This is a genomic window from Pseudomonas sp. FG86, assembly GCF_057808775.1.
Window position 1 is genome coordinate 1 of the sequence record NZ_JBMDIS010000055.1, and the last position, 43,038, is coordinate 43,038.

37 protein-coding genes and 1 pseudogene are annotated in these 43,038 nt (G+C 60.8%); 27 read left to right on the forward strand and 11 right to left on the reverse strand.

Annotated features, from left to right (window positions below; genetic code table 11):
- The first annotated feature begins 278 nt into the window (after positions 1-278).
- From rnr to ACODSV_RS25845, 14 genes are all read left to right on the forward strand, one after another.
- Positions 279-2,915: a ribonuclease R gene (gene rnr / locus ACODSV_RS25780; RefSeq protein ID WP_024073088.1), complete on the forward strand. Its 2,637-nt coding sequence runs from the start codon at positions 279-281 to the stop codon at positions 2,913-2,915.
- Positions 2,912-3,667 (forward strand): 23S rRNA (guanosine(2251)-2'-O)-methyltransferase RlmB, encoded by a 756-nt coding sequence (gene rlmB, locus ACODSV_RS25785; protein ID WP_024073089.1) that lies wholly within the window; start codon positions 2,912-2,914, stop codon positions 3,665-3,667. Before rnr ends, rlmB begins: the two co-directional genes overlap by 4 nt.
- A gap of 308 nt (positions 3,668-3,975) precedes the next feature.
- On the forward strand, positions 3,976-4,392 hold the full coding sequence (gene rpsF / locus ACODSV_RS25790) for a 30S ribosomal protein S6 (protein WP_005784250.1): 417 nt from the start codon (positions 3,976-3,978) through the stop codon (positions 4,390-4,392).
- 28 nt (positions 4,393-4,420) lie between these two features.
- Positions 4,421-4,651, forward strand: coding sequence for a 30S ribosomal protein S18 (rpsR, locus tag ACODSV_RS25795; RefSeq protein ID WP_002551829.1), 231 nt, complete (start codon positions 4,421-4,423; stop codon positions 4,649-4,651).
- Between the two features lie 36 nt (positions 4,652-4,687).
- Positions 4,688-5,581 (forward strand): YybS family protein, encoded by an 894-nt coding sequence (locus tag ACODSV_RS25800; RefSeq protein WP_024073090.1) that lies wholly within the window; start codon positions 4,688-4,690, stop codon positions 5,579-5,581.
- Between the two features lie 18 nt (positions 5,582-5,599).
- A complete protein-coding gene (gene rplI / locus ACODSV_RS25805; RefSeq protein WP_010563337.1) occupies positions 5,600-6,046 on the forward strand; it encodes a 50S ribosomal protein L9 in 447 nt (148 codons plus the stop codon).
- Positions 6,047-6,156: 110 nt separating this feature from the next.
- Positions 6,157-7,554 (forward strand): replicative DNA helicase, encoded by a 1,398-nt coding sequence (gene dnaB / locus ACODSV_RS25810; RefSeq protein WP_024073091.1) that lies wholly within the window; start codon positions 6,157-6,159, stop codon positions 7,552-7,554.
- Between the two features lie 96 nt (positions 7,555-7,650).
- Positions 7,651-9,954: a YgiQ family radical SAM protein gene (locus tag ACODSV_RS25815; protein WP_150056199.1), complete on the forward strand. Its 2,304-nt coding sequence runs from the start codon at positions 7,651-7,653 to the stop codon at positions 9,952-9,954.
- Between the two features lie 211 nt (positions 9,955-10,165).
- Positions 10,166-11,086: an Ssp4 family T6SS effector gene (gene ssp4, locus ACODSV_RS25820; RefSeq protein WP_024073093.1), complete on the forward strand. Its 921-nt coding sequence runs from the start codon at positions 10,166-10,168 to the stop codon at positions 11,084-11,086.
- A complete protein-coding gene (locus tag ACODSV_RS25825) occupies positions 11,083-11,541 on the forward strand; it encodes a hypothetical protein (RefSeq protein WP_150055993.1) in 459 nt (152 codons plus the stop codon). Before ssp4 ends, ACODSV_RS25825 begins: the two co-directional genes overlap by 4 nt.
- The gene (locus tag ACODSV_RS25830) at positions 11,538-11,834 is read left to right on the forward strand and encodes a hypothetical protein (protein ID WP_411741556.1); all 297 of its coding nucleotides are present in this window, start codon (positions 11,538-11,540) and stop codon (positions 11,832-11,834) included. Before ACODSV_RS25825 ends, ACODSV_RS25830 begins: the two co-directional genes overlap by 4 nt.
- 187 nt (positions 11,835-12,021) lie before the next feature.
- Positions 12,022-15,312: a transglutaminase family protein gene (locus ACODSV_RS25835; RefSeq protein ID WP_024073096.1), complete on the forward strand. Its 3,291-nt coding sequence runs from the start codon at positions 12,022-12,024 to the stop codon at positions 15,310-15,312.
- Positions 15,313-15,470: 158 nt separating this feature from the next.
- On the forward strand, positions 15,471-17,957 hold the full coding sequence (locus ACODSV_RS25840) for a circularly permuted type 2 ATP-grasp protein (RefSeq protein ID WP_150054979.1): 2,487 nt from the start codon (positions 15,471-15,473) through the stop codon (positions 17,955-17,957).
- Entirely contained in the window at positions 17,957-18,847 is an 891-nt protein-coding gene (locus ACODSV_RS25845; RefSeq protein ID WP_150095285.1) for a transglutaminase family protein, read from the forward strand. Before ACODSV_RS25840 ends, ACODSV_RS25845 begins: the two co-directional genes overlap by 1 nt.
- 246 nt (positions 18,848-19,093) lie before the next feature.
- Here the strand turns inward: ACODSV_RS25845 and ACODSV_RS25850 are convergent, their stop codons facing one another.
- Positions 19,094-19,276, reverse strand: a complete 183-nt coding sequence (locus tag ACODSV_RS25850; RefSeq protein WP_024073099.1) for a hypothetical protein — start codon at positions 19,274-19,276, stop codon at positions 19,094-19,096.
- 334 nt (positions 19,277-19,610) lie between these two features.
- On the opposite strand from ACODSV_RS25850, the gene azu reads away from it, so the two are divergent.
- Positions 19,611-20,057, forward strand: a complete 447-nt coding sequence (gene azu / locus ACODSV_RS25855; RefSeq protein WP_150056454.1) for an azurin — start codon at positions 19,611-19,613, stop codon at positions 20,055-20,057.
- A gap of 136 nt (positions 20,058-20,193) precedes the next feature.
- Here azu and nadE read toward each other — a convergent pair whose 3' ends face one another.
- The 3 genes from nadE to ACODSV_RS25870 all read right to left on the reverse strand — a co-directional run bounded on the left by nadE (position 20,194) and on the right by ACODSV_RS25870 (position 23,336).
- Entirely contained in the window at positions 20,194-21,021 is an 828-nt protein-coding gene (gene nadE, locus ACODSV_RS25860; RefSeq protein WP_024073103.1) for an NAD(+) synthase, read from the reverse strand.
- Between the two features lie 3 nt (positions 21,022-21,024).
- Complete coding sequence (gene pncB / locus ACODSV_RS25865) at positions 21,025-22,239, reverse strand: nicotinate phosphoribosyltransferase (protein ID WP_024073104.1); 1,215 nt, start codon at positions 22,237-22,239, stop codon at positions 21,025-21,027.
- Between the two features lie 206 nt (positions 22,240-22,445).
- Positions 22,446-23,336: a LysR family transcriptional regulator gene (locus tag ACODSV_RS25870; RefSeq protein WP_024073105.1), complete on the reverse strand. Its 891-nt coding sequence runs from the start codon at positions 23,334-23,336 to the stop codon at positions 22,446-22,448.
- Positions 23,337-23,490: 154 nt separating this feature from the next.
- Between ACODSV_RS25870 and amaB the strand changes: the two genes are divergently transcribed.
- From amaB to ACODSV_RS25920, 10 genes and pseudogenes are all read left to right on the forward strand, one after another.
- Complete coding sequence (amaB, locus tag ACODSV_RS25875) at positions 23,491-24,981, forward strand: L-piperidine-6-carboxylate dehydrogenase (protein ID WP_150053762.1); 1,491 nt, start codon at positions 23,491-23,493, stop codon at positions 24,979-24,981.
- 157 nt (positions 24,982-25,138) lie between these two features.
- The gene (gene amaA / locus ACODSV_RS25880; RefSeq protein ID WP_024073107.1) at positions 25,139-26,422 is read left to right on the forward strand and encodes an L-pipecolate oxidase; all 1,284 of its coding nucleotides are present in this window, start codon (positions 25,139-25,141) and stop codon (positions 26,420-26,422) included.
- 374 nt (positions 26,423-26,796) lie between these two features.
- On the forward strand, positions 26,797-27,933 hold the full coding sequence (locus ACODSV_RS25885) for a branched-chain amino acid ABC transporter substrate-binding protein (protein ID WP_024073108.1): 1,137 nt from the start codon (positions 26,797-26,799) through the stop codon (positions 27,931-27,933).
- 201 nt (positions 27,934-28,134) lie between these two features.
- Positions 28,135-29,049, forward strand: a complete 915-nt coding sequence (locus ACODSV_RS25890) for an ABC transporter permease subunit (RefSeq protein WP_024073109.1) — start codon at positions 28,135-28,137, stop codon at positions 29,047-29,049.
- 2 nt (positions 29,050-29,051) lie between these two features.
- Entirely contained in the window at positions 29,052-30,329 is a 1,278-nt protein-coding gene (gene livM, locus ACODSV_RS25895) for a high-affinity branched-chain amino acid ABC transporter permease LivM (RefSeq protein ID WP_024073110.1), read from the forward strand.
- Positions 30,326-31,201 (forward strand): ABC transporter ATP-binding protein, encoded by an 876-nt coding sequence (locus ACODSV_RS25900; RefSeq protein ID WP_024073111.1) that lies wholly within the window; start codon positions 30,326-30,328, stop codon positions 31,199-31,201. Before livM ends, ACODSV_RS25900 begins: the two co-directional genes overlap by 4 nt.
- Positions 31,198-31,914: an ABC transporter ATP-binding protein gene (locus tag ACODSV_RS25905; RefSeq protein WP_024073112.1), complete on the forward strand. Its 717-nt coding sequence runs from the start codon at positions 31,198-31,200 to the stop codon at positions 31,912-31,914. Before ACODSV_RS25900 ends, ACODSV_RS25905 begins: the two co-directional genes overlap by 4 nt.
- A gap of 787 nt (positions 31,915-32,701) precedes the next feature.
- Positions 32,702-33,469, forward strand: a complete 768-nt coding sequence (locus ACODSV_RS25910) for an SDR family oxidoreductase (RefSeq protein WP_024073113.1) — start codon at positions 32,702-32,704, stop codon at positions 33,467-33,469.
- 31 nt (positions 33,470-33,500) lie between these two features.
- Positions 33,501-33,590: pseudogene (locus ACODSV_RS25915) on the forward strand (outer membrane lipoprotein carrier protein LolA); the annotation flags it as partial.
- A gap of 96 nt (positions 33,591-33,686) precedes the next feature.
- The gene (locus ACODSV_RS25920; protein WP_150055663.1) at positions 33,687-34,592 is read left to right on the forward strand and encodes a cation diffusion facilitator family transporter; all 906 of its coding nucleotides are present in this window, start codon (positions 33,687-33,689) and stop codon (positions 34,590-34,592) included.
- Between the two features lie 58 nt (positions 34,593-34,650).
- On the opposite strand, the gene ACODSV_RS25925 is transcribed toward ACODSV_RS25920, so the two are convergent.
- The 5 genes from ACODSV_RS25925 to ureE all read right to left on the reverse strand — a co-directional run bounded on the left by ACODSV_RS25925 (position 34,651) and on the right by ureE (position 38,363).
- Complete coding sequence (locus tag ACODSV_RS25925) at positions 34,651-35,772, reverse strand: AGE family epimerase/isomerase (RefSeq protein WP_024073115.1); 1,122 nt, start codon at positions 35,770-35,772, stop codon at positions 34,651-34,653.
- Positions 35,773-35,943: 171 nt separating this feature from the next.
- Complete coding sequence (locus tag ACODSV_RS25930; RefSeq protein ID WP_024073116.1) at positions 35,944-36,516, reverse strand: HupE/UreJ family protein; 573 nt, start codon at positions 36,514-36,516, stop codon at positions 35,944-35,946.
- Between the two features lie 21 nt (positions 36,517-36,537).
- The gene (gene ureG / locus ACODSV_RS25935) at positions 36,538-37,152 is read right to left on the reverse strand and encodes an urease accessory protein UreG (RefSeq protein WP_012721947.1); all 615 of its coding nucleotides are present in this window, start codon (positions 37,150-37,152) and stop codon (positions 36,538-36,540) included.
- 39 nt (positions 37,153-37,191) lie between these two features.
- Positions 37,192-37,866: an urease accessory protein UreF gene (locus ACODSV_RS25940; RefSeq protein ID WP_069075156.1), complete on the reverse strand. Its 675-nt coding sequence runs from the start codon at positions 37,864-37,866 to the stop codon at positions 37,192-37,194.
- The gene (gene ureE / locus ACODSV_RS25945; protein ID WP_024073118.1) at positions 37,863-38,363 is read right to left on the reverse strand and encodes an urease accessory protein UreE; all 501 of its coding nucleotides are present in this window, start codon (positions 38,361-38,363) and stop codon (positions 37,863-37,865) included. The genes ACODSV_RS25940 and ureE overlap by 4 nt, the downstream gene beginning before the upstream one ends.
- 337 nt (positions 38,364-38,700) lie before the next feature.
- Here ureE and ACODSV_RS25950 point away from each other — a divergent pair, with 337 nt between their 5' ends.
- Positions 38,701-39,222, forward strand: coding sequence for a C40 family peptidase (locus ACODSV_RS25950; RefSeq protein WP_024073119.1), 522 nt, complete (start codon positions 38,701-38,703; stop codon positions 39,220-39,222).
- 5 nt (positions 39,223-39,227) lie between these two features.
- On the opposite strand, the gene ACODSV_RS25955 is transcribed toward ACODSV_RS25950, so the two are convergent.
- Both ACODSV_RS25955 and ACODSV_RS25960 read right to left on the reverse strand, forming a co-directional pair.
- A complete protein-coding gene (locus ACODSV_RS25955; RefSeq protein ID WP_024073120.1) occupies positions 39,228-39,860 on the reverse strand; it encodes a TetR family transcriptional regulator in 633 nt (210 codons plus the stop codon).
- Positions 39,861-40,022: 162 nt separating this feature from the next.
- Complete coding sequence (locus tag ACODSV_RS25960; protein WP_168232248.1) at positions 40,023-40,466, reverse strand: hypothetical protein; 444 nt, start codon at positions 40,464-40,466, stop codon at positions 40,023-40,025.
- Positions 40,467-40,824: 358 nt separating this feature from the next.
- Between ACODSV_RS25960 and ACODSV_RS25965 the strand changes: the two genes are divergently transcribed.
- Positions 40,825-42,894 (forward strand): AsmA family protein, encoded by a 2,070-nt coding sequence (locus ACODSV_RS25965; protein ID WP_150056541.1) that lies wholly within the window; start codon positions 40,825-40,827, stop codon positions 42,892-42,894.
- The last annotated feature ends 144 nt before the right edge of the window (positions 42,895-43,038 follow it).

Genomic DNA, 43,038 nt, shown 5'->3' on the forward strand with positions numbered 1-43,038 from the left:
CTTGCGATCACCAGCACCTGAAGCTGGCGTGTCTACCAATTTCACCACCTGGGCAGCATCAACAACGTTGCCGTCGTCGATGGCGCGCACTATACGGAGAGGATTTTTGGCTGTAAACCCCCGCTATCAAAAAAACCTGGAAAATGTCACCAGTGGTCGTGCAAGGTGCTTTCCGAGGGGCGCAAAGGGCTTTTAAACGCTTGTTGATGCCTGAAATTTCCCGTTTCAATACGCGTATGCCAAACTAACCCGCATATAGACAAGGTGAAAACTCTCTAATGGCCGATTGGCAGTCCCTCGATCCCGAGGCCGCTCGTGAAGCGGAAAAATATGAAAACCCTATCCCTAGCCGCGAACTGATCCTGGCGCATCTCGCCGATCGGGGTTCGCCTGCTAGCCGTGAGCAGTTGGTCGAAGAATTCGGTCTGACCACCGAAGACCAGCTCGAAGCCCTGCGCCGCCGTTTGCGTGCCATGGAGCGCGATGCTCAACTGATCTACACCCGTCGCGGCACCTACGCGCCTGTGGATAAGCTCGACCTGATCCTCGGCCGCATCGCTGGTCATCGTGACGGCTTCGGCTTCCTGATCCCGGATGACGGCAGCGACGACCTGTTTATGAGCCCGGCGCAAATGCGCCTGGTGTTCGATGGCGACCGTGCCTTGGCGCGTGTTTCCGGCCTGGACCGTCGCGGTCGCCGTGAAGGGGTGATCGTCGAAGTGGTGTCCCGTGCCCACGAGTCCATCGTCGGCCGCTACTTCGAAGAGGGCGGTATCGGCTTCGTTGTGCCGGATAACCCGAAGGTCCAGCAGGAAGTGCTGATTACCCCGGGCCGCAATGGCGCCGCCAAGGTCGGTCAGTTCGTCGAGGTGAAAATCACCCACTGGCCCACTGCGCGCTTCCAGCCGCAAGGCGATATCGTTGAAGTGGTCGGCAACTACATGGCGCCGGGCATGGAAATCGACGTTGCGCTGCGCACCTACGATATTCCTCACGTCTGGCCTGAAGCTGTGCTCAAGGAAGCCGCCAAGCTCAAGCCGGAAGTCGAAGAGAAAGACAAAGAAAAACGCATCGACCTGCGCCATCTACCGTTCGTCACCATCGATGGTGAAGACGCCCGCGACTTCGACGATGCGGTCTATTGCGAAGCCCGGCCTGGAAAACTGCGCCTGTTCTCCGGCGGCTGGAAGTTGTTCGTCGCGATTGCCGACGTGTCCAGCTATGTGAAGATCGGTTCGGCCCTGGATAACGAAGCCCAGGTACGCGGCAACTCCGTGTACTTCCCTGAGCGCGTGATCCCGATGCTGCCTGAGCAGCTGTCCAACGGCCTGTGCTCCCTGAACCCTCTAGTCGACCGTTTGGCCATGGTGTGCGAGATGACTATCTCGAAAACCGGCGAAATGACCGACTATCAGTTCTACGAGGCGGTGATCCACTCCCAGGCCCGCCTGACCTACAACAAGGTCAGCACCATCCTGGAACAGCCGAAAACCAGCGAGGCCAAGGCCTTGCGTGGTGAGTACGGCCATGTCGTGCCGCATCTCAAGCAGCTCTATGCACTTTACAAGGTGCTGCTGGGGGCCCGTCATGTGCGTGGCGCGATCGATTTTGAAACGCAGGAAACCCGAATTGTCTTCGGTTCCGAGCGCAAGATCGCCGCAATCACCCCGACTACCCGTAACGATGCGCACAAGCTGATCGAGGAATGCATGCTGGCGGCCAACGTGGCCACGGCTGAATTCCTGAAGAAGCACGAGATCCCTGCGCTGTACCGCGTGCACGACGGCCCGCCGCCGGAGCGTCTGGAAAAACTGCGCGCTTTCCTCGGCGAGCTGGGCCTGTCCCTGCATAAAGGCAAGGACGGCCCGACGCCGAAGGACTACCAGGCGCTGCTGGCCAGCATCAAGGACCGTCCCGATTACCATGTGATCCAGACCGTGATGCTGCGCTCCCTGAGCCAGGCGGTGTACAGCGCCGACAACCAGGGTCACTTCGGCCTGAATTACGAGGCGTACACCCACTTCACCTCGCCGATTCGCCGTTATCCGGACTTGCTCACGCACCGTGCAATCCGCAGCGTGATCCATTCCAAGCAGAACACCCCGCACGTCAAGCGTGCCGGTGCCATGACCATTCCGAAGGCACGGATCTATCCGTACGACGAAGCGGCCCTGGAACAGTTGGGCGAGCAGTGCTCCATGAGCGAACGCCGCGCCGACGAAGCCACGCGCGACGTGGTGAACTGGCTCAAGTGCGAGTTCATGAAGGATCGCGTGGGCGAGTCGTTCCCAGGTGTGATCACGGCCGTGACCGGCTTTGGTCTGTTTGTCGAACTGACCGACATCTATGTCGAAGGCCTGGTGCACGTCACCGCCTTGCCGGGTGACTACTACCACTTCGATCCTGTGCATCACCGCCTGGCGGGTGAGCGTACCGGTCGCAGCTTCCGTTTGGGCGATACCGTGGAAGTGCAGGTCATGCGCGTCGATCTCGACGAGCGCAAGATCGACTTTGGCATGCCTGACAAGCCCGCCGAATCGCCAACTGGCCGTAAAAAGCGTGGCAACGAGACGACTGCGCCTGCCAGCAAAGGCAAAGGCGCTCCCGCGAAAGCGGCAGTTGCAGAGCCCGCTCCAGCCAAGGCCGGGCGCCGTCCTGCAGCCAAGGACAAAGTGCCCGAGGCTTACCGCCCAAGCGATGCTGCGGCGAAAAACGCTGAACTGCGCAAAAGCCGTGAATTGAAGCAGCAGTTGCTCAATGAAGCCAAAAGCGGTGGTAAAGCGGCGTCTGGGGGAAAGTCCCAAGGGGCGGAAAAACCGTCGAGCAAACCCAGTAAACACCGTAAAGGCCCGCCTAAAGCGGGTTCGGCCCCCTCGAAAAGCGGCGGGTCGCGCAAACCTAAGGCCAAGCCATGAGTCTGGAAAAAATCTACGGCGTGCACGCCGTAGAAGCACTGCTGCGTCACCATCCCAAGCGCGTCAAGCAGGTTTGGCTGGCGGAAGGTCGCAGCGAGCCGCGCGTACAGGCGCTGGTCGAGTTGGCCAACCAGAATAAAGTTGCCATCGGCCAGGCCGAGCGTCGTGAGATGGACGTGTGGGTCGAAGGCGTTCACCAGGGCGTGGTTGCGGATGTAAGTCCAAGCCAGGTCTGGGGCGAGGCGATGCTCGACGAGCTGCTCGACCGTACTGAAGGCGCTCCGTTGTTGCTGGTGCTGGACGGCGTAACCGATCCGCACAACCTCGGTGCCTGCCTGCGTTCAGCGGATGCGGCCGGTGCGCTGGCGGTGATCGTGCCCAAGGACAAGTCGGCAACCTTGACCCCGGTCGTGCGTAAAGTCGCCTGCGGCGCAGCGGAAGTGATTCCGCTGGTGGCCGTGACCAACCTTGCGCGAACCCTGGAGAAGCTCCAGCAGCGCGGCCTTTGGGTCGTGGGCACGGCAGGGGAGGCCGAGGTCAGTATCTATGACCAAGACCTCACCGGCCCAACCATCCTGATCATGGGCGCCGAAGGCAAAGGCATGCGCCGCCTGACCCGTGAGCATTGTGACTACCTGGTGCACCTGCCGATGGCTGGTAGTGTCAGCAGTCTCAATGTGTCGGTGGCGACGGGCGTATGCCTGTTCGAGGCTCAGCGCCAGCGCGGTGCCAAGGTCAAGGCCAAGAAGTAATTCTGAGCCTGGCATAGATGCAAAATGTGGGAGGGGCTTGCCCCCAATAGCGGTAGATCAGTTACAGATGATGTGGCTGGCCCACCGCAATCGGGGGCAAGCCCTCTCCCACATTTGCTGTGTGGTGTTTGGAAGGTTGTTCAAATAATCACCAATTGCCTTGCGCCCATTCTCCCCCTTCTCTACAATTGCGCCCCTTGCCTTCCTGGCAGGCACCGATGTGCCTCCCTGCGGCAAGATCCATAAGTGTCATTCACTCCTTGTCTGACCGTTTTTGAGCGGCAGGCTACAACCCGTAAGGAGCATTCATGCGTCATTACGAAATCATCTTTTTGGTCCACCCGGATCAAAGCGAGCAAGTCGGCGGCATGGTTGAGCGTTACACCAAGCTGATCGAAGAAGACGGCGGCAAAATCCACCGTCTGGAAGATTGGGGTCGTCGTCAACTGGCCTACGCAATCAACAATGTTCACAAGGCTCACTACGTGATGCTGAACGTTGAGTGCACTGGCAAGGCCCTGGCCGAGCTGGAAGACAACTTCCGCTACAACGATGCAGTGATCCGTAACCTGGTCATCCGTCGCGAAGAAGCCGTTACCGGCCAATCCGAGATGCTCAAGGCTGAAGAAAACCGCAGTGAGCGCCGTGAGCGTCGCGACCGTCCTGAAGAAGGCGCTGATGATAGCGCTGATGACAGTGACAACAGCGATAACGCTGACGAGTAATCCACGGACCTTTTAAGGAGCCTATCAAATGGCACGTTTCTTCCGTCGTCGTAAATTCTGCCGTTTCACCGCTGAAGACGTGAAAGAGATCGATTACAAAGATCTCAACACTCTGAAAGCCTACGTATCCGAGACCGGCAAAATCGTTCCAAGCCGTATCACCGGTACCAAAGCACGTTATCAGCGTCAGCTGGCCACCGCTATCAAGCGCGCCCGCTTCCTGGCCCTGCTGGCCTACACCGACAGCCACGGCCGCTGAGACCGGGCAGTCGACAAGTAGTAAGGGATTGAATGCATGCGCGCCTTAGCTGAGTTCATCATGCGCGGTCGTGTGCAGGCCACTCTGGTAGTGGCTGGATGTGCAGCATTGCCGTTGTTGTATTGGTTGGGTGCTGCCGCGGGATGCCTTGTGCTCCTGCGGCGCGGTTTGCAGGACGCCGTGGGTGTCCTGGCCCTGGGATTGCTGGCCGCCTTGATCTGGTGGCTGCAATTGGGCGAACCCAAGGTGCTTATGGTGCTGTTGGGGTCGTCGAGCCTTGCGTTGGTTTTACGCGCAAGTGAGTCCTGGGTCCGCACGCTGCTGGTCAGCGTGGCATTGGGGTTGGTGTTTTCAGTGTTGCTCGGCGCGGCTTTCCACCCGCAAATCGAGGCGCTGGCGCAAGAGATCGTCAAGGTCCTGCCGCTGGCTCTCGGGGATCTCTACCAGCAATTATCGGTAGATGAGCGAGCGCGCCTTGCGGCGCTGATAGCACCGGCCCTGATCGGCCTGATGGCGGTAGTGTTGCAGATTGTCAGTGTGCTGAGCCTGATGCTTGGGCGTTACTGGCAGGCGTTGTTGTACAACCCGGGTGGTTTTGGTCGCGAATTTCGCAGTATCAGGATTCCCGCGGGCCCGGCGATGTTGTTGCTGGCAGGCATGGTGGTGGGGCCGAACTTCGGTCCACAAGCTGCCTTGTTATTGCTGTTTTGCAGCGTACCGCTGGTGTTTTCCGGGCTGGCCCTGATTCATGGGCTGGTGGCGCAGAAGCGCCTGGCCAGGTTCTGGCTGGTGGGGTTGTACGTCACGCTGATGCTGTTCATGCAACTGATCTATCCGTTACTCGTGGTTTTGGCCATTGTCGACGGCCTGATTGATTTTCGCGGTCGTCTGGCGCCGAAAGACGCCGATAACGCGAACGGTGAAGGTTAAAAGTTAGAGGATTTTCACATGCAACTGATCCTTCTGGAAAAAGTCGCCAACCTGGGCAACCTGGGCGACAAAGTGAACGTTAAGGCCGGCTACGGTCGTAACTACCTGCTGCCATACGGCAAAGCCACCGCTGCAACCGCTGCCAACCTGGCTGCGTTTGAAGAGCGTCGTGCTGAGCTGGAAAAAGCAGCAGCAGACAAAAAAGCTTCGGCCGAAACTCGCGCTGCCCAACTGGCTGAGCTGGAAGTGACTATCACTGCCACCGCCGGTGACGAAGGCAAGCTGTTCGGTTCGATCGGCACCCACGACATCGCTGATGCACTGACCGCCTCCGGCGTTGAAGTTGCGAAAAGCGAAGTTCGTCTGCCGAACGGCACTATCCGTAACGTAGGTGAATTCGACGTAGCCGTGCACCTGCACGCCGAAGTTGAAGCCACCGTACGCGTTGTCGTGGTAGCAGCTTAAGCAGTACCTAACTGACTGGCACCTCGCGTGTCAGCCAGTTAACATCGGGCACGATCCTGTTTACAGGTCGTGCCTTTTGTTTTTCTACACACCCCTAATTCCAAGTGGCCATGAACGATATTTCAGCTCCTGAGCAATACGATCTGCAAACCGCTGCCCTGAAGGTGCCGCCGCATTCCATCGAGGCCGAACAGGCCGTGCTCGGTGGCTTGATGCTGGATAACAACGCCTGGGAGCGCGTGCTGGATCAAGTCTCGGACGGTGATTTCTATCGTCATGACCACCGCCTGATCTTCCGCGCCATTGCCAAGCTGGCCGACCAGAACTCGCCGATCGACGTGGTGACCCTGGCCGAGCAACTGGACAAGGAAGGCCAGACCTCCCAGGTCGGCGGTCTCGGTTACCTCGGTGAGCTGGCGAAAAACACGCCATCCGTCGCCAACATCAAGGCCTATGCCCAGATCGTCCGTGAGCGCGCCACCCTGCGCCAGTTGATCGGCATCAGTACTGAAATCGCCGACAGCGCCTTCAACCCGGAAGGCCGCACCGCCGCCGAGATCCTCGACGAAGCCGAACGACAGATCTTCCAGATCGCCGAAGCCCGCCCTAAAACCGGCGGGCCGGTCAGCGTCAACGACCTGCTGACCAAAGCGATCGATCGTATCGATACGCTGTTCAACACCGACAACTCCATCACGGGTATTTCCACCGGCTACACCGACCTCGATGAGAAGACCAGCGGTCTGCAACCGGCCGACTTGATCATCGTCGCCGGGCGTCCATCCATGGGTAAGACCACCTTTGCGATGAACCTGGTGGAAAACGCTGTGTTGCGCAGTGACAAGACGGTGCTGGTGTATTCCCTGGAGATGCCAGGCGAATCGCTGATCATGCGGATGCTCTCGTCCTTGGGCCGTATTGACCAGACCAAGGTGCGTGCCGGTCGCCTGGAAGATGACGATTGGCCAAGGTTGACCTCCGCGGTCAACCTGCTCAACGATCGCAAGCTGTTCATCGATGACACCGCGGGTATCAGCCCGTCCGAGATGCGTGCACGGACCCGTCGCCTGGTGCGTGAACATGGCGATATCGCCCTGATCATGATCGACTACCTGCAACTGATGCAGATCCCGGGCTCGAGCGGTGACAACCGGACCAACGAGATTTCCGAAATCTCCCGGTCCTTGAAAGCCCTGGCCAAGGAATTCAACTGCCCGGTGGTGGCGTTGTCCCAGCTCAACCGTTCCTTGGAACAACGTCCCAACAAGCGCCCGGTAAACTCCGACTTGCGGGAATCCGGAGCGATCGAGCAGGATGCTGACGTGATCATGTTCGTATACCGCGACGAGGTGTATCACCCCGAGACCGAGCACAAGGGGATTGCCGAGATCATTATCGGCAAGCAGCGGAACGGGCCGATTGGCTTTATCCGCCTGGCATTCATCGGTAAGTACACCCGTTTCGAGAACCTTGCGCCGGGTAGCTACAACTTCGACGACGACGAATAACCCTCGTGTTCAATTCCGACCATTACCGTCGGAATTGGTCAAAATTTGTGCTATATTCCGCGCCCGCGATTTTTCATCTCAACACCGGTCACCGTCATGCAAACAGCCAAGCCGTTATTTGACTATCCCAAGTACTGGGCCGAATGTTTCGGTCCTGCGCCATTCCTGCCGATGAGCAGGGAGGAGATGGATCAGCTTGGCTGGGATTCGTGTGACATCATCATCGTCACCGGTGATGCGTACGTGGACCACCCGTCGTTTGGCATGGCCATCATCGGCCGGCTGCTGGAGTCCCAGGGCTTCCGCGTCGGGATCATCGCGCAGCCGAACTGGCAGTCCAAAGACGACTTCATGAAGCTCGGCGAGCCGAACCTGTTCTTCGGCGTCGCGGCCGGCAACATGGACTCGATGATCAACCGCTACACCGCCGACAAGAAAATCCGCTCCGACGACGCCTACACCCCTGGCGGCATGGCCGGCAAACGCCCGGATCGCGCCAGCCTGGTGTACAGCCAGCGTTGCAAGGAAGCCTACAAGAACGTACCGATCGTACTTGGCGGCATCGAAGCCTCCCTGCGCCGCATTGCCCACTACGACTACTGGCAGGACCGGGTGCGCAACTCGATCCTGATCGACGCCACCGCCGACATCCTGCTGTACGGCAACGCCGAGCGGGCCATCGTCGAGGTTGCCCAGCGCCTGTCGTGGGGCCACAAGATCGAAGACATCACCGACGTGCGCGGCACCGCGTTCATCCGTCGCGACACGCCAGCCGGCTGGTACGAAGTGGACTCCACCCGTATCGACCGTCCGGGCAAGGTCGACAAGATCATCAACCCGTACGTGAATACCCAGGACACCCGGGCCTGCGCCATCGAGCAGGAAAAGGGGCCCGTTGATGATCCGCAGGAAGCCAAGGTCGTGCAGATCCTGGCCAGCCCGCGCATGACCCGCGACAAGACCGTGATCCGCCTGCCATCGGTGGAAAAGGTCCGTGGCGACGCCGTGCTCTATGCCCACGCCAACCGCGTGCTGCACCTGGAAACCAACCCAGGCAACGCCCGCGCCCTGGTGCAGAAGCACGGTGAAGTGGACGTGTGGTTCAACCCGCCGCCCATCCCGATGACCACCGAAGAAATGGACTACGTGTTTGGCATGCCATACGCGCGTGTCCCGCACCCGGCGTATGGCAAGGAAAAAATCCCGGCCTACGACATGATCCGTTTCTCGGTGAACATCATGCGTGGCTGCTTCGGCGGCTGCACCTTCTGCTCGATCACCGAGCACGAAGGCCGGATCATCCAGAACCGTTCCGAAGAGTCGATTATTCGCGAGATCGAAGAGATCCGTGACAAGGTCCCAGGTTTCACCGGGGTGATCTCCGACCTCGGCGGCCCGACCGCCAATATGTACCGCATTGCCTGCAAGAGCCCGGAAATCGAATCCGCGTGCCGCAAGCCGTCGTGCGTGTTCCCCGGCATCTGCCCGAACCTGAACACCGACCACTCGTCGCTGATCCAGCTGTATCGCAGCGCCCGGGCATTGCCGGGTGTGAAGAAGATCCTGATCGCTTCCGGCCTGCGCTATGACCTCGCGGTCGAGTCGCCGGAATACGTCAAAGAGCTGGTCACCCACCATGTCGGTGGCTACCTGAAGATCGCCCCGGAACACACCGAGGAAGGTCCGCTCAACCAGATGATGAAGCCGGGCATTGGCAGCTATGACAAGTTCAAGCGCATGTTCGAGAAGTACACCAAGGAAGCGGGCAAGGAGCAGTACCTGATCCCGTACTTTATCGCGGCCCACCCCGGCACCACCGATGAAGACATGATGAACCTGGCCCTGTGGCTCAAGGGCAACGGCTTCCGCGCCGACCAGGTGCAGGCGTTCTATCCGTCGCCGATGGCCACCGCCACCGCGATGTATCACTCGGGCAAGAACCCGCTGCGCAAGGTCACCTACAAGAGTGACGCGGTGACCATCGTCAAGAGCGAAGAACAGCGCCGCCTGCACAAGGCGTTCCTGCGTTACCACGACCCGAAAGGTTGGCCGATGCTGCGTGAAGCGCTGACCCGCATGGGCCGCGCCGACTTGATCGGGCCGGGCAAGGATCAATTGATCCCCTTGCACCAGCCCGCCACCGACAGCTACCAGAGCGCGCGTCGCAAGAACTCGACGCCGGCCGGCAGCCATAAGGTCGCCAAGGAAACCACCACCCGGATCCTCACCCAACACACCGGCCTGCCACCCCGTGGCAGTGACGGCAGCAACCCGTGGGACAAGCGCGAGCAAGCCAAGGCCGCGGCCATGGCGCGCAACAAGCAGGCGGCCAAGGAGCGCGCTGATGCGGCCAAGGGCAAGGGCGGCAAGCCAGCCCGCAAGCCGGTCGTGCCGCGTTGATCGCCGCGTGAATATGCAAAACGCCAGCCTTGTGCTGGCGTTTTGCTTTCTGGTCGGGGGTGAGCCTGTTTGGTAAGGTGGCGCCCATTGAAGCGCTATCGGGGGCAAGCCCCCTCCCACATTTTGAGTGTATTCACAAATCAAGTGTGGGAGGGGGCTTGCCCCCGATAGCGTCAGTCCAGTCACCACCCCTTCAAGGAAGAACACCCCCATGGGCAACCCCCTGCTCGGCATCGGCATGGACTCCAACCGCTCCCAGTTCATGGCGCGCCAGCGCATCGAAAGCCAGATCAACCTGCAGCGCCTGTTCGCCGCCATCGACGCCGACCCCGGTATCGTCGGCGCGGGGGTGGTGTATGTCGACGCTGACTTCAATGTCATTACCCTGCGCGAATTCAAGCCCATCTGCAGCATCAAGCCCAAGCGCATCATTTTGCGTGAAGCGCAGAAGTACATTGCGCCAACACAGTTTGCTCAACATGTCGTGAGCAATCCTCGAGAATCGCGACTGATTGGCGAAGCCGTGAATACCGGAATCTCCTGCTTGGGGGCGGTCATCAGTTGGGCTGCGATCGCCAGTGGAACAATTCTGGTGCCTTTCAGCGCTGGAGCCAGTTCCGTCATCGTTGTAGTGGGGTATGCGGCTGCCGGCGCAAGTACGCTTCAGTGTTTCAACGGCATTGCCCGAACAGCGCTGGAAGTCGCCAAACCTGAGGTCAAGGATTCGCTCGACAGTGAAGGCTGGTACCAGAATGCGTCCATCGTGCTGGACGCCGTATCGCTGGCAGGCGTGGGCGCTTCGGCCCTGACGACGGTCAAGCTGGTCAGGGCCGCCAAAGCATCGACGGGCAAGAGCCTGCGTGATGTGCTTCGCGGTTTGAATCGCCAGGAAAGAGCCAAGCTGACGAAAGAGCTGCTGAGCATCAACCATCCCAGCTTGACCGCGAAGATGATCAAATTGAGGCAGGCGTCGGGCGAACTCACCAAGCGTTTCACCCCTACGCAGCTCAAGCACAGCACCACTACCCAGATCAAAGACGTCCTGGGCGCAAGCGTTGGGTTTGGCGGGAGTGCCTACTCCGGAAACGTCAACACCATCGCGATTGGACTGTACGAGGAGGTAAGCGAATGAGCGAATTGATGACGCTACGCGAATTTTTCAGACAATACTTTCTGACGTTTATGGGCGGCGTATTTGCTGCGTGTTTTTCTTTGGCGTTGGCTGTGGCGCTGGCGTTCATCACCTATTTTCGTGATGCGCCGATGGCTCAAGTGGGGCTCAAGATCATGTCTGCCGGGGCGCTGCTCATTCTGTTGACGGTCCATAGCAACTTTATGATTTTGCGGGGCCGACCCTCCTGGGTGTGGGTAATGGTCGGTATCTATGTCGCCTGTCTACTGTTTGTAGTTCCGATGGTTCAATTCCAGCCTCACAAAGTCCTTTATGGGTTGGCGCTGTTATTCCCATTGCTTGGATTATTGACACTTAACAGCCAGGTTCAACGAGAGATGCGCACGAAACTCGTGGGAATCCGTCGCATTCGGCAGGCGGTTAAATCAACCGTCAGATCGAGTAGTCGCATGTGAAGGCGCCGCCTTCGATAAACGGTTTCCTCGCGCGCTATTTTCCGGTCTTCATGGGGACGATTTTCATGGCGATCTTCTCCGGCTCAGCCTCGTTTTCCATGGTTGGCGTGACCTATTTGCGCGGTCTTGATCCCGCGCTCAAGGCCAACTATTCAGTAGGCGCGATCCTGGTGCTGTTTCCGTTGCTGGGCTTGCTGTTGCTCAACAGCAAGCGCCACCGCGAAATGCGCCAAAAGCTGCTGGAAATTCGCCGCCTTAAAGAAGCCGTGATCGCCAAGCACAAGGCTCGCTGACTGGGTAGATTCACCACCCCTTCTCACACGGGCGCCACAAATATGTGCAACCCTCGCACCAGGGCGCACACGTTGGCGCCGTTTTGGTGCTGTACTGCACCGGGTCTTACGATAAAGCGCAATGACCGCCGCTCTGGCATAAGTCTTGCGCGCGTTGTGTCCATGCCCTGGCTCGCAGGAGGCCGCCGTGTCGATTCATGTCGCGTTGCACCATGTTACGCATTACCGCTACGACCGCGCGGTCGAACTCGGCCCACAGATCGTGCGTCTGCGCCCGGCTGCCCATAGCCGCACGCGGATTTTGTCCTACGCTCTCAAAGTGCTGCCCGAGCAGCATTTCATCAATTGGCAGCAGGACCCTCAGGGCAATTACCTGGCGCGCCTGGTGTTCCCGGAAAAAACCGATGAACTGCGCATCGAAGTCGACCTGGTCGCCGAGATGGCGGTGTTCAACCCGTTCGACTTTTTCCTTGAGCCCTACGCCGAAAAAATCCCCTTCAGCTACGCCGCCGATGAGCAGCGTGAGCTGGCGCCGTACCTGGAAACCTTGCCGCTGACGCCGAAGTTTGCCGCCTACTTGGCGGGTATCGACCGCACGCCGTTGCCGGCCGTTGATTTCCTGGTGGGCCTCAACCAGCGCCTGGCCGCCGACATCGGCTACCTGATCCGCATGGAACCGGGTGTGCAAACCCCGGAATTCACCCTGGAAAATGCTTCCGGCTCCTGCCGTGATTCGGCCTGGCTGCTGGTGCAACTGTTGCGTAACCTCGGTTTGGCGGCGCGGTTTGTGTCCGGTTATCTGATCCAGCTGACCGCCGACGTCAAAGCCCTCGACGGCCCCTCCGGCACCGAAGTCGACTTCACCGACCTGCACGCTTGGTGCGAAGTGTATTTGCCCGGTGCCGGCTGGATCGGCCTGGATGCCACCTCCGGGTTGTTCGCCGGTGAAGGGCATATCCCATTGGCCTGTAGTCCTGATCCATCGTCTGCTGCGCCGATCAGCGGGCTGGTGGAACCCTGCGAGTGCGAATTCACCCATGAAATGTCGGTGGAGCGCATCTGGGAAGCGCCACGGGTGACCAAGCCCTACACCGAAGAGCAATGGCTGGCGATCCAGGCCCTGGGCCGGCAGATCGATGGCGACCTGCTCAAGGATGATGTGCGCCTGACCATGGGCGGCGAGCCGACCTTCGTTTCCATCGACGATCCTGATGGCGCCGAGTGGAACACCGCGGCTCTCGGGCCGGACAAGCGTCGCTTGTCCGCCGAACTGTTCCAGCGCATGCGCAAGCACTACGCACCCAAGGGGCTGGTGCACTTCGGCCAGGGCAAGTGGTACCCCGGCGAGCAATTGCCGCGCTGGTCGCTGAACTGCTATTGGCGCCGTGACGGCGTGCCTATCTGGCACAACAGCGCGCTGATTGCCGACGAACAACAGGACTACGGCGCCGATGGCGCATTGGCTGGGCGCTTCCTCGCCAGTGTCGCCGAACGCCTCAAGCTGCCGGCACGCTTTGTGTTCCCGGCCTATGAAGACAACTTCTACTACCTGTGGCGCGAAGGTGCGTTGCCGCAAAACGTCACCGCCCAGGACCCGCGCCTGAGCGACGACCTGGAGCGCGAACGCCTGCGCAAGGTGTTCAGCCAGGGCCTGGATAAAGTCATCGGCCAAGTGCTGCCGCTGGCGCGCACGGCGGCCAATGACCGCTGGCAGAGCGGGCGCTGGTACCTGCGCGATAACCATTGCCGCCTGGTACCGGGGGATTCGCCGTTGGGCTATCGCCTGCCGTTGGCCTCGCAGCCGTGGGTGACGGCGGCGGAGTATCCGTTCGTGCACCCGACTGACCCGAACCAGGATCAGCCGGAGTTGCCGACCAGCGCCCAACTGCAAAGCCATGGCGAACCGGCGCCGAGCGACGAGCGCGTGCCGAAGATCGATGAGTCTGCCGACTGGCTGACCCGCACCGCTCTGTGCGCCGAAGCGCGGGAAGGGCGCCTGTACCTGTTCATGCCGCCATTGGAGCGGGTCGAGGACTACCTGGAGTTGGTCGCCGCCATTGAAGCCACCGCCGAAGAGCTGCATTGCCCGGTGTTGCTGGAAGGCTACGAGCCACCGTTCGATATGCGCCTGAGCAACTTCCGCGTCACGCCGGACCCGGGTGTGATTGAGGTCAACGTGCAGCCGTCCGCCACTTGGGACGAATTGGTGGAACGTACCGAATTCCTCTACGAGGAGGCGCGGCAAACCCGCCTGACCACCGAGAAGTTCATGATCGACGGCCGCCACACCGGCACCGGCGGTGGCAACCATTTTGTACTGGGCGGCGCGACGCCCAAGGATTCGCCGTTCCTGCGCCGGCCCGACCTGCTACGCAGCCTGATCAGCTACTGGCATAACCACCCCTCGCTGTCGTACCTGTTTTCCGGCCTGTTTATCGGTCCGACTTCCCAGGCACCGCGGGTGGATGAAGCGCGCAACGATGCGCTGTATGAGCTGGAAATCGCCTTCGCCCAAATGCCCCAGCCCGGTGAAGAATGCCCGCCGTGGTTGGTGGACCGCCTGCTGCGCAACCTGTTGATCGACGTGACGGGCAACACCCACCGCGCCGAATTCTGTATCGACAAGCTCTACTCGCCGGACGGTGCCACTGGCCGCCTGGGCCTGCTGGAATTGCGCGCCTTTGAAATGCCGCCCCACGCACGCATGAGCCTGACCCAGCAATTGCTGCTGCGGGCCTTGGTGGCGCGTTTCTGGCGTGAACCCTATGCGCCGCCGAAACTGGCGCGCTGGGGCACTGAGTTGCATGACCGTTTCCTGTTGCCGCACTTTATCGAGCAGGATTTTGCCGACGTAATCGTCGAGTTGAACGCCGCCGGTTACCCGTTGCGGGCCGAATGGTTCGCCGCGCACCTGGAGTTCCGCTTCCCCAAGGTCGGCGATTACGCCGTCAGCGGGATCGAACTGGAACTGCGCCAGGCCTTGGAACCCTGGCATGTGCTGGGCGAAGAGGGCGCGGCGGGCGGCACGGTGCGTTATGTGGACTCGTCCCTTGAGCGCCTGCAGGTCAAACTGACCGGGCTGGCGCCGCAACGCTACCTGCTGACCTGCAATGGCATTCCGGTGCCGTTGCAAGCCACCGGACGGGTGGGTGAGTTTGTCGCCGGCGTGCGTTACCGCGCCTGGCAACCGGCCAACTGCCTGCAACCGACCATCCCGGTGCATGCGCCGTTGGTGTTCGACCTGCTCGATACCTGGATGCAGCGCTCGCTGGGCGGCTGCCAGTACCATGTCGCGCATCCGGGCGGGCGTAACTACGACAGCTTGCCGGTGAATGCCAATGAGGCGGAGAGCCGGCGCATGGCGCGGTTCTTCCGTCTCGGCCATACACCAGGAAAGCTCCCCGTGCCGAGTGTTGTGATCAATGACGAATTCCCGATGACCTTGGATCTGCGGCGTCACCCCAATAATAATGACTGAATGCGACCCAAATATGAGGGGACCTTGCTCCCGATTGTGGTGAGTCAGCCGATACCTAGGTTGACTGACCCGCCGCGATCGGGAGCAAGCTCCCTCCCACAGGGATTTGCAGTGTTTGTTAGGTTAATCTGAGCCCCCTTGCCTCTGCCGAGCGTTCCATGCCCGATTTGCTCGACCAATACCCGCTGACCGCGGGCACTTATCACGAACTCCTGGATGACAGCGGCGCGGTGCGTGCCCATTGGCAGCGCCTGCTTGATCACCTGCAACGCAGTACGCCCGCGCAGTTGGCCCAGCGCCAGGCGCTGCTGACCCGGCAGATCCAGGAAAACGGCGTGACCTACAACGTCTACGCCGACCCCAAGGGCGCCGATCGCCCGTGGGAGCTGGACCTGCTGCCCCATGTACTGGCGGCTGATGAATGGCAGCACTTGTCGGCCGGTATCGCCCAGCGTGCACGCCTTCTCAATGCGGTGCTGGCCGATCTGTATGGCCCGCAACGCCTGATCAAGGAAGGCCTGCTGCCGGCCGAGCTGGTGTTCGGGCATAACAACTTCCTGTGGCCGTGCCAGGGCATCCAGCCGCCCGACGGTGCGTTCCTGCACCTATATGCCGTGGACTTGGCGCGAACCCCGGATGGCCGCTGGTGGGTCACCGCCGACCGTACGCAAGCACCATCGGGTGCCGGTTATGCGCTGGAAAACCGCACCATTGTGTCCCGCGCTTTCCCGGATCTGTACCGCGACTTGCAGGTGCAGCACCTTACGGGCTTCTTCCGTACGCTCCAGGAAACCCTGGCGCGCCAGGCGCCGAGTGACAGCCAGCCGCCGTTGATCGTGCTGCTCACCCCAGGCCGGTTCAACGAAAGCTATTTTGAACACTTGTACCTGGCGCGCCAGCTGGGCTATCCATTGGTGGAAGGCGGCGACCTCACGGTGCGCGACAGCACGGTGTTCCTCAAAACCCTCAGCGGCCTGCGCCGGGTACACGCGATCATGCGTCGTCTCGATGACGATTTCTGCGACCCGCTGGAGCTGCGCACCGACTCTGCCCTTGGTGTGCCCGGCCTGCTCGACGCCGTGCGTCAGGGCAATGTACTGGTGGCCAATGCCTTGGGCAGTGGTGTGCTGGAGTCGCCGGGTCTGCTTGGCTTCCTGCCGAAGATCAATGAATTTTTGTTCGGTGAAGAACTGATCCTGCCGTCCATCGCCACGTGGTGGTGCGGGGAGGCGCCCGTGCTGGCCGAAGCCTTGGAGAAGCTGCCCGAGCTGCTGATCAAGCCGGCGTTTCCATCGCAGAGTTTTGCCCCGGTCTTCGGTCGCGACCTGGACGACGAACAACGCCAGGCCCTGGCCGAACGCATGCGCGCGAGGCCTTATGCGTATGTCGCCCAGGAGCTCGCGCAACTGTCCCAGGCGCCGGTATGGCACACCGTGGATGACCACCTGCAACACCGCGCCATCGGCATGCGTGTGTATGCCGTCGCCAGCGAAGACGGCTACCGCGTGCTGCCGGGTGGCCTGACCCGCGTGGCTGCCGAGGCCGATGCCGAAGTGGTCTCGATGCAGCGCGGTGGCGCGAGCAAGGACACCTGGGTGCTCGGTGAGCGCGCTGCTGGTGGCGAACATTGGCGCGCCCAACGCGCCATTGGTGCCCATGACCTGGTTCGCCGCGATCCGTACCTGCCCTCGCGTGTGGTGGAAAACCTGTTCTGGTTCGGCCGCTATTGCGAGCGCTGCGATGACAGCGCGCGCTGGTTGCGTATCGTGTTGGCGCGCTATGTCGACGGCGACGATCCGCTGGCACTGCGGGCGGCGGTTGAGTTGGGTGAGAACCTGCACCTGCTGCCGGAGGAGGGCGAACTGCCCGAGCGTTTGCAGGCGGCCTTGCTCGGCGATGATTGGCCATCGAGCCTGCGCGCCAACCTGCAACGCTTGCAGTGGGCGGCGTCCCAGGTGCGCGGCAAGTTGTCCCGGGAAAACTGGCAGGCGCTGGTGGAGTTGCAGCGCGAAGCCCTGGAGCTGGAAAGCGAAAGCCCTGACTTTGGTGAGTTGCTGGATTTCCTCAACCGCCTGGTGATGTCCCTGGCGGCGCTGTCCGGGTTTGCCCTGGACGACATGACCCGCGACGAAGGTTGGCGTTTCTTGATGATGGGCCGGCGCATCGAGCGCCTGCAATTTCTCAGCAGCAGCCTGGCCGCGTTCCTGCGTGGCGTGGCGGTGTTCGATCAGGCGGGGCTGGAATGGTTGCTGGAACTGGGCAACAGCAGCATCACCTATCGCTCGCGCTACCTGGCGGTGCCGCAGCTGATCCCGGTGCTGGACTTGTTGCTGCTGGACGAGCAGAACCCCCATGCGGTGCTGTTCCAACTGAAACTGGTCAGCCGCACCTTGCGTCGCCTCAACGACGACTTCGGCGTACCCCGGGAAACCGGTCTGGCACCCTTGGTGGAGCGCCTCGCGCGGTTCGACCTGAGCTGCCTGGAGAACCCGCTGTTTGGCGAGCCCAGCGTGCGTGCCGCGCTGGATGGCCTGGCCGACCTGCTGCAAGCGGTGGCCGATGAGAGTGGGCAAGTGTCGGATCGCATGGCCTTGCGCCATTTTGCCCATGTAGATGATGTCAGCCAGCAAACGGTGTCGGTGTGATGAGTGCGCGCTATCAGATTTTCCACGATACCCATTACCACTACGACAGCCCGGTGTCCCTGGCCCAGCAGCTGGCGCACCTGTGGCCCCGGCCCTGCGCCTGGCAGCGTTGCAGCGCGCAGCAGTTGGACATCAGCCCGGAGCCGACGTCGCGGCGCGATGAGTTGGACGTGTTCGGCAACCCGATCACCCGCCTGGCCTTCGAGCGCCCCCACGATGAATTGCTGGTGAACGCCTCGCTGACCGTCGAAGTGCTGGCGCGGCCGGTGCTGGATTTCCAGGCGTCGCCGGCCTGGGACCAGACCCGCGACAGCTTGACCTACAGCAGCCAGCCGCTGTCCGGGGAGTTGATTGAAGCCTGCCGCTATCGCTTCGAATCGCCCTACGTGCATTTGAAAAAAACCTTCGTCGAGTTTTCCGAAAGCTGCTTTCCGCCGAGCCAGCCATTGCTACTGGGCGTGCAGGCGCTGATGGAAAAGATCTTCGATGAATTCACTTTCGATGCCGAAGCGACCCAGGTCGCCACGCCGCTGGTGGAAGTGCTGGAGCGCCGACGCGGCGTGTGCCAGGACTTCGCCCACCTGATGCTCGCCTGCCTGCGCTCACGGGGCCTGGCGGCGCGCTACATCAGCGGCTACCTGCTGACCCAGCCGCCACCCGGTCAGCCACGGCTGATCGGCGCCGATGCGTCCCACGCGTGGGTTTCGGTGTATTGCCCGGTTTCGGGCTGGGTGGATTTCGACCCGACCAACAATGTGCAGCCGGCACTGGAGCACATCACCCTGGCCTGGGGCCGGGATTTCTCCGATGTGTCGCCGTTGCGGGGGGTGATTCTGGGGGGAGGGAGCCATGACCCGGAAGTGCGGGTGACGGTGATGCCGCTGGAGTGATGGGCTGGCAGCAGTCGGGCCGCTTGCCGATACAGGCGTGTCTGGCAAGCGGGCCTGCTGTGGTATTAGCGGGCTTGTTGTAGCGTGTTGTGGCGAGCGGGCTTGCCCCGCGTTGGGCTGCGAAGCAGCCCCAATCAATCGGAATGCGGAGTATCAGGCACTCCTCTGCGGCTGGTTCTGGGGCTGCTGCGCAGCCCAACGCGGGGCAAGCCCGCTCGCCACAACAAGCCCGCACAGCAACGGAAATTATTCAGCCGGGTCTTTCGGCGTTTCAGTCTCGTCTGCTGCCACTTCGCTTTCCGCGTCCGGATTCAGTGCGCCCGCTTCTTCATCGACAGCGGCTTTCTTACGTTGCAGCTTTTCCTCTTTCTTCTGTTCCTTGGCCAAGTCTCTCTGACGTTTGGCGAAGGAGTAATTAGGTTTGGCCATGGGCGATCCTCTAGGGTCGAAGGTGAGGGTGGGCGGCGCGCAGCTGCCTTGGGTCGCTATGGTAGCAGCTTAGCGGCGCGCTTGGCCCTCACTTACCGCAGGCGTACGCGGCCAACAGGCCATTGAACAGTTGATTGAGATGCATGGCTGGCGCTCCATAAGGGGGATGGGGCGATCATAGGGCGCGTGTGACACTTTGGCTGGTTGATTGTGTCGATAGGTCTGATAGCCTAAAGTTGTATACAATTTGTTGATTCAGGTCATAAGCCTTTATGCCTGGTTCAGGCACCCTTGTCGCACTACGCGTTTTTTAAACCCTGCCTTGGAGATCCACATGTTTGCCAAACTCGTTGCTGTTTCCCTGCTGACTCTGGCCAGTGGCCAGTTGCTTGCTGCAGAGTGCAAGGTCACCGTCGACTCCACCGATCAGATGTCCTACAACACCAAGGAAATCACGATCGACAAGAGCTGCAAGACGTTCACCGTAGAGTTGACTCACTCCGGCAGCTTGCCGAAAAACGTCATGGGCCATAACTGGGTGCTGACCAGCGCCGCCGACACGCAGCCGGTCGCGGCCGATGGCATGGCCGCCGGCCTCGACAAAAACTACCTGAAAGAAGGCGACGAGCGTGTCATCGCCCACACCAAAGTCATTGGTGCTGGCGAGACAGATTCGGTGAGTTTCGATGTGTCCAAGCTGAAAGCGGGTACTGACTATGCGTTCTTCTGCTCGTTCCCAGGCCACATCTCGATGATGAAAGGCGCTGTGGTCGTCAAGTAAGATCGCGTTATCGTTCATCGGGGGCAAGCCCCCTCCCACATTAGACCTCACTCTCATGCTGGAACTCGGTCAAGTGTGGGAGGGGGCTTGCCCCCGATGGCTGCCTGACCCTCAATACAACGCTCTCTGGCTCACCTCACGGCGCAAACGGCATCACCCGCTTGTGCTCAGTCTTGCGGTACGTATCGCAGATAATCCTGAACGCCTCTTCCCGCACCGGCTCCCCGTGCAGGAACGCATCGATCTCGGCGTAAGTCACGCCATGTGACGCTTCGTCTGGCTTGCCTGGCGACAGGTCTTCCAGGTCCGCCGTCGGCACCTTCTCCACCAACGACTCCGGCGCCCCAAAGTGCCGTGCGATCGCGCGTACCTGGTTTTTCACCAGCCCGCTCAACGGTGCCAGGTCGCAGGCGCCATCGCCGAACTTGGTGAAAAAGCCCATCACCGCTTCCGCCGCATGGTCGGTGCCGATCACCAGGCCACCGGCCGCGCCGGCGATGGTGTACTGCGCCACCATGCGCATGCGCGCCTTGGTGTTGCCGAGCACGAAATCGCGGGACACCGCCGCCTTGCCTTCAAACGCCGCCACTTCATTGGCCAGGGATTTCACCGCCGGGCCGATGTTCACGGTGTGGCGTTCGTCCGGTTCGATAAAGTCCACCGCCGCCTGGGCGTCGATTTCATCGAACTGGGTTTCGTAGGGCAGGCGCACGGCGATAAAACGGTAGGCCTCGTCACCCGTGCTGGAACGCAGTTCCTGCATCGCACGCTGGGCCAACAGGCCAGCGGTCAGGGAGTCGACGCCACCGCTGATGCCCAGCACCAATGTCTTGAGCCCGGCATTGCGCAGGCAGTCCTGGATAAAGGCCACGCGTCGGGCGACCTCGGCCTCAAGGGCGGCCTGGTCTTTGAACGGCGCTTGGACCTTGAGCTGCTGTGCAATCTCACGCTGTACGGCTTGCATGATTCACTCCTTGCTGGAAAGGGCAGGTACTTTGAAAACGTGACGCAAATAGGCGACGAAATTCGGGTCGGTGCAGTGGGTCTTGCCCGCTTCATCGGAGATCTTCGCGACGGGCTGGCCATTGCACGCGGTCATTTTAAGCACGATGCTCATCGGTTCCACACCTGGAATATCGCAGGTCAGGTTGGTGCCGATACCGAAGCTGACATTAATGCGCCCCCGCAGCGCGCGGAATATCTCCAGGGCCTTGGGCAGCGACAGGCTGTCGGAAAACACCAGGGTCTTGCTCATCGGCTCGATGCCCAGCTTGTGGTAGTGGGCGATGGCTTTCTCTGCCCATTGCACCGGGTCGCCGGAGTCGTGGCGCAGGCCGTCGAACAGCTTGGCGAAGTACAAGTCGAAATCGCTGAGAAAAGCGTCAGTGGTGATGCAGTCGGTCAGCGCGATACCGAGCAGGCCACGGTATTCGCGGACCCAGCAGTCGAGGGCGGCAATCTGGCTGTCGATCAGGCGCGGGCCGAGTTGCTGGTGGGCCATGATCCATTCGTGGGCCATGGTGCCCAGCGGCTTCATATCGAACTCGCGCGCCAGGTGCACGTTGCTGGTGCCGACAAAACGGCCGGGGAAGTCATGCTTGAGCACGCTGACCACTTCTTCCTGCACGCGGTACGAGAAGCGTCGGCGCGTGCCGAAGTCGGCCACTTGCAGCTCGGACAGTTCGTCGCTGCTGGCGTTGGCGGTCAACCAGTCGAACTTGCGGTACAGCTGCTCGCGGGCCTGTTCGAGGATCACGGTCTGGTAACGGTAGCGGTTGCGCACTTCGCTGACGATGGCCAGCATCGGCACTTCAAACAGGATCACATGCAGCCACGGCCCGCGCAGGCGGATAAACAGCTCGCCGTTCTCGATACCGGTCTGCACATAACGCAGGTTGAAACGAAACAGCCCGAGGAAGCGCAAAAAATCCGGCTTCATAAAGCTGATGCGTTCCAGGAAACCCAGTTGGTCCGGGCTCAGGCTCAGCTCGGCGAGGCGCTCGATCTGGTAGCGGATCTCCGCCAGGTACGGGCGCAGGTCTTCGCTGTTACGGCAACGAAACTCCCATTCAACTTCCACATTGGGGTAGTTGTGCAGCACCGCCTGCATCATGGTCAGCTTGTAGAAGTCGGTGTCGAGCAAGTTCTGCACGATGCGATCGGCAAACACACTCTCGCTCATAACGGGAATCTCCAGACAGGTCGGCGATGGGCGACGACCTTTACGCACAATTAAGGAAGGGGGCTAGTGGCGCATAGACCTGTGGGGTTTTGCCAGTGATTTTTTCGGCCAGGCCACTGGCCTCATCGGGGGCAAGCCCCCTCCCACACTGGGAATGTGTTCCTGATGTGGGAGGGGGCTTGCCCCCGATAGCGCGATTTCAGGCACTAAATAACCTGCTCCATCATCCACTTTACAAACTCGCGCACCTTGGGCACTTCTGCCGAATGCTCGGGGTAGGCCAGGTAATACGCATCCTGGCTTGGCATCGCGTGCTGCCAAGGGATCACCAGCTTGCCCTCGGCCAGTTCCTCCTCCACCAGGAACCGCGGCAGTAGCGCCACGCCGCACCCCACCTGCGCCGCACGAATGCACATATAAAAGGTATCGAAGCGCGGCCCATGGTAGCTGTGCTCGGTGTGGAAGCCCTGGTCGGCAAACCAGTCATGCCAGCCTTGGGGCCGCGAGGCGTTTTGCAGCAGCACCAGGTTGCTCAGTTGCGTGGGGTCGGTGAACGGCTGCGCGGGCAGGCTCTCCGGGGCGCATACCGGGATCAGTTCTTCGCTGAACAGCTTCAGGCTCTCCGTGCCGGGGCGCGCGCCCTGGCCGAAGTAGAACGCCATGTCGGCCTTGCCTTGCAGCAGTTCATCCGGCGCCTGTTCGTTGCACAGGTCCAGGTGAATCTGTGGGTGACGCAGGCGCCAGCCCTTGAGGCGCGGTACCAGCCAGCGCGCGCCAAACGTGTAGGGCGTGGACACGCGTAACACTTCGGTCTCGCCGCCATAGGAGCGCAGGTAATGGGTGGACATCTCCACCTGGGTGAGGATCTTGCGCACTTCCACCAGATACAGGTCGCCCGCCGGGGTCATCTGCAGGCGACGGCGCACCCGGCGAAACAACAGGTGTTGCAGTAATTCTTCCAGCTGCGCGACCTGTTTGCTCACCGCGCTTTGCGTGAGGTTCAACTCCTCGGCGGCGCGAGTGAAGCTCAGGTGGCGGGTGGCGGCTTCGAAGCACTGCAGGGCAGTGATCGAGGGCAAATGTCTTTTGTTCAGCACGGCACGCCTCTTTTTATTCTTTGCATGAATAAACGGAATGATATCTCGCCTAATCGTCGTTTGTTGGCAAGTCTTGGGCCAGCTACAAATAAGGTCCGGATCGCCGTGTGGGCCGCGGCGCAATTTTTTTGTTGGTAGATTGAAGGAGTGACCCATGGTTGCTGCATTGCTTGATCGTCTCGGGGTAAACCCGGCGCTGTACCAGTCGGGTAAACAGCCCGTGCATTCGCCGATTGATGGCAGCCGTATCGGCAGCGTGCACTGGGAAGGTGCCGCCGAGGTGGAGCAACAGGTCAGTCGCGCCGAGCATGCATTCGAGGCCTGGCGCAAAGTGCCAGCGCCACGCCGTGGTGAGCTGGTACGCCAATTCGGCGACGTGTTGCGTGAATACAAGGCCGACCTGGGCGAGCTGGTGTCCTGGGAAGCTGGCAAGATCACCCAGGAAGGCTTGGGTGAAGTGCAGGAAATGATCGATATCTGCGACTTCGCCGTCGGCCTGTCGCGCCAGCTGTACGGTTTGACCATCGCCTCTGAGCGCCCCGGCCACCATATGCGTGAAACCTGGCACCCGTTGGGCGTGGTCGGCGTGATCAGTGCTTTCAACTTCCCGGTGGCCGTATGGGCGTGGAACACCACCCTGGCCCTGGTGTGCGGCAACGCCGTCATCTGGAAGCCTTCGGAAAAGACCCCACTCACTGCCCTGGCCTGCCAGGCGCTGTTCGAGCGCGTACTGAAGAACTTCAAGGATGCCCCGCAGTACCTGAGCCAAGTGGTCATCGGTGGTCGTGACGCCGGTGCCGCGCTGGTGGATGACCCGCGTGTCGCCCTGATCAGCGCCACCGGCAGCACGCGCATGGGCCGCGAAGTCGCGCCGAAAGTCGCCGCGCGTTTCGCCCGCAGCATCCTTGAACTGGGCGGTAACAACGCAATGATCCTCGGCCCGAGCGCCGACCTGGACATGGCCGTGCGCGCGATCCTGTTCAGCGCCGTCGGCACCGCCGGCCAGCGTTGCACCACCCTGCGCCGCCTGATTGCCCACGAGTCGGTCAAGGAAGAAATTGTCACCCGCCTCAAGGCGGCCTATTCCAAGGTGCGCATCGGCCACCCGCTGGAAGGCAACCTGATTGGCCCGCTGATCGACAAGCACGGCTTCGACAATATGCAGGACGCCTTGGAGCAAGCCCTGAGTGAAGGCGGCAAGGTGTTTGGCGGTAAGCGTCAGTTGGAAGACAAGTTCCCGAATGCCTACTACGTGTCGCCAGCGATCGTGGAAATGCCCGAGCAGAGCGACGTGGTGTGCACCGAGACCTTCGCACCGATTCTCTACGTGGTCGGCTACACCGACTTTGCCGAAGCCCTGCGCCTGAACAACGCGGTGCCGCAAGGCTTGTCGTCGTGCATCTTCACCACCGATGTGCGCGAAGCCGAGCAGTTCATGTCGGCAGTGGGCAGTGACTGCGGTATTGCCAACGTCAACATCGGCCCGAGCGGCGCCGAAATCGGCGGCGCGTTTGGCGGTGAGAAAGAGACCGGCGGCGGGCGCGAGTCGGGCTCGGATGCGTGGCGCGGTTACATGCGTCGCCAGACCAACACCGTGAACTACTCGCTGGAGTTGCCATTGGCCCAGGGCATTACCTTCGACTGATTTCTGTAGGAGCGAGCTTGCTCGCGAAGATCGTCAACGATCAGGCGGGCAACCTGAATGAGCGCGATGTCCTTGCGTTTTTCGCGAGCAAGCTCGCTCCTACAGTGATGGTGTTGAACAAGAAAAATTGTTTGTTAGGTCTCATCGGAGTCTGGCAATGGCACTGCGCGAAACATGTTTGTGGGAACACCTCACCCCCGGCCGGCCGGATCGCGCCGCGCTCAAGGGCGAGGTCAAGGTGGATGTGTGCGTGATCGGTGCCGGGATCACCGGTTTGTCCGCGGCCATTCACTTGTTGGAACAGGGTAAAAGCGTCGCCGTGCTGGAAGCCCATCGCACCGGTCATGGCGGTTCGGGGCGCAACGTCGGGTTGGTCAATGCCGGCCTGTGGATTCCCCCGGACGAGATCGAAGCCGGTTTCGGCGAGGCGGTGGGCAGCCAGCTCAATCGCATGCTGGGTGCGGCACCGTCCCTGGTGTTCAGCCTGGTCGACAAATACAACATCGATTGCCAATTACGCCGCGAAGGCACCTTGCACATGGCGCACAACGCCCGTGGCGAAGCGGATCTGCGCAGTCGTGAAGAACAATGGAAGCGCCGTGGCGCGCCGGTCGAGCTGCTCACCGGCCAGGCCTGCGAGCAGGCCACCGGCACCCAAAAAATCGCCGCAGCCTTGCTCGACCGGCGCGCGGGCACCTTGAACCCGATGGCTTACACCAGTGGTTTGGCGAATGCGGCGGTCGGGCTGGGCGGGCAATTGTTCGACCATTCCCCGGTGACCCAGCTGGAACGCCAGGGTTCGCACTGGTCGGTGCAGACGGCCAACGGTGCGGTGCAGGCTGCACAAGTCGTGATCGCCTCCAATGCCTACACCGAAGGCGAATGGACCGAGTTGCGGCGCAATTTCTTCCCCGGTTACTACTATCAGGTGGCTTCCGCCCCATTGACCGACGCCGCGGCCCAGCAAATCCTCCCCGGTGGCCAAGGTTCGTGGGACACACGCCAGGTCTTGAGCAGCATCCGCCGCGATGCCGATGGCCGCCTGTTGCTCGGCAGCCTGGGCAATGGCAGCCAGAAACCGACGTGGTTCCTCAAGGCGTGGGCCGATCGGGTGCAGCAGCATTACTTCCCGTACCTCAAATCGGTGCAATGGGAATACACCTGGACCGGTTGCATCGCGTTCACGCCCGATCACCTGATGCGCCTGTTCGAACCTGCCCCCGGCCTGGTCGCGGTAACGGGCTACAACGGGCGTGGCGTGACCACCGGCAGCGTGGTGGGCAAGGCATTCGCCGACTATTTGTGTCACCAGAATCCCCAGGCCCTGCCGATTCCGTTTACGCCAATGCAACCACTGGCCGCGGTGGGCCTGCGCAGCTGCCTTTATGAGGCCGGATTCTCGCTGTATCACGCAGGGCAATGCTTGAGGATCGTGATCTGATCAGCGAGATACCGCTCAGAAGCCTGCATTTTCTGAGTAGGCTACTAATCTGTATTGGTGCAAGTCGTAGCAGTCGCGCACTGTAAATGTGCAGTTCCGTTACGCAGTCGGTTACAGCTGTAGGAACTGTCGTTTATCGCTTTGGTTGCAGGTGCGACCCGCCAGGGTTGTACTTTTTTGGCTGCAGGGTTGCACCTCTTGATGCTAGAGGGTTGCACGTCCTGGCGAGCGGAGTCGAAACATCTGAAATAACAATGACACCGTGTCTTTTTGAAGAATAAAAACGTAATGGCACGAGGCTTGCTCAGGGCTTTCAGTGAAAGGTTTGAACGCAAGTTGTCGTGCCAAAAATCAAAAATATCGGAGCACCACTCATGTCCCAGACGTTTTACAAGAAAGGTTTTCTGGCCCTCGCCGTTGCAGCGGCACTGGGTGTTTCTACGTTTGTTCAAGCTGATGTGAAGATCGGCGTAGCGGGGCCCATGACCGGCGCCAACGCGTCGTTCGGTGAGCAGTACATGAAAGGTGCCCAGGCGGCAGCCGAGGTGATCAACAAGGCCGGCGGTATCAACGGCGAGAAGGTCGTGCTGGTTGCCGGTGACGATGCGTGTGAGCCGAAGCAGGCTGTGGCCGTGGCCAACCGCCTGGCGGACCAGGACAAAGTGATTGGCGTGGTCGGGCACTTCTGCTCGTCGAACACCATCCCGGCCTCCGAGGTTTACGACGAAGCGGGCATCATCGCGATCACCCCTGGCTCTACCAACCCACAAGTGACCGAACGCGGCCTGGGCGCCATGTTCCGTATGTGCGGCCGTGACGACCAGCAAGGCATCGTCGCCGGCGATTACATCGTCGACGTGCTCAAGGGCAAGAAAGTCGCGGTCATCAACGACAAGGACACCTACGGCAAAGGCCTGGCCGACGCCACCTCCGCCCAGTTGACCAAGCGCGGCGTCAAGCCGGTGCTGGAAGAGGGCCTGACCCGTGGCGAGAAAGACTTCAGCGCCCTGGTCACCAAAATCCGCTCCCTGGGCGCCGACGTCGTGTACTTCGGTGGCCTGCACCCGGAAGCCGGTCCGCTGGTCCGCCAGATTCGTGAAGCGGGCCTCAAAGACGTCAAGTTCATGTCCGATGACGGCGTGGTGACCGATGAACTGGTGGCCACCGCTGGCGGCGCGCAATACGTCGATGGCGTGTACATGACCTTTGGTGCCGACCCGCGCCTGCTGCCAGACAGCAAGGCCGTCGTGGAAGAGTTCCGCAAGGCCGGCTACGAGCCAGAAGGCTACACCCTGTACGCCTACGCCTCGCTGCAGGCCCTGGCCGCCGGTTTCAACGGCGCCAAGTCCAACAAGGGTGAAGACGCCGCCAAATGGCTGAAAGCGCACCCGGTCAAAACCGTGATGGGCGAGAAGACCTGGGACGCGAAGGGCGACTTGAAAGTCTCCGACTACGTGGTTTACCAGTGGGATAAAGACGGCAAATACCACCAGCTGGAAAAGCAGAAGTAAGGCATAGCGCCGACGTCTGAATGTGGGAGGGGGCTTGCCCCCGATGACGGTGTGTCAGCCCCCCGATGTACAGCTGACGCTCCGCAATCGGGGGCAAGCCCCCTCCCACAGGGGGACCGTGTTCTGATCGAGATCTGTCTTTTCCTCCAGAAGGACCGCGCACCCACCGGTGCGCAGGTTCTCACCGCGTGAGATTGCGTTATGGATGGTATTTTCCTGCAGCAACTGGTCAACGGCCTGACCCTCGGGTCGGTCTATGGCCTGATCGCCATCGGCTACACAATGGTCTATGGCATCATTGGCATGATCAACTTCGCCCATGGCGAGGTTTATATGATTTCCGCTTACCTCGCGGCGATCAGTCTGGCACTGCTGGCTTACTTCGGCATCGAATCCTTCCCACTGCTCATTCTCGGCACCCTGATCTTCACCGTGGTCGTCACTGGCGTTTACGGTTGGGTCATTGAACGTGTCGCCTACAAACCGCTGCGCAACTCCACCCGACTGGCACCGCTGATCAGCGCCATCGGGATCTCCCTGATCCTGCAGAACTACGCGCAGATCGCCCAGGGTGCGAAACAACAAGGCATTCCAACCCTGCTGGCCGGCGCCTGGCGCGTCGACATCGGCAGTGGGTTCGTCCAGCTCACGTACACCAAGATCTTCATCCTCGTGGCGGCGTTTGCCGGCATGGCGTTGCTCACCTACATCATCAAGTACACCAAGCTCGGCCGCATGTGCCGCGCCACCCAGCAAGACCGCAAGATGGCCTCGATCCTGGGGATCAACACCGACCGCGTGATCTCCTACGTGTTTATCATCGGTGCCGCCATGGCGGCCCTGGCCGGCGTGCTGATCACCCTCAACTACGGCACGTTCGACTTCTACGCCGGCTTCATCATCGGCATCAAGGCGTTTACCGCAGCGGTACTCGGCGGCATCGGTTCCCTGCCTGGGGCCATGCTCGGCGGGATCATCCTGGGTATTTCCGAGTCGTTGTTCTCGGGGTTGATCAACTCTGACTACAAAGACGTGTTCAGTTTCTCCCTGTTGGTGGTGATTCTGATTTTCCGTCCTCAGGGCCTGCTTGGTCGCCCACTCGTGGCGAAGGTGTAAACATGTCTGCTGCCAAACCTATCGATATCAAGAAAAGTGTGGTCGATACGATCCTTGCCGGGCTTATTTCGCTGATCGTATTCGGTCCGATCGTCGGCGTGGTCCTCGACGGCTACAGCTTCAACCTGGAACCTGCGCGCGTGGCCACCTTGGTCGCCATCGTGATGGCCGGCCGCTTTGCCCTCAGCCTGTTCCTGCAAACCCCCAAGGGCCTGAAGATTCTGCAAGGCTTCGAAAGCAGTGGCTCCGGCGTGCACGTACTGCCACCGGACTACAAGTCGCGGCTGCGCTGGATCATCCCGGTGTTGATCGTGATCGCCATCGTGTTCCCGATCTTCGCCAACAAATACCTGCTGACCGTGGTGATCCTCGGGTTGATCTACGTGTTGCTGGGCCTGGGCCTGAACATCGTGGTCGGCCTGGCCGGCTTGCTCGACCTGGGTTACGTGGCGTTCTACGCCATCGGTGCCTACGGCCTGGCGCTGGGCTACCAGTACCTCGGCCTGGGCTTCTGGACGGTGCTGCCCCTGGCAGCCATCTGTGCGGCGCTGGCGGGGTGCATACTCGGATTCCCGGTGTTGCGAATGCACGGTGACTACCTGGCCATCGTGACCCTGGGCTTTGGTGAAATCATTCGGTTGGTGCTGAACAACTGGCTGTCATTTACCGGCGGCCCGAACGGTATGCCGGTGCCTTCGCCAACCTTCCTCGGCCTGGAGTTCGGGCGCAAGGCGAAGGATGGCGGGATTCCGTTCCATGAGTTCTTCGGCATCGATTACAACCCCAACATCAAGTTCATGTTCATCTACATCGTGCTGTTCCTGGTGGTGCTGGCTGTGCTGTACATCAAGCACCGCCTGACCCGCATGCCTGTAGGCCGTGCCTGGGAGGCCTTGCGCGAAGATGAGATCGCCTGCCGTTCCATGGGCCTGAACCATGTATTGGTCAAGCTCTCGGCGTTCACCATTGGCGCTTCCACTGCCGGCCTGGCCGGGGTGTTCTTTGCCAGCTACCAGGGCTTCGTCAACCCGTCGTCGTTCACCTTCTTCGAGTCGGCGCTGATCCTGGCCATCGTCGTACTGGGCGGCATGGGCTCGACGGTTGGCGTGGTGATTGCGGCATTTGTATTGACCGTCGCCCCGGAACTGCTGCGCAGCTTCTCCGAATACCGCGTGCTGCTGTTTGGCGTGTTGATGGTGGTGATGATGATCTGGCGACCGCGTGGGCTGATCCGCATCAGCCGTACCGGCGTGACCCCACGTAAAGGAGTGGCGCCATGAGCAAGGAAATCGTCCTCAGCGTGGAACACCTGATGATGCACTTCGGTGGCATCAAGGCCTTGAGCGATGTGAGCCTCAAGGTCGAACGCAACTCGATCTTCGCCCTGATCGGCCCCAACGGCGCGGGCAAGACCACCGTGTTCAACTGCCTCACCGGCTTCTACAAAGCCAGCGGTGGCAAGATCGAGCTCAACGTACGCGGCAAGCAGACCAACGTGATCCAGTTGCTCGGCGAGCGCTTCAAGGCCGTCGACTTCGTCTCGCCGAAAAGCTTCTTCAGCCGGGTGTTCTACAAGATGTTCGGCGGTACTCACCTGGTCAACCGTGCCGGCCTGGCCCGCACGTTCCAGAACATCCGCCTGTTCAAGGAAATGTCGGTGCTGGAAAACCTGCTGGTGGCCCAGCACATGTGGGTCAACCGCAACATGCTGGCGGGCATCCTCAACACGAAGGGCTACCGCAAGGCCGAAAGCGATGCACTCGACCACGCGTTCTACTGGCTCGAAGTAGTCGACCTGGTGGACTGCGCCAACCGCCTCGCCGGCGAACTTTCCTATGGCCAGCAACGCCGTCTGGAAATCGCCCGCGCCATGTGCACGCGACCGCAGATCATCTGCCTCGACGAGCCCGCGGCGGGCCTCAACCCCCAGGAAACCGAAGCCCTCAGCGCGATGATTCGCCTGCTGCGCGACGAACACGACCTCACGGTGGTGCTGATCGAACACGACATGGGCATGGTGATGAGTATTTCCGACCACATCGTGGTGCTCGACCACGGCAACGTGATCGCCGAAGGTGGGCCGGAAGCGATCCGCAACGACCCGAAAGTGATTGCCGCCTACCTGGGTGCTGACGAAGAGGAGCTGGTATGAGTGCGCCTATCCTCGAAATGAAGGACCTGGATGTGTTCTACGGCCCGATCCAGGCCCTGAAGAAAGTCTCGCTGCACATCAACGAAGGCGAGACCGTCAGCCTGATCGGCTCCAATGGCGCGGGTAAATCCACGCTGCTGATGTCGATCTTCGGCCAGCCACGGGCGGAGTCGGGGCAGATTCTCTATAACGGTGTCGACATTACCCACAAGTCGTCCCACTACATCGCCTCCAACGGCATTGCGCAGTCGCCGGAAGGGCGGCGGGTGTTCCCCGACATGACCGTCGAGGAAAACCTGCTGATGGGCACCATCCCTATCGGTGACAAGTTCGCCCAGGAAGATATGCAGCGCATGTTCGAGCTGTTCCCGCGGCTCAAGGAGCGGCGTAACCAGAGGGCCATGACCATGTCCGGTGGCGAGCAGCAAATGCTCGCCATTGCCCGCGCGCTGATGAGCCGTCCCAAGTTGCTGTTGCTGGATGAACCGAGCCTGGGCCTGGCGCCGATTGTGGTGAAGCAGATCTTTTCCACCCTGCGCGAACTGGCCTCCACCGGGATGACCATCTTCCTGGTGGAGCAGAACGCCAACCATGCACTGCGTTTGTCGGACCGGGCGTACGTGATGGTGAACGGCGAGATTCGCCTCACAGGCACCGGCAAGGAGCTGCTGGTGAATGAGGAAGTGCGCAACGCCTACCTCGGCGGCCACTGATCCAAATAACAATGCAGTCCCCCTGTGGGAGGGGGCAGCCCCCGATGGCGGTGTATCAGCCGGCACATCTGATACTGACCCACCGCTATCGGGGCAAGCCTCCTCCCACATTTGGTTTTATGGTGCCCACAAGGGCGATCCCAAATTGTGGAAAACAAATCCAGCCTCCCTCCAAAGCGCGACATATAGCCGCCGCAAATCCCTGTTTTGTCACAGTTTTGACTTGTCCCCATCCACTGTGGAACCGGCTGTGGGTAACGTGGGAGTAGCTGGCTGAACGCCTTTAAAACCGTGGCTTCCAGCTGTGTGGTTGTTTTTTGATCAGTGGCTTTTTCGCGGCCGATCGAGGGGTTTGTCAACCTGTTTAAAGACACAGGTATATGACTGAAATATGTCCCGCCAGCCTGTGGATAAGTCTGTGATTAAACTCTGGAAAGACTGCCGCAGAGGCCGGAATGACTGGCCTGGAGCCATCGTTCGATTTTCCCCGCTGCCTATGGGTCTACATACGCCTGCGCTCAGGTCAAGCAAAAAACTTTCTAAAATCGCCTGAAAGCCTTGTACACAGCGGCCTGAAGCGTTTTGCACTTGCCCCCAAAGACTGTGGGCGCAGCTGTGGATAACCTGCGTGCATATGGCTGCAAGCCACGGTTCATAAGGCTTTGCTCGTTGTGGTTAAAAAATGACCAGGCGTGAGTGAGGTGATGTGCATAGCGGTTGCCGCAACCGCGGCGTAAAGGCATTCTGCTGGCTGATTTTTTTCCCCGATGCCCGCAAGGAGAACACCATGTCCAACACGCTGTTTATTACTGGCGCCACCTCAGGTTTCGGCGAAGCCTGCGCCCGTCGGTTTGCCGAAGCCGGCTGGAAACTGGTGCTCACCGGTCGTCGTGCCGAGCGTTTGAACGCGTTGGTCGAAGAGCTTTCCAAGCAGACCGAAGTGCATGGCCTAGTGGTGGACGTCCGTGACCGCAAGGGCATGGAGGATGCCATCGCCAACCTGCCACCATCGTTCGCCACGCTGCGCGGCTTGATCAACAACGCCGGGCTGGCCGTGGGCACTGACCCTGCACCCAAGTGCAACCTCGACGACTGGGAAACCATGGTCGACACCAATATCAAGGGCCTGCTGACCACCACCAGCCTGCTGCTGCCGCGCCTGATCGCCCATGGTCGTGGTGCCGGGATCATCAACCTGGGCTCCATTGCCGGCAGCTACCCGTATCCAGGCAGCCACGTGTATGGCGGCTCCAAGGCGTTCGTGAAGCAGTTCTCGCTGAACCTGCGTTGCGACCTGCAAGGCACAGGCGTGCGCGTGACCAATATCGAGCCGGGCTTGTGCGAGAGTGAGTTCTCCCTGGTGCGCTTCGGTGGTGACCAGGCGCGCTACGACGCCACCTACGCCGGCGCCGAGCCCATCCAGCCGCAGGACATTGCCGACACCATCTTCTGGGTGCTGAACACCCCTGCGCACGTCAACATCAACCGGTTGGAGCTGATGCCGGTGAGCCAGACCTGGGCTGGGTTTGCGATTGAGCGTGGGGCTAAGGCCTAAGCCGCTTACGCCATACACTGTAGGAGCGAGCTTGCTCGCGAAAAACGTCAACGATGACGCGTGCATTCTGACTGCACGTGGCGCCCTCGGGTTTTTCGCGAGCAAGCTCGCTCCTACAATAAATGGCGGCAAATCGGTCAAAACAGGCCATAAGGTACACTCCACTCCTGAAAACCCCACCGCATCCAGCGGTTCAAAGGTTTTGACGGGAGGAATTGTGAGTAACCGAGGTGAGCAGTCGCTGCTCAAACAATCGACGATCCTGATGTTCGCTGTCGCGATCGCCGGGATTGTCACGGGTGTGGTTTCTGGCGCCCAATCCATTTTATTCGACGGCTTTTTCTCGCTGATCGCCACCGCCATCAAGGTGTTGATGCTGATCACGGCCAAGCTGATCGCCAAGAAAAGCAATGAGCGTTTCCAGTTCGGCTACTGGCACTTGGAGCCGATGGTATTGCTGATCGAAGGCAGCTTCCTGCTGCTGATCGCCATCTATGCGTTCCTTAACGGTGTGTTCGGCATTATCAATGGCGGGCGCGAGATCGAGTTGGGCCTGGTGATTATCTATGCCGCGGTATTTACCGTGGTCGAGTTCGCCTATTTCTTCTATGTGCGCTACCGCAACCGCAGGCTCAAGTCATCGCTGATCCAGTTCGACAACATCAGTTGGCTGGTGGACGCGATGCTTTCGATGGGCTTGCTGGTCAGCTTTCTCGCCGCGCTGTTGCTTAAATCCCAGGGCTATGACGAGTGGGCGGTGTATGTCGACCCGTTGATCCTGATCCTGCTGGCCCTGAGCATGCTGGCGCCGGCCTTCAAGATCCTGCGCCCGGCCTTGCGCGAGGTGTTGGGGATTGCCCCGGACCACTTGGACGACAAGGTGCGTGAAGTGATGGACGCCGCCCAGGCCAGGCATGGTTTCGAAGACTACGTGTCCTACGTGCAAAAGCACGGACGGGCGCGGTTTATCGAGATTCATGTGGTGTTGCCGGCGGACTACCCGGTGGATAGCGTCGCGACCCTCGACGGGCTGCGCGAAGAGATATCCACAGGGCTGGGCACACCGGATGCGGCGCGCTGGTTGACGATCAGCTTTACCGGGGATCGCAAGTGGATTGCTTGATGGTCAGTTAGACCGAGTCGTCTGCATCGGGGGCTTGCCCCCGATGAGGCCCTGAAGGTCACCCGAGATGCTGGATCAAACCCTGATAACAGGTTGCCAAATGATAAGGCGTGGTCGACGGCATATCCCGCCGGCTCACGTCGCCTTTGGCATCCAGGCATTCATGCCAGCCTTTTTCATGCAGGAAATGCTGTTGCAGCGCGAGCAATTGGCGCTGCAGCACGGCCTCACTGCCAGGCCGCAAGGTCAGTGCCCGCAGGTATTCCGCCTGGGCCCAGATACGCTGGGTGCCGTCGCGCACCGTACCGTCGAGTGCCAGCATGCCGCTGACCGCCCCGGTCGCGCTATCCACACCCTTGTGCTCTGCGTAGGCAAACGCCCGCGTCAGTGACCCATGCAGTGGAGTGCCGCGCAGCACGGGCGACGATTCCAGCAAAAAGAACCACTCGAACTGGTGCCCCGGCTCAAACCAGTTATCCACAGCGCCCAGCGGTTTTTCCATCATCACGCCATGCTGGCGTTCGATAAAGCGCTGCTGCATGGCCGTCGCCAGGCTCAGCAGGGCCGCTTGCACGCCGGTATCCTCACGCACCGCCAGGGTGGCGAGGAAGCCTTCGGCCAGGTGCATCAGCGGGTTTTGCAGCGGGCCGGACTTGAGTGATGACCAGTTGCGCTCCAGCACCGCCTCGTACAGGCCATCGCCGTTGGCGAAGCGCTCGGCCACCACTTCCAGGGCGGCATTCAATACCGACTCCACCAGCGGCTCACGCACCTTGGCCCAGTAATGGGCGCAGGCAAAGATGATGAAGGCGTGGGTGTAGAGGTCCTTGCGTTTGTCCAGTGGCTGGCCGGCAGGGTCGATGCTGTAGAACCAGCCGCCATGTTCGGCATCGTGGAAATGCCGTTGCAGGGAGCGGAACAGCGCCGCTGCGCGTTCTTCGGCAAAGGCGGCACCGGGTACGCCGATCAGGCTGGCGAACAGATACAACTGCCGTGCGCAAGCCATGGCGCGGTAGCGTTGCGGGGGCAAGGGCCGGTGATCGGCGTCCAGCGCCTCATAGGGTAACGTCAGCTCGGCATTCCAGCCCGGGCCCTGCCAGAGCGGCACGATCACGTCATGGAAGTGCGAGAGCACGGCATTCAAGGAAGACTGGGGGGTGGAGCTTGGAACGGTGGGCATCGGCTGGCGTCGTCACGGCAGGGGTGTAGGCGCGCATGGTAGCAGGCTTGGGATCAGTGGTGTCTGCGCCACCGCTATCGGGAGCAAGCTCCCTCCCACATTTGGATTTGTGAACACAGTCAAATGTGGGAGGGGGCTTGCCCCCGATGAGGCCCTTACAAACGGCGCAAATCAGCCCGCCAGCAACCACACCCCGGTCGCCGCCGAAGCCGCCCCGGCAACCCGCACCAACGGCGCCGCCGCAGCCGGCAGCCAGCGCACCAGCGCATACCCGGCGGCGTGCAGTGCAGCGGTCGCGCCGACAAACCCTGCGGCATACGCCCAAGGGCTCGACATGTCTGGCAGCTCAAGGCCATGGGCAACCCCGTGGAACAAGGCAAACACCGCCGTCGCCGCCACCGCCACGAACAACGGCGGACGCACTGCCAGCGCCACCGCCAGGCCCAGTGCCAGCACCGACGCGGCAATCCCGCTTTCCAGTGCCGGCAACCCCAGGCCCTCAAAACCCAGCACGCCGCCTATCAGCATGGTGCCCACAAACGTGCAGGGCAGGGCCCAACGCGCCGCGCCTTTTTGCTGCGCGGCCCACAGGCCTACCGCCACCATGGCCAGCAGGTGGTCGATACCGCCCAATGGATGGCTGATACCGGCCACCAGGCCATTGTCGCCATGGCCCGGGTGAGCGAAGGCCAGGGCAGGGGTGAGCAGCAGGGCGGCGGCGCCGAAGAGTTTTTTCAGGCTCATGGACAGGTTCCTTAGGGTTGATCAGGCCGCGGTCAACAGACCTTGGCGTTCGATAAAGGCGACGATTTCTTCCAGGCCGACACCAGTTTTCTGATTGCTGAACACGAAGGGTTTGCCGTTGCGCATGCGCTGGGTGTCGCTGTTCATCAGTTCCAGCGAGGCGCCGACCAGCGGTGCCAGGTCGATCTTGTTGATCACCAGCAGGTCGGATTTGCAAATACCGGGCCCACCCTTGCGGGGCAGCTTGTCGCCGGCCGACACATCGATCACGTAGATGGTCAGGTCCGACAGCTCCGGGCTGAAGGTGGCCGACAGGTTGTCGCCGCCGGACTCCACCAGGATCAGGTCCAGGCCAGGGAAGCGGCGGTTGAGCTGGTCCACCGCTTCCAGGTTGATCGAGGCGTCTTCGCGGATCGCCGTGTGCGGGCAGCCACCGGTTTCCACGCCGATGATGCGCTCGGGCGCCAGGGCCTGGTTGCGCACCAGGAAGTCGGCGTCTTCGCGGGTATAGATGTCATTGGTGACCACCGCCAGGTTGTAGCGATCACGCAGCGCCAGGCACAGGGCCAGGGTCAGGGCGGTCTTGCCGGAGCCCACCGGACCGCCGATGCCGACGCGCAGAGGTTGTGTGTTCATGTGCTTCTCCAAAATAAAAGGCCTCCGACGTAAAAGGACCTATGAACGGAACAGGCGGCTGTACTGGCGCTCATGGGCCATGCATGCCAAGGACAGGCCGAAGGCGGCACTGCCAAAATGGTTGGGGTCGATGCGACCGGCGTCCTGTTGGGCCTGTTGCAGCAGCGGCAGCAGTTCGCTGGTCAGGCGCTGGGCGGCTTGCTGGCCGAGGGGCAGGGTTTTCATCAACACCGCCAATTGGTTTTCCAGCCAGCTCCACAGCCAGGCAGCCAGGGCATCGTCGGGGCTGATGCGCCAGGCGCGGGCGGCCAGGGCCCAACCGAGGGCCAGGTGGGGTTCGGTGTGTTGATCGAGCACTTCGCGAGCGTCAGCGTCGAGCTCGGGCAAGCCGTTGAGCAGTTGTTGCAGGGAGTAGCCCATCTGCCGGCTTTCCTGATACAGCTCGCGCGTCTCACGACTGGCGCGGTGTTCTGCGCACAACTGCGCCAACTGCGGCCAATCCTCGTCCGCGGCAGCACGGCAATGGGCAAGCAGCAGCGGGGCTTCGAAGCGTGCAAGGTTGAGCAGCAACTGGTCGCTGATCCAGCGTCGGGCACTGTCGGCATCACTCACGCGGCCATTTTCCACGGCCATTTCCAGCCCCTGTGAATAGCTGTAGCCGCCAATCGGCAGTTGCGGACTGGCCAGACGCAACAGCGCCCAGGCTGGGTTCATAACCGTACGCCGAACTGGTGCAGCTTGGGCGGGTAGTTGAAATCTTCGTCGCCATGGCGCGAATGATGATGGCCGCCGCCATAGGCGCCATGTTCCGGCTGGAAGGGCGCTTCGATGGTTTGCGTGGTGGCACCCAGTTGATCGAGCATCGCCTTGAGCACGTAGTCGTCCAACAAGCGCAACCAGCCATCGCCGACCTGCAGGGCGACATGGCGATTGCCCAGGTGATAGGCGGCACGGGTCAGTTCAAACGCGCTGCTACAGGTGACATGCAGCAGTTGTTCAGGACGCGCGCAGACGCGTACGACACGTCCGTCTTCGGCTTGTAGGAATTCGCCATCGTGCAGCGGCGGTTGGCCACGCTCCAGAAACAGGCCGACATCTTCGCCGTCAGCACTGAAACAGCGCAGGCGGCTTTTGCTGCGCGCTTCGAAATTCAGCAGCAATTCAGCGGCCCAGAGGGCCTGCGGGGCGATTCGGCGGTGGATCACCAGCATCAGGAAACTTCCAGCTATGAGCGATGCAAGAGCTAGAGCAAGGGCCTTGCCAATCAGGCCGTGGAGTAGGAATTGCCTGTAGGTGCGTGGCAGTGCTGCCGAATAGGGCGTCAGAAAACTTCGTCAATGTTTCAAATTGGTGCGTCGCCCTGTTTATGGCACCAAATATGTGCGCTTCTCCTTGGGGCGGACGGGGGCTGCAGGAAATCTCTTTCATCTTTTTTATCGCTGAATTTTTTTCGGATTTGCCCTACGTGCTCACAGGAATAGGAGTTCATCGGATTACCTGATCGTTGATTAGGATTTGCGCCGTGCTCAATCCACGACGGGTTCCACCATGTTCAAATCAATTGTGTGTGTATTCATTTTCGGCCTTTTCCTGGTCACCACGTCTTCATCGGCCAATATCCAGAAGCGCGCTGTCGCCCCTCTCAAGGTCGACACTGCCCTGCCAGCCCTGTCACGCAAACCGTCCATCGACGATGTGATCGATCGCGCTCATGAGTTACTCGGTACGCCCTATAAATGGGGTGGGAATTCAGTCGAGCAGGGCTTCGATTGCAGCAGCTTCCTGGTGTACCTGTTCAAGACCCAGGCCAATATCCACCTGCCGCGTACCACGGCGGCGATGCATGGTTCGAAGGCCGCCACGATCAAGCGCAACGCCTTGAAGCCTGGCGACGCGGTATTTTTCAAAGGTAACGGGCGCGGGCGGGTGAGCCATGTCGGCCTCTACATAGGCGAGGGCAAATTTATCCATTCGCCACGGGCGGGCAAAACCGTGCGTATCGACTCGCTGAGCAACCGTTACTGGGACCGTAATTTCACCACCGCCAAGCGTTTCCACGCCGCGGGCTGAGGGACTTACTCCGTGCTGCCCAGGCCCTGCCAATGCTTGAGGCCGATAAAGATAAAGCGCAGTTGCTGGGTGATTTTCGCCTGGGGCGTGAGGTGGGCCGGGAGGGCCTGGGCGGGAGGGTCGATGATGTCGGGCAGGGTGGCGAACACGCTCTTGACGATCAGGTCGGCCATCACGTGCAAACCGTCGGCATCCAGGTGCTGGAGCTTGGGCATGTGGGTGAGGTCCGCCGCGAGGTCGCGGGTGATGTCTTCGCGCAGGGCGCCGATGGCCTGGCGCACCGCCAGGCAGCCGCCATATTGTTCGCGGGCGAGGAACAAAAACTGCGAACGGTTGGCCGAGACCACATCGAGGAAGATCCGCACGGACGCATCGATGATGCCGCCCATCACGAATTCGTTATGGCGCACCAGGCGAATGGTGGCGCGGAAGGTCTGGCCGACTTCGCTGACCAGCACCAGGCCCAGCTGATCCATATCGGCAAAATGTCGATAGAACCCGGTCGGTACAATTCCGGCCGTCTTGGCCACTTCGCGCAGGCTCAGGCTGCCAAACCCACGGCCACACTCCATCAGATGGCGGGCTGCGTCCATCAAGGCGAGGCGGGTCTGTTGCTTCTGTTCGGCGCGGGGCAGCATGTGGGGGCGGGCTTTGTCGGCAAGTACAGCGACGCACTCTAGCAAAACAACTTCGTTGACGTCGAACTTGACGGCGAGGTGTGCAGGGGGAGATGTGACGCAGGCTACATAAAGTCAAAAGCCCGATCGGCTGATCGGGCTTTTTTCTGGGCCATCACAGGCTTAGCTCTGTGCTTGATGCAGTTCTTGCAGACGGTCAGCACCGCCTTCGGCAACGGTGTTGCGTTCTTGCAGACGGTCAGCACCGCCTTCGGCAATGGTGTTGCGTTCTTGCAGACGGTCAGCGCCGCCTTCAACCAGGCCTTTCTCTTCCAGGCGATTACGGCCATTTTCAGCGACGCCTTGGGTGTAGGCACGGTCGTTGGCTTGTTCAGCGCCGCCCTCTACCAGGCCTTTCTCTTCCAGGCGATTACGGCCATTCTCAGCAACGGCGCCTTTGGCGTAGTCGCGGTTTTCATCTTCTTGCGAACCGCTGCGAGCCAGGGTTTGGCTGGATTGAACGGCTTGGGCTTTATTCTGTGGGGTGGCCTGTTCCGCAGCTGGCAGGGCAAAGGCACTGGAGGCCAGGACAGACATCAGGACGGTAGCAAGGACTTGGCGTTTCATGATGGGTTGCTCCTTGGGAGGGCGATAAAGTGGGTACGGAGCTAATGCTACTCTCGATAAGTCGATATAAAAGTTCATAAACACAATGGTAATAATCAACAGAATTGATTGTTCTCGGCGGAGGCTCTAGAACGAGCCTCTCAAGCCCGCGGTTTTGCACCGGTGTGGGTATTTTCGACACGAACCTGGGTAACAATGGTGCGCCGTTGATGATCAAATTTGCCTGGTCGGTCAGGAAAGCCGGTATCCGCGGGTTAAATCGTGCATCGGGTTAAACCCCCGCGTGGTTTACCAGTCGTAGTTTTATAGGCCGCTCTATAGGGGTAGCTCAGCCAGTCGTATTCAGGAGTCCTGTGCAATGACGCGCACTCGTAAAATCGTCGTTTGGAGCTGCGCCAGCTTCGTTCTATTAATTGCCATCGTGGCTCTGGTCCTGGTGTTCTTTGACTGGAATCGCATCAAACCCCCGCTCAATGCCAAGGTCTCCGAAGAGCTGCATCGTCCGTTCGCCATCAATGGCAACCTCGCGGTGGTGTGGCAGCGTGAGCCAGACGAAGGCGGCTGGCGTGCCTGGGTGCCGTGGCCCCATGTGATTGCCGAAGACCTGACCCTGGGTAACCCTGACTGGTCGAAAAAACCGCAGATGGTCACGCTCAAGCGCGTTGAACTGCGTATCTCTCTCCTGGCCTTGCTGGCCCAGCGTGTGGTGATCCCGCGCATCGACCTCACTGAGCCGAGCGCCGAGTTGCAGCGCCTCGCCGATGGCCGCGCCAACTGGACCTTCACGTTCGACCCCAAGGACCCCAGCGCCGAACCTTCCAGCTGGGTGGTGGACATCGGCACCATCGGCTTCGACAAAGGCCATGTGACCCTGGATGATCAAACCCTCAAGACCCAACTCGATGTGATCATCGACCCGCTGGGCCAACCCGTTCCGTTTGCTGAAATCGTCGGTGACGCCGATGCCAGGAAGGCCCTGGAAAAAGGCGCGGCCCCCCAGGACTACGCGTTTGGCCTCAAGGTCAAAGGCCAGTACCACGGCCAGAAACTCGACGGCACCGGCAAGATCGGCGGCCTGCTTGCCTTGCAGGATGCGGCTAAGCCGTTCCCGTTACAGGCCCAGGTGGACATCGCCGACACCCGCATCGCCCTGGCCGGCACCCTGACCGACCCACTCAACCTGGGCGCCCTCGACCTGCGCCTGAAACTTGCCGGCAGTAGCCTGGGCAACCTGTACCCATTGACCGGCGTCACCTTGCCGGATTCACCGGCCTACTCCACAGACGGACATCTGATCGCCAAGCTGCACGAGGCCAATGGCGCGTCGTTCCGCTACGAAAACTTCAACGGCAAGATCGGCAACAGTGACATCCACGGCGACCTGGCCTATGTCGCCAGCCAACCACGCCCCAAGCTCAGCGGCACGTTGGTCTCCAATCAACTGCTGATGACGGACCTCGCGCCCTTGATCGGCGCCGACTCCAACGCCAAGCAAAAGGCCCGTGGTGGGATGAGCAAGCAACCGGCGAACAAAGTGCTGCCGGTGGAAGAGTTCCGCACCGAGCGCTGGCGTGTGATGGATGCCGATGTCGAATTCACCGGCAAACGCATTGTGCACAGCGCCGACTTGCCGTTCACCGACCTCTATACCCACCTGGTCCTCAACGACGGCGAGCTGAGCATGGAACCCCTGCGCTTCGGGGTGGCCGGTGGCAAGCTGGATGCGCAGATCCGCTTGAACGGCCGCACGGTGCCCATGGAAGGCCGGGCCAAACTGACCGCGCGTAACTTCAAGCTCAAGCAACTGTTCCCGACTTTCGAACCGATGAAAACCAGCTTCGGCGAACTCAACGGTGATGCGGATATTTCCGGGCGCGGCAACTCCGTGGCGGCGCTGTTGGGCACTTCCAACGGCGACCTGAAAATGTTGATCAACGATGGCGCCATCAGCCGTGGCCTGATGGAAATCGCCGGGCTCAACGTCGGTAACTACGTGGTGGGCCGCCTGTTTGGCGACAAGGAAGTCAAGATCAACTGCGCGGCGGCGGACTTTGGCATCAAGACCGGCCTGGCGACGACCCGGTTGTTTGTGTTCGATACCGAGAACGCCATCATCTACGTCGATGGCACCGCGAACATGGCCACCGAGCAGTTGGACCTCACCATCACGCCGGAGTCCAAAGGGTTCCGCCTGTTCTCGTTGCGTTCCCCGCTGTACGTCAATGGCCCGTTCATCAAGCCGAATGCCGGCGTCAAAGCCATCCCCCTGGCCCTGCGTGGCGCAGGCATGGTCGCACTGGGCGTGATCGCCGGCCCGGCCGCCGGCTTGCTGGCGCTGGTGGCGCCGAGTGGCGATGCGCCGAACCAGTGTGCGCCGTTGCTGCAACAGATGCGGGAAGGCAAGGCACCAAAGACGGTGAAAGGCTGACAGACCAAACCGGGAACAAGAATGGGGGAGGGGGTTGTTGTGGCAAGCCCGAATGCCTGTCAGTTAAAGACTGTGGCGAGCGGGCTTGTCCCGCGTTGGGGCGCGTAGCGGCCCTAAAACCAGTCTCCCGGTTCTACCAGAAGA

Bases quoted from the DNA above. Each gene is read 5' to 3' on its own strand.
- azu (WP_150056454.1), top strand. From the start codon at position 19,611: ATGTTTGCCAAACTCGTTGCTGTTTCCCTGCTGACTCTGGCCAGTGGC.
- rpsF (WP_005784250.1), top strand. From the start codon at position 3,976: ATGCGTCATTACGAAATCATCTTTTTGGTCCACCCGGATCAAAGCGAG.
- ssp4 (WP_024073093.1), top strand. From the start codon at position 10,166: ATGGGCAACCCCCTGCTCGGCATCGGCATGGACTCCAACCGCTCCCAG.
- ACODSV_RS25940 (WP_069075156.1), bottom strand. From the start codon at position 37,866: ATGAACCCAGCCTGGGCGCTGTTGCGTCTGGCCAGTCCGCAACTGCCG.
- rlmB (WP_024073089.1), top strand. From the start codon at position 2,912: ATGAGTCTGGAAAAAATCTACGGCGTGCACGCCGTAGAAGCACTGCTG.
- rnr (WP_024073088.1), top strand. From the start codon at position 279: ATGGCCGATTGGCAGTCCCTCGATCCCGAGGCCGCTCGTGAAGCGGAA.
- ACODSV_RS25950 (WP_024073119.1), top strand. From the start codon at position 38,701: ATGTTCAAATCAATTGTGTGTGTATTCATTTTCGGCCTTTTCCTGGTC.
- ureG (WP_012721947.1), bottom strand. From the start codon at position 37,152: ATGAACACACAACCTCTGCGCGTCGGCATCGGCGGTCCGGTGGGCTCC.
- amaA (WP_024073107.1), top strand. From the start codon at position 25,139: ATGGCACTGCGCGAAACATGTTTGTGGGAACACCTCACCCCCGGCCGG.
- rpsR (WP_002551829.1), top strand. From the start codon at position 4,421: ATGGCACGTTTCTTCCGTCGTCGTAAATTCTGCCGTTTCACCGCTGAA.
- ACODSV_RS25845 (WP_150095285.1), top strand. From the start codon at position 17,957: ATGAGTGCGCGCTATCAGATTTTCCACGATACCCATTACCACTACGAC.
- dnaB (WP_024073091.1), top strand. From the start codon at position 6,157: ATGAACGATATTTCAGCTCCTGAGCAATACGATCTGCAAACCGCTGCC.
- ACODSV_RS25890 (WP_024073109.1), top strand. From the start codon at position 28,135: ATGGATGGTATTTTCCTGCAGCAACTGGTCAACGGCCTGACCCTCGGG.
- ACODSV_RS25850 (WP_024073099.1), bottom strand. From the start codon at position 19,276: ATGGCCAAACCTAATTACTCCTTCGCCAAACGTCAGAGAGACTTGGCC.
- ACODSV_RS25840 (WP_150054979.1), top strand. From the start codon at position 15,471: ATGCCCGATTTGCTCGACCAATACCCGCTGACCGCGGGCACTTATCAC.
- ACODSV_RS25910 (WP_024073113.1), top strand. From the start codon at position 32,702: ATGTCCAACACGCTGTTTATTACTGGCGCCACCTCAGGTTTCGGCGAA.
- amaB (WP_150053762.1), top strand. From the start codon at position 23,491: ATGGTTGCTGCATTGCTTGATCGTCTCGGGGTAAACCCGGCGCTGTAC.
- nadE (WP_024073103.1), bottom strand. From the start codon at position 21,021: ATGCAAGCCGTACAGCGTGAGATTGCACAGCAGCTCAAGGTCCAAGCG.
- ureE (WP_024073118.1), bottom strand. From the start codon at position 38,363: ATGCTGGTGATCCACCGCCGAATCGCCCCGCAGGCCCTCTGGGCCGCT.
- ACODSV_RS25955 (WP_024073120.1), bottom strand. From the start codon at position 39,860: ATGCTGCCCCGCGCCGAACAGAAGCAACAGACCCGCCTCGCCTTGATG.
- ACODSV_RS25965 (WP_150056541.1), top strand. From the start codon at position 40,825: ATGACGCGCACTCGTAAAATCGTCGTTTGGAGCTGCGCCAGCTTCGTT.
- pncB (WP_024073104.1), bottom strand. From the start codon at position 22,239: ATGAGCGAGAGTGTGTTTGCCGATCGCATCGTGCAGAACTTGCTCGAC.
- ACODSV_RS25900 (WP_024073111.1), top strand. From the start codon at position 30,326: ATGAGCAAGGAAATCGTCCTCAGCGTGGAACACCTGATGATGCACTTC.
- ACODSV_RS25885 (WP_024073108.1), top strand. From the start codon at position 26,797: ATGTCCCAGACGTTTTACAAGAAAGGTTTTCTGGCCCTCGCCGTTGCA.
- livM (WP_024073110.1), top strand. From the start codon at position 29,052: ATGTCTGCTGCCAAACCTATCGATATCAAGAAAAGTGTGGTCGATACG.
- rplI (WP_010563337.1), top strand. From the start codon at position 5,600: ATGCAACTGATCCTTCTGGAAAAAGTCGCCAACCTGGGCAACCTGGGC.
- ACODSV_RS25925 (WP_024073115.1), bottom strand. From the start codon at position 35,772: ATGCCCACCGTTCCAAGCTCCACCCCCCAGTCTTCCTTGAATGCCGTG.
- ACODSV_RS25800 (WP_024073090.1), top strand. From the start codon at position 4,688: ATGCGCGCCTTAGCTGAGTTCATCATGCGCGGTCGTGTGCAGGCCACT.
- ACODSV_RS25930 (WP_024073116.1), bottom strand. From the start codon at position 36,516: ATGAGCCTGAAAAAACTCTTCGGCGCCGCCGCCCTGCTGCTCACCCCT.
- ACODSV_RS25815 (WP_150056199.1), top strand. From the start codon at position 7,651: ATGCAAACAGCCAAGCCGTTATTTGACTATCCCAAGTACTGGGCCGAA.
- ACODSV_RS25905 (WP_024073112.1), top strand. From the start codon at position 31,198: ATGAGTGCGCCTATCCTCGAAATGAAGGACCTGGATGTGTTCTACGGC.
- ACODSV_RS25960 (WP_168232248.1), bottom strand. From the start codon at position 40,466: ATGAAACGCCAAGTCCTTGCTACCGTCCTGATGTCTGTCCTGGCCTCC.
- ACODSV_RS25825 (WP_150055993.1), top strand. From the start codon at position 11,083: ATGAGCGAATTGATGACGCTACGCGAATTTTTCAGACAATACTTTCTG.